At 33.6% G+C, this 57,671-nt stretch carries 50 protein-coding genes and 1 other RNA gene (2 of these 51 only partly in view); 30 read left to right on the plus strand and 21 right to left on the minus strand.

Features of this window, described 5'->3' with window-relative positions; all coding sequences use genetic code 11:
- On the minus strand, window positions 1-259 hold the 5' end (the start) of the coding sequence (locus K6T82_RS01315; RefSeq protein WP_223704218.1) for a RagB/SusD family nutrient uptake outer membrane protein. Its footprint begins 1,478 nt before the window's first position; only the first 259 of its 1,737 coding nucleotides appear in the window; its start codon is at window positions 257-259; the stop codon falls past the left edge of the window.
- Between the two features lie 32 nt (window positions 260-291).
- Window positions 292-3,570, minus strand: coding sequence for a SusC/RagA family TonB-linked outer membrane protein (locus K6T82_RS01320; RefSeq protein ID WP_223704219.1), 3,279 nt, complete (start codon window positions 3,568-3,570; stop codon window positions 292-294).
- A 246-nt stretch (window positions 3,571-3,816) separates the two neighbouring features.
- On the opposite strand from K6T82_RS01320, the gene K6T82_RS01325 reads away from it, so the two are divergent.
- The 7 genes from K6T82_RS01325 to K6T82_RS01355 all read left to right on the plus strand — a co-directional run bounded on the left by K6T82_RS01325 (window position 3,817) and on the right by K6T82_RS01355 (window position 16,156).
- Window positions 3,817-4,566 carry a DeoR/GlpR family DNA-binding transcription regulator gene (locus tag K6T82_RS01325; protein WP_223704220.1) on the plus strand — a complete coding sequence of 250 codons (750 nt, stop codon included), beginning with the start codon at window positions 3,817-3,819 and terminating at the stop codon, window positions 4,564-4,566.
- Window positions 4,567-4,844: 278 nt separating this feature from the next.
- Window positions 4,845-7,760: an FAD-binding and (Fe-S)-binding domain-containing protein gene (locus tag K6T82_RS01330; RefSeq protein WP_223704221.1), complete on the plus strand. Its 2,916-nt coding sequence runs from the start codon at window positions 4,845-4,847 to the stop codon at window positions 7,758-7,760.
- A gap of 58 nt (window positions 7,761-7,818) precedes the next feature.
- Complete coding sequence (locus K6T82_RS01335; protein ID WP_223704222.1) at window positions 7,819-8,646, plus strand: alpha/beta hydrolase; 828 nt, start codon at window positions 7,819-7,821, stop codon at window positions 8,644-8,646.
- 438 nt (window positions 8,647-9,084) lie between these two features.
- Window positions 9,085-10,920, plus strand: a complete 1,836-nt coding sequence (locus K6T82_RS01340) for an outer membrane protein assembly factor BamB family protein (RefSeq protein WP_223704223.1) — start codon at window positions 9,085-9,087, stop codon at window positions 10,918-10,920.
- Between the two features lie 196 nt (window positions 10,921-11,116).
- Window positions 11,117-12,598 (plus strand): glycoside hydrolase family 10-like protein, encoded by a 1,482-nt coding sequence (locus K6T82_RS01345; RefSeq protein ID WP_223704224.1) that lies wholly within the window; start codon window positions 11,117-11,119, stop codon window positions 12,596-12,598.
- A 49-nt stretch (window positions 12,599-12,647) separates the two neighbouring features.
- Window positions 12,648-13,952: a serine hydrolase domain-containing protein gene (locus K6T82_RS01350; RefSeq protein WP_223704225.1), complete on the plus strand. Its 1,305-nt coding sequence runs from the start codon at window positions 12,648-12,650 to the stop codon at window positions 13,950-13,952.
- Between the two features lie 341 nt (window positions 13,953-14,293).
- Entirely contained in the window at window positions 14,294-16,156 is a 1,863-nt protein-coding gene (locus K6T82_RS01355; RefSeq protein ID WP_223704226.1) for a TonB-dependent receptor plug domain-containing protein, read from the plus strand.
- A gap of 115 nt (window positions 16,157-16,271) precedes the next feature.
- Here the strand turns inward: K6T82_RS01355 and K6T82_RS01360 are convergent, their stop codons facing one another.
- Entirely contained in the window at window positions 16,272-17,030 is a 759-nt protein-coding gene (locus K6T82_RS01360; RefSeq protein ID WP_223704227.1) for an SDR family oxidoreductase, read from the minus strand.
- A 21-nt stretch (window positions 17,031-17,051) separates the two neighbouring features.
- A complete protein-coding gene (locus K6T82_RS01365; protein ID WP_223704228.1) occupies window positions 17,052-18,632 on the minus strand; it encodes an FAD-dependent oxidoreductase in 1,581 nt (526 codons plus the stop codon).
- Between the two features lie 212 nt (window positions 18,633-18,844).
- Between K6T82_RS01365 and K6T82_RS01370 the strand changes: the two genes are divergently transcribed.
- The 6 genes from K6T82_RS01370 to K6T82_RS01395 all read left to right on the plus strand — a co-directional run bounded on the left by K6T82_RS01370 (window position 18,845) and on the right by K6T82_RS01395 (window position 25,528).
- Window positions 18,845-19,186: a hypothetical protein gene (locus tag K6T82_RS01370; RefSeq protein WP_223704229.1), complete on the plus strand. Its 342-nt coding sequence runs from the start codon at window positions 18,845-18,847 to the stop codon at window positions 19,184-19,186.
- Window positions 19,187-19,314: 128 nt separating this feature from the next.
- The gene (locus tag K6T82_RS01375; protein WP_223704230.1) at window positions 19,315-19,539 is read left to right on the plus strand and encodes a DUF948 domain-containing protein; all 225 of its coding nucleotides are present in this window, start codon (window positions 19,315-19,317) and stop codon (window positions 19,537-19,539) included.
- Between the two features lie 285 nt (window positions 19,540-19,824).
- The gene (locus K6T82_RS01380; protein WP_223704231.1) at window positions 19,825-22,494 is read left to right on the plus strand and encodes a PAS domain-containing sensor histidine kinase; all 2,670 of its coding nucleotides are present in this window, start codon (window positions 19,825-19,827) and stop codon (window positions 22,492-22,494) included.
- A 1-nt stretch (window position 22,495) separates the two neighbouring features.
- Complete coding sequence (locus tag K6T82_RS01385) at window positions 22,496-22,969, plus strand: response regulator (protein WP_223704232.1); 474 nt, start codon at window positions 22,496-22,498, stop codon at window positions 22,967-22,969.
- A gap of 125 nt (window positions 22,970-23,094) precedes the next feature.
- Window positions 23,095-24,315 carry a DUF763 domain-containing protein gene (locus K6T82_RS01390; protein ID WP_223704233.1) on the plus strand — a complete coding sequence of 407 codons (1,221 nt, stop codon included), beginning with the start codon at window positions 23,095-23,097 and terminating at the stop codon, window positions 24,313-24,315.
- Window positions 24,316-24,343: 28 nt separating this feature from the next.
- On the plus strand, window positions 24,344-25,528 hold the full coding sequence (locus K6T82_RS01395) for an MFS transporter (protein WP_223704234.1): 1,185 nt from the start codon (window positions 24,344-24,346) through the stop codon (window positions 25,526-25,528).
- Window positions 25,529-25,565: 37 nt separating this feature from the next.
- Here K6T82_RS01395 and ssrA read toward each other — a convergent pair.
- Together ssrA and K6T82_RS01405 are read right to left on the minus strand one after the other, a co-directional pair.
- Window positions 25,566-25,963: a transfer-messenger RNA gene (gene ssrA / locus K6T82_RS01400) on the minus strand.
- A gap of 211 nt (window positions 25,964-26,174) precedes the next feature.
- Window positions 26,175-27,377, minus strand: a complete 1,203-nt coding sequence (locus K6T82_RS01405) for a serine hydrolase domain-containing protein (RefSeq protein WP_223704235.1) — start codon at window positions 27,375-27,377, stop codon at window positions 26,175-26,177.
- A gap of 240 nt (window positions 27,378-27,617) precedes the next feature.
- Between K6T82_RS01405 and K6T82_RS01410 the strand changes: the two genes are divergently transcribed.
- A complete protein-coding gene (locus K6T82_RS01410; protein ID WP_223704236.1) occupies window positions 27,618-28,820 on the plus strand; it encodes an NAD(P)-dependent oxidoreductase in 1,203 nt (400 codons plus the stop codon).
- 169 nt (window positions 28,821-28,989) lie between these two features.
- On the opposite strand, the gene fumC is transcribed toward K6T82_RS01410, so the two are convergent.
- Window positions 28,990-30,375 (minus strand): class II fumarate hydratase, encoded by a 1,386-nt coding sequence (fumC, locus tag K6T82_RS01415; RefSeq protein ID WP_223704237.1) that lies wholly within the window; start codon window positions 30,373-30,375, stop codon window positions 28,990-28,992.
- Window positions 30,376-30,429: 54 nt separating this feature from the next.
- On the opposite strand from fumC, the gene K6T82_RS01420 reads away from it, so the two are divergent.
- Both K6T82_RS01420 and K6T82_RS01425 read left to right on the plus strand, forming a co-directional pair.
- A complete protein-coding gene (locus K6T82_RS01420; protein WP_223704238.1) occupies window positions 30,430-30,576 on the plus strand; it encodes a hypothetical protein in 147 nt (48 codons plus the stop codon).
- Between the two features lie 145 nt (window positions 30,577-30,721).
- Window positions 30,722-30,895 (plus strand): hypothetical protein, encoded by a 174-nt coding sequence (locus K6T82_RS01425; RefSeq protein WP_223704239.1) that lies wholly within the window; start codon window positions 30,722-30,724, stop codon window positions 30,893-30,895.
- A gap of 206 nt (window positions 30,896-31,101) precedes the next feature.
- Here the strand turns inward: K6T82_RS01425 and K6T82_RS01430 are convergent, their stop codons facing one another.
- Both K6T82_RS01430 and arsC read right to left on the minus strand, forming a co-directional pair.
- Complete coding sequence (locus tag K6T82_RS01430) at window positions 31,102-33,588, minus strand: TonB-dependent receptor (protein ID WP_223704240.1); 2,487 nt, start codon at window positions 33,586-33,588, stop codon at window positions 31,102-31,104.
- 94 nt (window positions 33,589-33,682) lie between these two features.
- Complete coding sequence (gene arsC, locus K6T82_RS01435; RefSeq protein ID WP_223704241.1) at window positions 33,683-34,027, minus strand: arsenate reductase (glutaredoxin); 345 nt, start codon at window positions 34,025-34,027, stop codon at window positions 33,683-33,685.
- 117 nt (window positions 34,028-34,144) lie between these two features.
- Here arsC and K6T82_RS01440 point away from each other — a divergent pair, with 117 nt between their 5' ends.
- A complete protein-coding gene (locus tag K6T82_RS01440) occupies window positions 34,145-35,098 on the plus strand; it encodes a CPBP family intramembrane glutamic endopeptidase (protein ID WP_223704242.1) in 954 nt (317 codons plus the stop codon).
- Window positions 35,079-36,122, plus strand: coding sequence for an AMP-binding protein (locus K6T82_RS01445; protein WP_223704243.1), 1,044 nt, complete (start codon window positions 35,079-35,081; stop codon window positions 36,120-36,122). Before K6T82_RS01440 ends, K6T82_RS01445 begins: the two co-directional genes overlap by 20 nt.
- 167 nt (window positions 36,123-36,289) lie before the next feature.
- Here the strand turns inward: K6T82_RS01445 and K6T82_RS01450 are convergent, their stop codons facing one another.
- The 3 genes from K6T82_RS01450 to K6T82_RS01460 all read right to left on the minus strand — a co-directional run bounded on the left by K6T82_RS01450 (window position 36,290) and on the right by K6T82_RS01460 (window position 41,045).
- A complete protein-coding gene (locus tag K6T82_RS01450; protein ID WP_091491852.1) occupies window positions 36,290-37,504 on the minus strand; it encodes an RsmB/NOP family class I SAM-dependent RNA methyltransferase in 1,215 nt (404 codons plus the stop codon).
- Window positions 37,505-37,640: 136 nt separating this feature from the next.
- Window positions 37,641-39,620 (minus strand): KUP/HAK/KT family potassium transporter, encoded by a 1,980-nt coding sequence (locus K6T82_RS01455; RefSeq protein ID WP_223704244.1) that lies wholly within the window; start codon window positions 39,618-39,620, stop codon window positions 37,641-37,643.
- Window positions 39,621-39,749: 129 nt separating this feature from the next.
- On the minus strand, window positions 39,750-41,045 hold the full coding sequence (locus K6T82_RS01460; protein WP_223704245.1) for a hypothetical protein: 1,296 nt from the start codon (window positions 41,043-41,045) through the stop codon (window positions 39,750-39,752).
- A gap of 248 nt (window positions 41,046-41,293) precedes the next feature.
- Here K6T82_RS01460 and K6T82_RS01465 point away from each other — a divergent pair, with 248 nt between their 5' ends.
- Both K6T82_RS01465 and K6T82_RS01470 read left to right on the plus strand, forming a co-directional pair.
- Window positions 41,294-42,037 (plus strand): WD40/YVTN/BNR-like repeat-containing protein, encoded by a 744-nt coding sequence (locus tag K6T82_RS01465; RefSeq protein WP_223704246.1) that lies wholly within the window; start codon window positions 41,294-41,296, stop codon window positions 42,035-42,037.
- A 56-nt stretch (window positions 42,038-42,093) separates the two neighbouring features.
- Entirely contained in the window at window positions 42,094-42,312 is a 219-nt protein-coding gene (locus K6T82_RS01470) for a beta propeller repeat protein (protein ID WP_223704247.1), read from the plus strand.
- Window positions 42,313-42,384: 72 nt separating this feature from the next.
- On the opposite strand, the gene K6T82_RS01475 is transcribed toward K6T82_RS01470, so the two are convergent.
- The 4 genes from K6T82_RS01475 to K6T82_RS01490 form a co-directional block, all read right to left on the minus strand.
- Window positions 42,385-42,843: a sensor of ECF-type sigma factor gene (locus K6T82_RS01475; protein WP_223704248.1), complete on the minus strand. Its 459-nt coding sequence runs from the start codon at window positions 42,841-42,843 to the stop codon at window positions 42,385-42,387.
- 28 nt (window positions 42,844-42,871) lie between these two features.
- The gene (locus K6T82_RS01480) at window positions 42,872-43,291 is read right to left on the minus strand and encodes a hypothetical protein (RefSeq protein ID WP_223704249.1); all 420 of its coding nucleotides are present in this window, start codon (window positions 43,289-43,291) and stop codon (window positions 42,872-42,874) included.
- A gap of 33 nt (window positions 43,292-43,324) precedes the next feature.
- A complete protein-coding gene (locus K6T82_RS01485; RefSeq protein WP_223704250.1) occupies window positions 43,325-43,867 on the minus strand; it encodes an RNA polymerase sigma factor in 543 nt (180 codons plus the stop codon).
- Window positions 43,868-43,939: 72 nt separating this feature from the next.
- A complete protein-coding gene (locus K6T82_RS01490; protein ID WP_223704251.1) occupies window positions 43,940-45,145 on the minus strand; it encodes an SRPBCC family protein in 1,206 nt (401 codons plus the stop codon).
- 456 nt (window positions 45,146-45,601) lie between these two features.
- On the opposite strand from K6T82_RS01490, the gene K6T82_RS01500 reads away from it, so the two are divergent.
- The gene (locus K6T82_RS01500) at window positions 45,602-45,982 is read left to right on the plus strand and encodes a pyrophosphohydrolase domain-containing protein (RefSeq protein WP_223704252.1); all 381 of its coding nucleotides are present in this window, start codon (window positions 45,602-45,604) and stop codon (window positions 45,980-45,982) included.
- Window positions 45,983-46,161: 179 nt separating this feature from the next.
- Here the strand turns inward: K6T82_RS01500 and K6T82_RS01505 are convergent, their stop codons facing one another.
- Window positions 46,162-47,232 (minus strand): branched-chain amino acid aminotransferase, encoded by a 1,071-nt coding sequence (locus K6T82_RS01505; protein ID WP_223704253.1) that lies wholly within the window; start codon window positions 47,230-47,232, stop codon window positions 46,162-46,164.
- A 307-nt stretch (window positions 47,233-47,539) separates the two neighbouring features.
- Here K6T82_RS01505 and mnmC2 point away from each other — a divergent pair, with 307 nt between their 5' ends.
- Window positions 47,540-48,202, plus strand: coding sequence for a tRNA (5-methylaminomethyl-2-thiouridine)(34)-methyltransferase MnmC2 (gene mnmC2 / locus K6T82_RS01510; protein WP_223704254.1), 663 nt, complete (start codon window positions 47,540-47,542; stop codon window positions 48,200-48,202).
- A gap of 168 nt (window positions 48,203-48,370) precedes the next feature.
- Complete coding sequence (locus K6T82_RS01515; protein ID WP_184160761.1) at window positions 48,371-48,568, plus strand: hypothetical protein; 198 nt, start codon at window positions 48,371-48,373, stop codon at window positions 48,566-48,568.
- A gap of 29 nt (window positions 48,569-48,597) precedes the next feature.
- Here the strand turns inward: K6T82_RS01515 and K6T82_RS01520 are convergent, their stop codons facing one another.
- Window positions 48,598-49,542 carry a LysR substrate-binding domain-containing protein gene (locus K6T82_RS01520; RefSeq protein ID WP_223704255.1) on the minus strand — a complete coding sequence of 315 codons (945 nt, stop codon included), beginning with the start codon at window positions 49,540-49,542 and terminating at the stop codon, window positions 48,598-48,600.
- Window positions 49,543-49,648: 106 nt separating this feature from the next.
- Between K6T82_RS01520 and K6T82_RS01525 the strand changes: the two genes are divergently transcribed.
- From K6T82_RS01525 to can, 4 genes are all read left to right on the plus strand, one after another.
- On the plus strand, window positions 49,649-50,128 hold the full coding sequence (locus K6T82_RS01525) for a Dps family protein (RefSeq protein ID WP_111288607.1): 480 nt from the start codon (window positions 49,649-49,651) through the stop codon (window positions 50,126-50,128).
- A gap of 121 nt (window positions 50,129-50,249) precedes the next feature.
- Window positions 50,250-50,531 carry a hypothetical protein gene (locus K6T82_RS01530; RefSeq protein WP_223704256.1) on the plus strand — a complete coding sequence of 94 codons (282 nt, stop codon included), beginning with the start codon at window positions 50,250-50,252 and terminating at the stop codon, window positions 50,529-50,531.
- 84 nt (window positions 50,532-50,615) lie between these two features.
- Window positions 50,616-52,262, plus strand: a complete 1,647-nt coding sequence (locus K6T82_RS01535; protein WP_223704257.1) for a SulP family inorganic anion transporter — start codon at window positions 50,616-50,618, stop codon at window positions 52,260-52,262.
- 114 nt (window positions 52,263-52,376) lie between these two features.
- The gene (can, locus tag K6T82_RS01540) at window positions 52,377-53,012 is read left to right on the plus strand and encodes a carbonate dehydratase (protein WP_184160776.1); all 636 of its coding nucleotides are present in this window, start codon (window positions 52,377-52,379) and stop codon (window positions 53,010-53,012) included.
- Between the two features lie 41 nt (window positions 53,013-53,053).
- On the opposite strand, the gene K6T82_RS01545 is transcribed toward can, so the two are convergent.
- A complete protein-coding gene (locus tag K6T82_RS01545) occupies window positions 53,054-54,256 on the minus strand; it encodes an LETM1-related biofilm-associated protein (protein ID WP_223704258.1) in 1,203 nt (400 codons plus the stop codon).
- Between the two features lie 109 nt (window positions 54,257-54,365).
- On the minus strand, window positions 54,366-54,893 hold the full coding sequence (locus K6T82_RS01550; protein WP_223704259.1) for a superoxide dismutase family protein: 528 nt from the start codon (window positions 54,891-54,893) through the stop codon (window positions 54,366-54,368).
- 215 nt (window positions 54,894-55,108) lie between these two features.
- Between K6T82_RS01550 and K6T82_RS01555 the strand changes: the two genes are divergently transcribed.
- From K6T82_RS01555 to K6T82_RS01565, 3 genes are all read left to right on the plus strand, one after another.
- Window positions 55,109-55,546, plus strand: a complete 438-nt coding sequence (locus tag K6T82_RS01555; RefSeq protein ID WP_223704260.1) for an META domain-containing protein — start codon at window positions 55,109-55,111, stop codon at window positions 55,544-55,546.
- 33 nt (window positions 55,547-55,579) lie between these two features.
- On the plus strand, window positions 55,580-56,101 hold the full coding sequence (locus K6T82_RS01560; protein ID WP_223704261.1) for a DUF4251 domain-containing protein: 522 nt from the start codon (window positions 55,580-55,582) through the stop codon (window positions 56,099-56,101).
- 105 nt (window positions 56,102-56,206) lie between these two features.
- Window positions 56,207-56,692, plus strand: coding sequence for a hypothetical protein (locus tag K6T82_RS01565; RefSeq protein ID WP_223704262.1), 486 nt, complete (start codon window positions 56,207-56,209; stop codon window positions 56,690-56,692).
- Between the two features lie 53 nt (window positions 56,693-56,745).
- Here the strand turns inward: K6T82_RS01565 and K6T82_RS01570 are convergent, their stop codons facing one another.
- On the minus strand, window positions 56,746-57,671 hold the 3' portion of the coding sequence (locus K6T82_RS01570) for a glycoside hydrolase family 18 protein (protein WP_223704263.1). Its footprint extends 169 nt past the window's final position; 926 of the gene's 1,095 nt are visible here — the last part of the coding sequence; its start codon lies off the right edge, out of view; it ends in the stop codon at window positions 56,746-56,748.

Below are 57,671 nucleotides of genomic sequence, written 5' to 3' on the forward strand. Positions count from 1 at the left end.
TGTCATCCATTAATCCTGTAGATGTAGCATGAAAATAAAAGTCAGCTGTAGTACCAGCATTATTTCCGTACCCATTAAAGGTATTATAGTTTAACCAAGAATATGTTTTGACGTTATTTTCTGAAGTCCAGAAATTGTCATCTGTAAACACATCTTCTGGAGGTGTATCCAAAAAATCCGAGCAACTAACTGTTAAACTTGCAAAAGTAAGCAAGGCAACTGATAGCTTTATCCTAGAGTTTGTTATTAATTTTCTCATTTTGATTATTTTTTAATTTTTAAATACCTTATTTAGAATGCAATTTGAACACCAAATGACCATGTTTTAGAGTAAGGGAAAGTTCTTCCCCAAGCTGCTTCCGTTTCATTGATTTCAGGGTCTACTGGTAATTTACTACTTTTCCAAGTAGCTAAGTTTAATCCTGAAATGTACGGTCTAATTTTATCAATTCCTGCTTTTTGAGTAATACTTTTAGGAATAGTATATCCAATTGTTACCGATTTTAAACGTAAATAAGACATGTCTAATAAATAACGTGATTGCGCCACAAAGTTGTTTGATCCAGGTGCATAAGCTCCAAAAGCATTACCAGCATGTCCAGGGTATGGATTAGGGAAGTAAGCATCTGTATTTTCTGGTGTCCAATAATCGTTTTGGTTCACGTACATAGCATCTGTTCTGTTATAGAAAGGCAAGATCAAATCAGAAGTTGCCCAATATTGACGTTCGCCCACTCCTTGGAAGAAAGCATCAATATCAAATCCATACAAAGCACTTCCTAAACGAATTCCGTATTGGTAACGAGGAGTTGTATTACCAATAACTTTTAAATCTCCAGGTTTAAGAGCTGTTCCGTCTCCTCTTGAGATTACTCCGTCTCCGTCTAAGTCTTTATACATTACATCTCCAGCACCAAATTTAAAAGCACCAGTTCTAATGTTTTTATAATCAACACCATTTACGATTAATCCTGTAGCATCAATATTATCTGTAGTTTGAATTAATCGGTCAGTTTGCAATCCCCAGATTTCACCAATTTTTTGACCTGCATAAAAAGATCCCAAAAGTTTAGAAGAGTTGTTCCATTCTGTCACTTCTGTAGTATTGTCAGAAAGTGTTAAATCTGCATAAACATTAATGTCTTTACTGATTTGTTTATTAAAGTTAAGTGCTAACTCCCAACCTTTTGTTCTTAAATTTCCTGAGTTTGTATTGGCTGCAGTTTGACCAAAAGAACCTGGAAGCGTTTTACCTGGAGCTAACATTCCTTTAGTATCACGTTGGTAATAATCAAAAGTTATACCTAGCATACTAAATATTCTAATATCGATACCAATATCCTGAGTCGTTATTTTTTCCCAAGTTAAACTCGGATCAACATTTGTTGGCTGATTAACAGTAGGAGGTATAGTTGTACCACTACCTATCCAATAAGGGCTTGGGTTAGTAGTAACGTTAGTCATAACTCGTAAAAAGGCATTGTTAGCAATGTTTTGATTTCCAATTGAACCGACAGATCCACGGATTTTCAAATCATTTAACCAGCTTTTTGTTCCTTCCATGAAAGCTTCTTCAGAAATTCTATATCCAACAGAAGCCGAAGGGAAGAATCCCCATTGTTCATTACTAGGGAATTTTGACGAACCGTCATAACGTCCGTTTAGTTCTAACAAATATTTTCCTTTGTAATCATAATTCACACGTGCAAAGAATCCCGCAATTGCATATCTTGATAATCCTGGATTTAAAATATCATTAGCATTAAGAGGAGAAGTAAATTGATCTCCGATAGCCAAGTTAAACTCTGGTTTGTTTTTGTCTAAAAGTGTATTTCTACGAGCATAAGTTCTTTCTTGATCGAACCATTCTGTGTTTAAACCGCCTAATACCTTAAAGTTGTGGTTTTCAGCTAATGTTTTGCTATAGTTTGCATAGATGTTTGCAACATTTCTTGTGTAAGATGTTTTTGCTTGTGCCACAAAATCGTTTGCACTTTCCATCATCGTAGGTTTTCCTGCAACTAAGTCAGCAGCGCTTGTCCACCAGTCCCAAAGCGGTATTTGACCACCATTCATTTTTAGACTATTGAAATTATTATTGATACTATATTCTCCAATAATATTAAAGTCTTTTGTAATTTGAGCAGTAAGTTTTCCACTGATCCTCATATCGTTTGACTTGCTTTCGTTTTGACTTGCATTTGACATATATCCTGCCGCATGTCTAAATTGAGTGCCGTTGTAAGTACCATAAGGGAAATAAGAGCCCCAACGCATATAATATCCAAAATATCCGTTACCAGCAGTATCAAGACCACTATTATAGTAGTTGAATGGAGAGTCATATTCTTGGAAAGTTCCCAATACTTTGAAATCTCCTGTCAGCCAGCTTGCCAATTGTGTTGTAAAACCAAGATTAAGATTGAATCTTTTGTTGTTTTCCGTATTAATTTTCATAACACCTTCTTGGTTAGCAAGACCTAACGAAACAATGAATGAACTTTTATCGCCTAAAGAACCTTGAGCAGATAAATTGTGAAGTGTTTGTAACGAATTCTTTTTCAACATTTCATCATGCGGATTCCAAATTCTGTAGAAATATTCTTTTCCGCCAATAACGTCAAAATCTTCGCCTAAAATCATATTCTTATCGTTTGGATTTCTCGTTGCAGCATATTTTTCTTTCCAGTTAATGATACCAGGCAATAACGTTTTGTAGTTCATACCAAAAGATTCTGGATTTGCGTTACCAGCTCTGGCTTGTGCTTCGATCATTGCAGGAAGTTCTAAAGTAGGATCATTAAATTGAACCAAAGAAATTGGGTTGCTTATAGCGACATTATTACTATAAGCGAATCTTACTTTTCCTTTAGCATTTTTACCACTTTTAGTAGTAATTAAGATAACCCCAAATGCAGCACGTGCACCATAAATAGAAGCAGAAGCCGCGTCTTTAAGTACAGACATCGATTCTACATCTTCTGCATTTAGTAATGATAAATCACCAGGAACACCATCTACCAAAATAAGTGGCGATCCAGAAACTTCTCCATTTACAATAGTTCCAGCTCCACGAATATTAACTTTCGATCCTTTGCTTATATTACCAGAATTGTAGGTAATGTTAAGTCCAGGCGTTGTTCCTTGTAGACCTTTTGTAATATCTGTAATAGGAATGCTTCCTAAAGCTTTTTTAACATCAACTTTAGCAACCGCTCCCGTAAGATTTACTTTTTTCTGAGAAGAGAATCCCACAACAACTACTTCATCCAGTTTTGCAGTAGATGATGCAAGAGAAATAGTAAGTTTTTGTTGTCCTTCAATTTTCACTATCTGAGTTTCAGATCCCATGTAGCTAAAAACAAGAGAACGTCCCTGCGCTACATTAATGCTGAAATTTCCATCAAAATCAGTAGTTGTACCGTTTGTAGTTCCTTGAATCACGATGCTGACTCCTGGTAAGGGAAACCCGTCAGCTTGGTTTTTTACAGTTCCAGTAATTGTTTTTGTTTGCCCAAATGTTGCTTGAATGAACAAAACCAATAATGAAATAAGGAGTAATTTTTTCATAATAATCTGGTTTTTTTTATGGTTGTTGAGCAAATATATTTATTTATTGCATACAAATGCATTTTTATTGTTAATATTTTTTTAAAATCTTTCAAATAACGCAAAATAACGCATTTTTTAAAGATTATATTTTTGCTTTTTGTATTTTATAACTAAAACATGCAAACTATTGCAGTACTTATCGTGGTTTTTATATTTCAATAGAATTATTTGATATATTTGTCCTGAATTTTAACTTTTATAAAAATGCTAAAAGCCGAAAGACATCAATATATAATGACTAAGCTTGTTGAAGACCAAAAAGTTGTTACAACAGATTTAGCTTTGGCTCTTGATTTGTCAGAAGATACTATAAGAAGAGATTTGAACGAATTAGACAGTAAAAAGTTGTTAGAGAAAGTATACGGTGGAGCAGTTCAGGTCTCTGAAAAATCTGCCAATATATTTGATGTTTACATTTCGCAGGAGGAGCAAAAAAAGCAAATTGTTAGGAAAGCATTGTCTTTACTTCGTGACGATCAGGTTATTATAATGAGTGGAGGAAGTACCAACTTGGTTTTTGCAAAATTAATTCCAGCCGATTTAAAAGCTACTATATATACGTATAGTCTTCCAATTGCAATGCAGTTGTCACAGCATCCAAATATTGATTTGATCTTTATTGGTGGGAAAATGCAGAAAAACGCAATGGTAACTATTGGTATGGATGTAATTCAGGTTGTGTCTAAAATTAAGGCCGATATTTGTTTTATAGGAGCGAGTAGCATTAATATAAAACAAGGTTTGACTGAAATAGGTTATGAAATTTCAATTGTGAAAAAAGCAATGATAGAAGCTTCAGATAAAGTAGTTTCAATGTTTTCTTCTGATAAATTAGATACTAAAATGCCTCACGGTGTCTGTGAACTTACAAAGCTCAATACCATTGTGACTGACTTAGATCCAAATGATGCGCAATTGGAAGAATATAGAAAGTCAGGTGTATTTATCCTGTAGATTATTGTTTTAAAAAAGTAATTTTTGCATGTTTTTGCGTTTTTTAAAATTTATTTTGTTAAATAACGCAAAATAATGTATTGTTTTTCTTTTTTGTATATATATTTGTTAAAGCTAAGCCTTTGACAATATATGAATGTCGTTACTTCATCATTTTATGGTTTATTGGTAGGCTAATATTGATTTCAATACGATTTAGATACTGTTTAAGAATAGTCTGAATCTTGTTTAAATGGAATCAACTATTATAAAACAACCAAAGCAATACGACCAATAAAATGCCCGATTCTCAACAATTAAACGAACTGTCTGCTTCATTAAAAGGAGATCTTTTTTATGACGAACTTCATAAAAAAATATATTCGACAGATGCTTCTGCATATAGAATTACACCAGTTGCGGTGGCAATTCCGAAAACAGAAGATGATATCGTTAAAATTATTCATTTCGCTGCCCAGAATAAAATTTCAATAACACCAAGAACAGCTGGAACATCTTTAGCTGGACAAACAGTTGGTAGCGGAATAATTGTTGATGTTTCTAAACATTTTACCAAAATTGTTTCTTTTAATGCCGAAAAGAAAACGGTAACAGTTCAACCCGGAGTAATTCGCGATGAGCTGAATTTGTTTTTAAAACCACACGGATTGTTTTTTTCTCCAACAACATCAACTACTAATAGATGTATGATTGGCGGAATGGTAGGAAATAATTCTTCAGGAACAACCTCAATTCGCTACGGAGTTACGAGAGATAAAATTGTAGAAATAAAGGCTGTTTTAAGCGACGGAACTCTTGCGGTATTTAAAGATTTGACTTCTGAGGAGTTTATTGCGAAAACAAAAGGTTATTCTTTAGAAAGTCAAATTTATAAAACGATCTACGAAGAACTTTCGAACAAAGAAAATCAGGAAGAGATTTTAAGAGAATTTCCAAAACCAGAAATTCACAGAAGAAATACAGGTTACGCGATTGATGCTTTGCTGAAATCGGAACTTTTTTCGGGAACAGAAAATACAATTAATTTAGGGAAATTGCTTTGCGGAAGCGAAGGAACTTTAGCATTTACAACAGAAGTTACGTTAAAAGTGGATGATCTTCCGCCAACCAATAACATTATGGTTGTGGCCCATTTCCATACCATTCATGAAAGTTTGGAGGCAGTTGTGGTTGCAATGAAACATCATTTGTACACTTGCGAAATGATGGACGACACGATTCTGGATTGTACCAAAACCAATCGTGAACAAGCCAAAAACAGATTTTTTATTGTAGGCGAACCCAAAGCGGTTATTATGCTCGAAGTAGGTTCGCACATTAGTATGGAAGATGCCGAATTGCAAGCCGATGCTTTAATCAGAGATCTTCAATACAATGGTTTTGGTTATGCACTTCCAAAAATTTACGGAGCAGATATTGACAAAGTAAATGAAGTAAGAAAAGCTGGTCTAGGACTTTTAGGAAGTATTGTAGGAGACGATAAAGCAGCCGATTCTATTGAAGATACCGCAGTAGAATTAAGCGATCTTCCAAATTATATCGCCGAATTTGCGGCCATGATGGAAAGCCACGGACAAAGCGCAATTTATTACGCGCATGCCGGAGCGGGAGAGTTGCATTTGCGTCCTAAGATCAATTTAAAAACAAAAGAAGGTTTACATCAATTTAGAAATATATCTACCGAAGTTGCTCATTTAGTAAAGAAATACAGAGGTTCGCTAAGTGGTGAACATGGCGACGGAATTTTACGTGGAGAGTTTCTGCCGTTTATGATTGGTGATAAAAACTACGAACTCCTAAAACGAATCAAAAAAGCCTTTGATCCTGATACGATTTTGAATGTTGGGAAAATTGTAAATGCTTCTAAAATGGATGAAAATCTTCGTTTTGAAGCGGGTAGAGCAGAACCAGATATTAAAACGATTCAGGATTTCTCAGACAGTTTAGGAATTTTGCGTGCTGCCGAAAAATGCAACGGTTCGGGAGATTGCCGTAAGATGCCTTCGGCGGGTGGAACTTTGTGTCCGAGTTATCGCGCGACCAGAAATGAAAAAGATACAACGCGCGCACGTGCCAACGCTTTACGCGAATATCTGACGAATTCTGAAAAAGAAAATAAATTCGATCACGAAGAATTATATAAAGTTTTTGAATTGTGTGTGAGCTGTAAAGCCTGCGCAAGCGAATGTCCTAGTAATGTAGATGTTGCAACTTTAAAAGCGGAGTTTTTATACCAATATCAGAAAGCAAACGGTTTTTCTTTCCGAAATAAAGTTTTTGCTTTTAATTCTAAATTGAATGAATTAGGAAGTATTGCGCCATCCGTTACCAATTGGGCTTCGAATCTTTCTTTCGTTAAAAAAAGAATGGGAATTGCACCCGAAAGACAAGTGCCCTTATTGGCTCCAAAATCTTTTAGAAAATGGTATCAAACCAATAAAAAACTTCACGAAAATAATTCTTTTGAAAACGGAAGTGTTTATCTTTTTTGTGATGAGTTTACCAATTATTATGATGTTACAGTTGGAATTGATGCTTTTGAATTATTGACGAAATTAAGTTACAACGTAATTGTAATCGATCACGAAGAAAGCGGAAGGGCTTTTATTTCAAAAGGTTTCTTGGAAGAAGCGCAAGAAATTGCCAATAAAAACATCAATACATTTAAAAATATAGTTTCTGAAAACACGCCTTTAATCGGTCTTGAACCTTCGGCGATTTTGACTTTCAGAGACGAATATCTTCGATTGGCGGGAGACAAAGAAAGTGCCGAAAAAGTAGCAAAAAATACTTTTACAGTCGAAGAGTTTTTCAAAAGAGAAATTACAAATGGAAAAATTCATGCTGGACAATTTTCTGAAAAACAAAAAAGCATAAAGATTCATGAACATTGTCATCAAAAATCGTTGAGCAGTGTTGAAGCTTCTTTTGCCATGCTGAATGTTCCAAAAAATAATACTGTTACGATTTACAATTCGGGCTGCTGCGGAATGGCGGGTTCGTTTGGTTATGAAAAAGAACATTACGAAATCAGTATGCAAATGGGAGAAGATACTTTATTCCCTAAAATTAGAGCAACAGAACCAACAACAGAAATTGCCGCTGCAGGAACCAGTTGTCGCCATCAGATTTTTGACGGAACAAGTAGAAAAGCCATGCATCCTGTCAGTATTTTAAAGGATTGTTTGAAATAATTTTTTTGTACTTTACCTAAGCTTTTCAAAAATATTATTTTATAAAAAAACATCAATTATGAAAAAAACAATTTACACCTTTTTGTTCGCATTTCTAATTTTTACTGCTAGGGCGGCAAAGGTTGATACGCTACAAGTTTTTAGTGCTTCGATGCAGAAAAATATAAAAACATGTGTCGTGGTTCCAGATAATTATAAAAAAAGTAAAAAAGCATTTCCAGTGGTTTATTTACTTCATGGTTATAGCGGGAATTATGGTTCTTGGGTAAAAGATTTTAAAGAATTAGGAAGACAAGTAGATCAATACGGGATTATTATAGTTTGTGCAGATGGTAATTACGGGAGCTGGTATTTTGACAGTCCGATAGATCCTAGTTTTAAATATGAAACTTATGTAGTAAAAGAACTCGTCCCTTTTATAGACAAACAATACAAAACAATTGCAGATCGTAAAGCAAGGGTTATTTCTGGTTTAAGTATGGGCGGACATGGAGCTTTGTATTTATCTTTTAGACATCAAGATGTGTTTGGAGCTGCAGGAAGTATGAGCGGTGGAGTAGATTTTCGCCCATTTCCTGAAAATTGGGACATCAAAAAAAGATTGGGGCCAATTACCGAATATCCTGAAAACTGGGATAAAAATACGGTTACCAATATGTTGGATTTAGTAAAAGACAACAAATTGAAACTAATAATTGACTGCGGTGTTGATGATTTTTTCATGACTGTAAACAGAGAGCTTCATGCAAAAATGTTGGCACTAAAAATAAATCACGATTACATCGAACGCCCAGGAGAACATAATCTTAAATACTGGGAGAATTCTTTAAAATATCAACTTTTGTTTTTTCATGATTTCTTTAATGAAAGTTTAAAAACAAAGTAACAATAAAGTGTATTTCGGTTCTCACACATGATCGGAATACATAAATTTTGGTTGGTTATCCTAACAGGTTTTTTTTAAGCCTGTTAGGTTTTTTTCTCGACAGATTACAAGATTAAAAGATTTTTTTTGCCACAAATTTCACAAATTAAATCTGCTATATCTGCAAGAGAAAAACTTTGCGTCTTCGCGCCTTTGCGAGATTTAAAAAAAACATTGCGAACATTGCGTAAATCATTGCGCTCTTTGCGGTTAAATTTTAGCCACGAATTTCACAAATTGACGCGAATTAATTTGCTGAATATGCGAGATTAAAAAATAAAGAAAAAAGTCTGCGAGCATTGCGTAAATCATTGCACGCTTTACGATTAAGTAAACACAGTAAATTTCGAAATAGGAACTGTTTAAAATAAATTATTGCTAATAAACTAAAAAACAACCATGAAACATCTATTTTTCAGAATACTATTGCTTTTCGTAATAACAGCTGGATTTTCGCAGAATGCAGAAAAAAAAGGAATTATAAAATTTGTACAACTTACAGACTTGCACGTTTCTGTGGGAAATGACAATGATTTTTTATTGCAAAACATCGTAAAAGAAATCAACAATTCTGATAATGAATTTGTTGTTGTAACTGGAGATTTAACCAACCGAGGTGCCGATGATGAATTGAAAGAAGTTCATTCGATTCTTTCAAAATTAACAAAACCGTATTACGTTATTTCGGGTAATCACGAAACGAATTGGAGCGAAAGTGCAGGACTTACCTATAAAAAGATATTTGGAGAAGACCGTTTTGTGTTTTCAAAAGGAGATTATGTTTTTATTGGATATCCATGCGGACCATATATGAAAATGGGGGATGGTTTTGTAAAACACGAAGATGTATTATGGCTAGACAAAACTTTGAAAGACAGTCTAAAAGGAACGAATAAAAAAGTACTCAATTTTGCGCATTATCCAATGGACAATAGTGTAAGCAATTATAAAGAAGTGCTTTCTGTTTTGCAAAAATATCCAACTGTTGCTAGTTTTTGCGGCCACGGACATACTTTGAGAAAATATGATTTTTCGGGTTTAAGCGGTTTGATGGGAACTTCTATCACTTCGCTAGATGGTAAAACTCAAAGTTATAACGAATTAATTATCAGTAATGATAGTATCAGTATTTATCAAAAAGAAATAGCTAAACCAGGTGTTTTCAAATTTTCTGTTCCGACAAAACCTTGTAAAATTGAAATTCCGAAGGACGATTTTCCTGCAGTTACTCCTTTCCTGAAGGATGATGCCTCAATTTACAGTCTTCCTTCATTTGATAAAAAGAATTTTTATTTTGCCAATTCACTTGGAGAAGTACAATCCGTAAATTTAAAAGACAAAAAAATAAATTGGAAAACAAAAACCGGAAATGCCATTTATTTTTCGCCGATACTAGTAAAAAACAATCTAGTAATTGGAACCATAGAAGGAAAACTTTTAGGATTTGATTCGCAATCAGGAAAACAAAAATGGGATATTGCTGTTGGAGGCGTTTTAGTAGGTTCTCCAATTTTAGAAAGCAATAAGATTTATACAGCGAGTTCGACAGCGTTTGTTTGTGCAGATGCTGTGAGTGGTAAAATAATTTGGAAAAAAGAACTTCCACAATCGTATTCTCAAGGAACACCTTTGATTCAGGGAGATAAAATCATTTTTGGAGTTTGGGATACTTATATCTATTGTTTGAATAAAAACACTGGAGAATTAATTTGGAAATGGAACAATGGCAATGACAAACAAATCTTGTATTCGGCCGGAAATGTAAATATGGTTTCGACAAAAAGCCGACTTTATTTTGTTACACCACAACGTTTCTTGAGTATTTTGGATATCGAAACAGGAAAAACATTGCTAAGAACTTCGAAATGGAAAATTAGAGAATCGATGGGGAAAAGCCAGGACGGAAAATGGTTTTATGGCAAAACAATGGACGGATTGCTTTTAAGAGTACCACTTTCTGATGATCTTGAACTGACAGAAGAAAATGTAGAAAAACAAAGTAAAGTTCTGGATTTGAAATTAGGATACGAACACAATCCAGCAGGAATTTTAGAAAAAGACAATAAGATCTACATCGGAAGCAGAAAAGGTGAAGTTATAATTGTGGATGCAGAAAAATTTGAAATCATAAAGCAAATCACTTTAGGAAGCTCAAGTGTAAATGGTTTCACAATCGACAATCAAGGCAGAGTTTGGACTTCTCTTATTGAAGGCGGAATTTATTTGCTTAATTAATCTATTGAGTATTTTTTAGCGACAGATAAAAAGATTAAAATGATTTTTTTTGCCACAAATTTCACAAATTTTCACAAATTAAATCTGGAGAATCTGCCAAATCTGTGAGAGAAAAACAAACATAAATAAAAATATAAACCTTTGCGAACTTAGCGTAAAACTTTGCGCTCTTTGCGGTTAAACTACAAAAGTGCAGATGAAAAACGTAAAAATTATAATTCTAGTTTTGCTGATTCATATCAAAATTTTCAGTCAGCAATCTCCAAAAAGAGAAATGCGCGCCGCTTGGATTTCGACAGTCGAAAATATCGATTGGCCGTCTAAGCCAGGCTTGTCAGACAAAGAAATGAAAGCCGAAATGATTACCCTTTTGGATAATCTACGTTCGTATAATTTGAATACCGTAATTTTTCAAATTCGTCCAACTGCCGATGCTTTTTATAAATCGGCAAAAGAACCCGCTTCGCATTGGATAACGGGAACTCAAGGCGTTGCGCCAGGTTTTGATCCGTTGCAAATGATGATTGACGAAGCAGGAAAACGCGGAATGAACGTACACGTTTGGCTGAATCCGTATCGCGTGCAGAAAGATACGGTGAGAGATGTTCTTTCAAAAAATCACTTGTATTTTAAAAGACCAGACCTTTTTCTGACGTACGGAAAAACGAGATATTTTAATCCGGGATTGCAAGAAACCAGAGATTTTGTTGCTTCTGTAGTCGGCGAAATTGTTCGTAAATATGATGTTCAAGCAGTGCACATGGACGATTATTTTTATCCGTATAAAATTGCTGGACAAGAATTTCCAGATGAAAAAGCTTTCGCTAAAGAACCGCGCCAGTTTAAAGACAAAGACGATTGGAGAAGAGACAATGTCGATTTAATCATCAAACAAATCAGAGATACTATTATTGCCAACAAACCAGAAGTTGAATTCGGAATTTCGCCTTTTGGAGTTTGGAGAAATATTGCCAAAGATTCTCAAGGTTCTAAAACTGCTGCTGGAGCTACAAATTACGACGATTTGTATGCGAATATTTTAAAATGGCAGAAAGAAAACGGGATCGATTATGTAACACCACAAATTTATTGGCATATTGGTTTTGATAAAGCCAATTTTGAAGTTTTGGCAAAATGGTGGGCAGAACACAAATACGGAGCAAATGTTTATGTAGGACATGGCGAGTATAAGCTTTCAGCTACGGCAAAAGAACCAGAGTGGAGAAGTCCAGATCAGATTGTAAAGCAGATTGAAATGATTCGTAAACTGCCACAAATTGAAGGTTCGATGCATTTTACAGCTTCTAATTTTTTGAAGAAAGCCGATACATTAAGACAGCCTTTAACTCAAAAAGTATATAAATATATTGCTTTGACTCCAGAAGCAAACCGAATTACAAGATTAAAACCAGAAACGCCAACAAATGCAGTAATTGCTAAAAAAGGTAATAATGCAGTTTTGACCTGGAAAGCCGCATTTAACGACAAGAAATATGTGATTTACAGGTTTCCAAAAGGAAAAATAACCGATTTCTCAAATCCTGAAAACATTTATTATGTAACGACAGCTCTAAAACTAGAAGTTCCAAATGCCGATTTGAAAAACTACGTTTATGCGCTCACCGCTTTGAGTCAGACGCAGACTGAAAGCAGTCCGATAGAATTTTCAGTAAAATAAAAAACATATAATTAATTCAGTTCACGGCTTAAAATTAATCCATAGAAATATGAAAAATATATTGACTAAGATTGCAATTGTTTGCTTGATTTTTTTGGGAATGAATGGTTATTCTCAGGAAAAATCAAAGAAACCTTTTGATGTCAAACGAAATGAAGTTTATATCGATTCGATGATGACTAATGCGCTCAGTAAAGGATTTTTTCCAGGCGCACAAATTATGGTTGGTACTAAAGATGGTATTCTAATTTCTAAAAACTACGGTTTTCAAGATTACTATAAAAAACAGGCTGTAAAATCTGAAGACGTTTTTGATTTGGCTTCGATGTCAAAAGTTTTAGGGGCAACATTGGTAACCATGCGTTTAGTTGGAGATGGAAAGCTAAAATTGACAGATCAAGTAGGCGAAATTGTGCCGATGTACAAAAACACAGCGATTTCTGATTTAACGCTTTTTGAATTGCTAACACATACTTCTGGATTAACACCAAGTATTACTTTTTATCAGGCGCTGCTTTCTACACCAGATAATTCGCCTTTGTTGAACAAGGAAAAATCAGAGCAATATGTTGAGCCGTTTGATGTAATGTTTGTCAATAAAAACATTGTTTACGATTCAAAATATCTTGCTTTTGAACCAAAAGAAAATTGGGTTCAGATTTATAAAAACATGTGGCTGAACCCAGAATTTTATCCATCAGTTTATGATAGAATTGCGAAAGCAAATACAAATCCGAGAGGAAAATATTTGTACAGCGATTTAAATCTTCTTTTGGTAAAACAAATGATAGAAACCAAAACAGGAAAGAAACTTGATCAGTTTACCAATGAAATTTATACAGAATTAGGTATTTCAAGAATTGGCTATAATCCTTTAAAATGGACTTCTATTGACAATGTAATGCCGACAGAAGTCGATAATCTTTTTAGAAAAGATACTATAAAAGGTTATGTACATGATGAAGCGGCAGCGATTTTTGGAGGAGTTTCTGGAAATGCAGGTTTATTTGCCAATGCAGAATCAATTTCGGTTATCTGCAAAATGCTCATGAATAACGGAAATTTTAAAGGAAAACAAATTCTAAAAGCCAATGTTGTAAAAGAGTTTACAGATTCGCCTTTAGCTAAAGAAGGCATTTATCGCGGTTTAGGTTTTGATAAAAGAAAACCAGATGAGTTTTTCACCAAAGACGATTTCGGACACACTGGTTTTACAGGAACGTTTTTCTTCATGAACCCAAATACCAACCGATTTTTAATTATTCTAACCAATAGAGTAAATCCAACAAGAACTAACAGATTAATGTACAAAGATGACTTTAGTACGAAGATCTGGAAGCAGATTAATAAATAGTTTAGCCACAGATTAGAAAGATTAGGATGATTTTTTTTCACACAGATTCTGCAGATTTTAGCAGATTGATTTTGAAAATTTATCTGCGTCAATCAGCTTAAATCTATTTAAATCTGCGTGAAATAATAGCCACGAATTCACAAATTATTTCAGATAATTAGTGTAATTCTACGAATCATTTAAACACAGATTAAAAAAAATAATTCGTGAATTTGTGGCAGAAAAAAATAATTTCACGCAAAATACATTAAAAATTCATCCGGACTAGTTGTAATTATAAAACCGGTATATTTTGTTGGTACGGTAAGGTCTTACTTTTGCCAAAAAAATAGTAAACCAAAATGAAAAAAATCTATTTTGCTGTTTTTACAGTAATTTGTACCAATTTCTACGCACAGACCAAGAACGATTCCATCAACCAAATGGATGAAGTCATTATTAATGAAGGCCGTTTTAATACGCCAATTTCTAAACAAAACAGAAATGTTTATGTTATTTCTAGCGAAACCATAAAGAAACTTCCAGGAAGAACTTTGCAAGAAGTATTGCAATATGCCAACGGAGTAGATATCAGACAAAGAGGGCCTTTTGGAACTCAAGCCGACATTAGCGTTGATGGAGGAAGTTTTGAGCAGACTGTTGTTTTATTAAACGGAGCAAAAGTTATCGATTCGCAAACTGCCCATAATATGTTGAATTTGCCTCTTCCGGTTGAGGCAATCGAAAGAATTGAAGTAGTTCGTGGTCCGGCCGCAAGAATCTACGGAATCAATAGTTTAACAGGAGCCATTAATATCATTACCAAAAAGCCAACCGATTCTGGATTTTTAGTAAGCACCTATGCAGGTTCTAATTTCGAAAAAGATACTCAAGATACAGGTGATACTTTTTATGGAACGGGAGTTCAGGCAGGAGCTGTTTTAGGAAAAGAAAAACAACAACATTTAATCTTTGCTTCGCACGATAAAAGCAACGGTTACCGTTACAATACGGCATTCGAAAACAATAAAATTTTCTACCAAGGAAATGTGCAGATCAATGATAAAAACGAAATTTTAGGTTCTGCAGGTTACATCAAAAACGGATTTGGAGCAAATGGATTTTACGCTGCGCCAGGAGATAGAAATTCTACAGAAATTGTGCAAACAACTTTTGCCAATATTCAATCCAACCACCAAATTACGAAGAATTGGAAAATTATGCCAAGAGTTACTTATAGATACAATTATGACGATTACCGTTATTTAGGAAACTCTAATTTGGCAGTTGGAAGAAGTCAGCATTATACCAATTCTATTGCGGGAGAATTGAACTCTACAGTTAAATTATCTAAAGGAGAAATTGGTTTTGGAGCTGAATTTAGAAACGAAAATATTCACTCTTCAAACATTGGAGATCATGATCGCGATAACGTTGGTCTTTACGCCGAGTACAGAACAAGTTTTACAGAAAAATTGGATGTAAATATCGGAACTTATTTAAACTACAATTCAGATTATAAATGGCAGATTTATCCAGGAATCGATGCAAGTTATGCGCTTACAGATGCTTTTAAAATTATTGGAAATGTAGGAACAAGCCAAAGAATTCCGTCATTCACAGATTTGTATTTGAAACAAACAGGAAATGTCGGAAACCCAGATTTAGATTCAGAAAATGCTTTTCAGAGCGAAATCGGATTTAAATACATCAAAAAAGCGTTGAGCTTTAATGCGAATTACTTCTACAGAAAAATTGACAATTATATCGACTGGATGCGTAATCTGACCACTCAGCCTTGGCAGAGTCAAAATACTGGAGATTTAAACACAAACGGAATCAATTTGCGAGGAACTTACAGATTTGATTTCTCTAAAGATTCTAGATTGAACATTCTTTTAGGATACACGTATTTAGATTCTGAATTCAAAACCGCGCGTACAGAAACGTATTCGAAATATTCAATTTCTTCATTAAAACATCAGATCACTAATACGATAGATTATCAGTTTAAAGATTTTTCGATTTTATTCGCAACACGTTTTAACGAAAGAATTACAGGACCTTCTTATTGGGTAAATGATTTTAGAGTAAGTCAAAACATCAAAAAATTGACGATTTTCTTAGATGCTCAAAATATTTTCAATGCAACTTATTATGAAGTAGGAGCAGTGCCATTGCCTTCAAGATGGTTTACATTGGGAGTGAAATTGGTTACTTTTTAAAATTACTTTATTTAGGAAATTAGATTCATGTAAAATAGTATAAGATTTAATAAACATGCCCCAAATAGTATAACTTTTTGGGGCATGGTCATTTTTAGCGGTGATGATTTCTATTTTAAATAATCTGTAAATGCGGTCGAACCTGCATGCTGACAATATCGCAACGTTTAGGTTGTGCCAAACAAAATAAAACGCTCATGGCGATATCTTCGGCTTCAAGCATTTCCATTTTCTCGATTTTTTCTTTTTGTTCTTCTTTTGACGAAGGTCGGATGTCGCTCATTACAGCACCGGGTTCTACGTGAGAAACTTTAATTCCTAACGGATTAATTTCTTTTCGAAGTGCCGTGCTAAAGCCTCTAATTGCAGTTTTTGTAGCCACATAAATAACGCCCGTTTTTTCTTTTACTTCAGCGCTCATGGAGCCGATATTTACAATATGACCTGATTTTTTCTCTTTCATTCTGTTCACCGCTTCTTTCGCAAAAGCGATATAACCTAAAATATTGGTTTCCAAAATGTATTTCCAATCGTCATATTCGCCTTCAATAAGACCTCCGGCAGGCAAAGCAGCATTATTTATTAAAATATCAATTCCGCCCAGAACACTGTCAACTTGTTGCCAGATTCTTTGTACGTCTTCTTTTTTTGTAATGTCGGCTGTTGCACCAAAAATTTCTCCTTTAGTTGATTTTGTTTTAATATCATCCATGGCTTGGTAAAAATCGTGTTCATCTCTTCCAAAAATTAAAACACGACCTCCTAGAGAAACTAATACATCAGCAATCGCTTTTCCAATTCCCGTTGTTCCGCCAGTTATTACAATTCTTTTTTGATTGATATTTTCGGTCAAATAGTTTGATAAAATTTCCATGATTTCATTTTTTTGATTGAATTATTTGATGTCGAGTTTGGATAAATTGTCTTTTGCAGGACCGTTTGTAACCGTTCCGTCTGCTGCAAATCTGGAACCGTGACATGGACAGTCAAAAGATTTTTCGTCTGCATTCCATTGTACAATACAACCTAAATGAGGGCAGACAGCCGAAAATGCTTGCAATGAATTATCATAATCCCGATAAGCGGCTATTTTGCGTAATCCGAAAGAAAGAATTCCGCCTTCTCCAGGTTTCAAATCGGCGGTGTTGTTCAGGTCTGCTGCAGCAATCCAGTCCAGATATTGTGTTGCCATATTTCCAGCTTCTTTTACAAAATCACCAAGAGCTTTGAAAGTAATTCGAGACGGATTGTATAGATGTTCCCATTTGTTTTCGACTCCCTGAATCATATCGGTTATAATCATGGCACCAATTGTAGCATGTGTCATTCCATTTCCAGAATCACCAGTAATCACATAAATAGTCTCATCTCCAGGATTTCTTCCCATAAAACCTAAAGAATCAAAAGGTTCCATGACTTGTCCAGACCATTTATAGCTGATTTCATCCAATAACGGAAAATATTTTTTGGTCCAAGCTTCCAGTTTGTCGTAACGTGCAATTTCCGGAATTCCTTCTTCATCTGCCTGTCCTGTTTTGTGATCTTCTCCACCGGAAATCAGTAAGTCGTATTCATCATCAAAACTTTCAATACGAACATAATGATAAGGTTCTGCCACCCATTTCGATTCCATATCACCTGTATCCCACCAAAGTGCATAAGGCAGACTTCCTTTTGGGATTTTACCAGCAATAACATATGTTCTGTAGGCATGCTGTTTGGTGTGCATGGTCAGAACATCATTAATTGGAGTATTGGTGGCAACAACTATATGTTTGGCACAAAATTCAAAACCATTAACGGTTGCACCTTTGTCTGTTATATTTTCGGCATGAGCTTCTGTATAAATAGTTCCGCCAAGATCGACAATAGCTTGAGAAAGTGCTTTTAAATAATGTAAAATATGAAATTGCGCCTGATTTTTAAAAACCAAACATCTTTGGTCCTGCGCTTCGGCTAGTGAAGGTGTATGATTTAGCAACATCGTGTCTAATCCTGCATGTTGTGTTGCTTCAAATTCTTTGTCTAAATTTTGATCTTTATCACTTGGATGAAGAAATAAATAACCGTTTACTCTTTTAAAATTACAATCGATATGTAGCTCATTGACGATTTTTTCGATTTCATCAATAGCTGCACTATGACTTTCAGCGGCAAGTTTTGCGCTTTCTTTTCCAAAAGTATTTTCAAGATAATAATAACGATCGTCTAGAGCACAGGTCAAATGTGCTGTGGTTCTTCCGGTTTCGCCACTTCCAATAAAACCATCTTCAACCAAAACTACTTTTTTTCCAATTTTTAGCAATTTATAAGCTGTTGTAATTCCGGCGATTCCTCCTCCTATAATCAAAACGTCTGTTTTGATATCTTGAGTTGGTTTTTCAAAAGCTATAATATCTGTGGAATCAATCCAAAAGGAAACATTATCTCCCGAAGTGATGCTTCCGTCGTTTAAGTTATTGTTTGAATTTTCCATTTTTAATCTTTTAATGATTTGTAATGCATTCCTATCAAAGCTACAAACTATAATTCCGAAAGGCTTTACAGCATTAATTCCTAATTTTTATAGGATTGCCAGTATGATTTTATATAAGAAATACTCAAAATACTATAAGCTTAACTGTTTTATAAATAGTTACTTAGCTTTTATGAAAATCAAACATTTTGAAAATCAAAAAAATAATTATTATGAAAGCCATTATGCAAATTAAAATCATGATTCTGATTGCTCTCGCCGGATTAACATTTTCGTGTAAAAACAATCAAGATGGATACAGCGACAAAATAGATACTGTAATATCACCTCTTGACAGTGATAGTGCAAAGAACAATACTGACAGTATAAAAAGTGAAGAACATATCTCAACAAATATTGAAACCACTCAAAAAAATGGTTCTGAAAGTACCGCAGGAACAGGAAGCGGACCAGGAGAAAGTTCTCAAGACGGTGCTACTTATACGACATCAACTGGAGTTCAAAAAGATAGTTTAAGACCTATGACTAAAGATTCTAAGAAGAAGAAAAAGTAAAAGATTGTTACGATTTAGGCTAGTTTGATATCTATAACAGGAATTTAAAATTATGTAATAGGATGATCGGATGATGTTTTATTTTTATAAATAATTAATGAAATGAATATTAATTAAAAATAAAAATCATGAAAACGATATCAAAAATTAAGATTGCTTTCTTATTTCTTGTGGCGGGATTAGCATTTTCGTGCAAAAAAAATGAAAGTACACCAGTTGATTCTACATATGATTCTATTCAAAATACAATTGATACTGTCGGACCTGAAGTAGATACAATTATGGATGATACAACAGCTATAATAGCACCAGACACCACTATGGTTAAGAAGGATGCTATGGAGAAAAAATAATCTGCTGGTTAAAAAATCTGAAGAATAAAAAGCTAAATCTAAAAGGTTTAGCTTTTTTTGATTGTAGAAACAACAGAAAATTAAGAGATTCAATTAAAAAATGATACAAATAAGAGCGTTTTTAGCTATATTTGATTAGGCTATTTAACATTCTAATATTAAATATTTTCGACAGCATAAAAAATGTTTTCATTTTAGTTGAGTGTTTTTTTTCTCATTTATAAATAATTAATAATTAAAAGTTTAAAAAGTAAAAAAAGCTTTTTTATACATGTTAATGAACCAATGGAGTTAATAAATAATCTGCACCTTTTTCAGACCGTTTTTAATGCTGCGCCTAATGGTATTGCAGTTTTAAAACCATTATACAGCAATAAAAACAAAATAGAGGATTTTTCTATATTACTGCTGAATACGGCTATGCTGACTTGGCTCAAAGATTTAAACTATAAAAATAAAAAGTATAGCGAGGTTTTTCCTTGGATTAAAAAAGATATTCTGGAAAAGCTTATTGAAACTTCAGAAACAGGTTTGTCTGTTAATTATGAGCAGTGGCATGAAATGCAGGGAACTAAAAAATGGTTTTTGTTTACTGCCGTAAAACAAGACGATTTGTTAGTATTGACAACCGAAGATATAACTGAAAAAAAGCAGGCAGAAACAGCTTTAAATAATGCACTTGCCGTTACAGAACAACAAAAACGTCTTTACGATTCGATTATCAATACAACTCCAGATTTGGTATATGTATTTGATCGGGATTACATTTTTACTTATGCCAACAAAGCTTTGTTGACAATGTGGGGAAAATCGGCAGAAGATTCTATTGGCAAAGGACTCCGAGAAAATGGTTATGAGGAATGGCATGCCGAAATGCACGAAAGAGAAATTGATGAAGTTATTGCTACAAAAAAATCAATTCGAGGAACAGTTTCTTTTCCGCATGCAGAATTAGGACGCCGAATTTACGATTATATTTTTGCTCCTGTTTTTAATGAAAGAGGTGAAGTTGAGGCCATTGCAGGAACAACCAGAGATATTACGGAGATAAAATTAGCCGAAGAAAAACTGCAGGCAAACGAGAATCGTTTCCGTAAAATGATTCACCAGACACCAGCTCCAACTCTTGTTCTTAAAGGCGATGATTTGGTTATTGAGCATATTAATAAACATATGCTGCAAATGATCGGTCGTGGAGAAGAAATTGTCGGTATGCGATTGATCGATGTTTTACCTGAGCTCGAAGGACAGTATGTTTGGGAACAGGTTTTAAATGTTTACAATAAAGGAATTCCGTTTGATCAAAGTGAGGTTTTAGTTCCACACAACCGCACAGGTGAATTGAAAAACTATTATTATAATTTGGCTTATCGTCCGCTTATTGAAGATGGGCAGATAACCGGAATGATTCAGGTTGCGGTAGAAGTGACTCAGCAAGTTGTAGCACGACAAAAAATGGAAGAAAGCGAAAAGCGTTTCCGTGCTTTGGTCAATGCATCTTCTGATTTGGTCTATCGAATGGATGCCGACTGGATGGTCATGCACAGCCTAGAAGGAGACGGACTTTTAACCAATTCAGAAGAACCCCTTGTCAATTGGCTGGATAAATTTATTCATACCAGTGATCTGCAAAAAGCCGTTAATCTTATTTCGCAATCTATTATAGATAAGAGTATTTTTGAGATGGAACACAGGGTTATAAATCCAGATGGTTCTATTGGTTGGGTGTTTTCGAGAGTCGTTCCTATATTAGACGAAAATGATAAAATAATAGAATGGTTTGGTACAGCAAGCAATATTACTTCACAAAAAGAACTTCAAGAAGTAATTAAAGAAAGTGAAGAAAAATTTCGACAACTGGCAGATCTTGTTCCTCAAATTATTTGGACAGCAAAACCAGACGGATTTACAGATTATTACAACAGTCGCTGGTACGAATATACAGGACTGAGCGAAGATAAGTTTGGCGATTCGAGCTGGATGCCGGTTTTGCATCCAAATGATGTTTCTTTGGTTAAAGAATTTTGGTATTATAGTGTAGAAAACGGGAATGCTTATCAATTAGAATACCGTATCAAAAACATATATTCAAATGAATACAGATGGTTTTTAAGTAAAGCCGTTCCTATAAAAGACAAGACAGGAGCCATAACCAAATGGTTCGGAACCTGCACTGATATTCATGAACAGAAATCGATTACCGAAAAATTAGAAATTCTTGTAGCCGATCGTACCAAAGAATTGCAGCGATCTAATGATGATTTGCAGCAATTTGCCCATGTTGCCTCACACGATTTAAAAGAGCCTGTTAGAAAAATTAAAACATTTCTAAGTCGATTAGAAGATCATCTGGACGGAAAACTGGACGAGTCTTCGACAAGATATATAGAAAGAATTCATGTTGCAGCTGATCGTATGTTTAATATGATTGATGGAGTTTTGGCCTATTCTAAAATTAATGCCGATCTGCAGAAAACCACTTTGGTCGATTTAAATGAAATTATAAAAAATATCGAAAACGATCTGGAAATTGCATTGCAGAAATCAGACGGAAATATTCTGTATCAAAATCTCCCAAAATTGCAAGGAGCTTCAGTTTTGCTGTATCAATTATTTTATAATCTTATTAATAATTCCATTAAATTTGCTAAAGAAGGAACACCTCCGGTAATTACTATTTCGTCAGAAATAACAAATGGTTTAAATAAAGACTTTGCAGTGATTACTTTAGAAGATAACGGAATTGGTTTTGCATCTAATCAGACGAATCAAATTTTTGAGACCTTTACACGTTTAAATCCTAAAGATCGTTACGAAGGAACAGGTTTAGGGTTATCGCTTTGCAAGAAAATAGCAGAACGACACGGAGGAAGTATTACAGCTTCTGGTACTCCGGATCAGGGAGCAATATTTAAAATAAAATTGCCATTAGAACAAATTGAGAATGATATTTAATATGGAGAAAAAGATAATTTTACTGGCCGATGATGACATGGACGACACAGAGATGTTTTGTGAAGCCCTGGCAGATATAGATGAAAGTGTTATTTGTCACACTGCAGAAAATGGTAGTGAGGCTTTAAAAATTCTTGCAAGTCTCGATCAAAGCCCTGGAGTTATTTTTTTAGACTTAAATATGCCGATTATGAATGGTTGGGAGTGCCTAAAAGAATTAAAGTCAGACCAGCGTTATAAAGACATTCCCGTGATTATGATCTCAACTTCTTCCCATAGAAATGATATGGATACTGCCGCAAATCTTGGAGCTGTATGTTATTTTGTAAAACCTAACAATTTTAAGGATTTAAAGCACGTCCTAAAAATTATTACTTCAAATTTAAACGGAAACTTAAAAGAGGCAATCAAAGAAATACAAGCAGGAAATTTGCAACATGTCTTTGTTTGCGATGAAAATAATTTAAAATCATAGATAATTAAAAAGTTTCTTTTTCCGATTTTCAAATTCGTTACTTTTTAAGATTGTTAAAACCTTGTCGATTTATTAAGAAACTCACATTTGTATTTTGCTTATTTTTGCAAGTATAAATTTGACAAATGAAACGTTCAGGTACAGCAGATCTTCCCTTACATTACGGACATGTTCCGATGTGGCTTGCTGAACGAATGTCAAAACTGGGATTTGCAATTGTAGAAACGATTGCTTTAGAATTTTCAACTTCCGAAGTTATTAGTAAATTAAGTAATCCGTTTTGGTTTCAGAGTTTTGGAGCCGTTATGGGAATGGATTGGCATTCATCTGGAATTACAACTTCTGTACTTGGAGCGTTGAAAAGATCGGTTAATCCGCATTCAAAAGAATTGGGAATATACATTTGCGGAGGAAAAGGGAAACATTCGATGTTAACACCTCAAGAACTCTTTTTCGTTGGCGAAAAAACAGGTCTTGACGGAAATAATCTTGCCAATTGTAGCAGACTTACAGCCAAAGTTGATAATACCGCCATACAAGACGGATTTCAATTGTATCAGCATAATTTTATTGTAGACGATAAAGGGCAATGGGCTGTTATTCAGCAAGGAATGAATCCGAATTCGCAAACTGCTCGAAGATATCATTGGCATTCTCAGGATTTAAAATCTTTTATAAATGAACCTCATACATTTATTTATGGCGAAAATCAAGGCAATATTTTGAATCTTACTGCCGATGCTGCCACAAAATCAAGAGAAGGAATTTTAGAACTGGTCAAAGAATCTCCAACTAAAATTATAAAAGAAATGCAGCATCTTTCTATGCCGGCGCATCATGATGTTAGAATAGAAGATGTTAATATGAAAAGGTTAGGAGCCATGCTTTGGACAACTCATGATAATAAACCAGAAGATTTTGAAGAATTGTTGCTTCTAAAAGGAATGGGTCCAAGAGCTTTGCAATCGCTGGCTTTAGTTAGTGAAATTATCTACGGAACTCCAACCCGATTTGAAGATCCTGCTCGTTTCTCTTTTGCACATGGAGGAAAAGACGGACATCCGTTTCCTGTTCCTGTCAAAATTTATGATGAAACAATAGATACGTTGCAAAAAGCTATTAATCGTGCAAAAATTGGGAACAGCGATAAATTGAGTGCGATTCAGAAACTATCAGAAATTTCAAGAAAGGCAGAAGAAAGCTTTACACCAAATGATAATTTCGACGCTTTAGTTCAAAGAGAAAGAGACAATTCGCATTTATATGGCGGAAGAACTGTTTTTGGAGATGCAAAACCTAAAAAGAACAAACCTAATAATCCGAGCAATCAACTTGAATTGTTCTAAAAATTCAATTACTATTTAAAATCAGATAATGTCAGAAAAAGAAAAATCAATCTATACCTTACAATTCATTTTACTTTGTTTAAGTTCTTTGTTGTTTTCTTCCAGTTTTAATATGATGATACCAGAACTTCCAAATTATTTGAGCAGTCTTGGAGGTGCAGAATACAAAGGTTTAATTATTTCGTTATTTACTTTAACAGCGGCTATCTCGCGACCTTTTAGCGGAAAACTTACAGACAAATGGGGACGCGTTCCTGTTATGGCCATCGGATCTTCTGTTTGTGTCATTTGTGGTTTTCTGTATCCGATTTTAAGTTCTGTTTCTGGTTTTTTATTGCTTCGTTTGGTACACGGTTTTTCTACAGGATTTAAACCTACATCGACTTCTGCTTATGTAGCCGATATTATTCCGCAAAAAAGATGGGGAGAAGCTTTAGGAATGCACGGACTTTGTTTTGGTATCGGTGGAGCGCTCGGACCGGCTTTAGGAAGTATGATTGTTAATGCTTTCGGAATGAATGTGATGTTTTACAGCTCTTCTTTTCTTGCATTCTTGTCCATTATTATTGTATTTAATATGAAGGAAACGCTTGCTGCGAAAGAAAAACTAAACAAATCGATGTTTATTATTGGGAAAAAAGACATTGTTGATCGAAATGTGTTTCCTGCGGGAATTATCACTTTTCTTTCGTATACCGCTTTTGGAATTATTTTGACTTTAATTCCAGATTGGAGTCAACATTTGGGAGCAACCAATAAAGGGATATTTTTTACTGCCTTTACGGTGGCTTCGGTTGTAATTCGTTTTTTTGCCGGAAAAGTTTCAGACAGACATGGCCGACCAAAAGTCATTCTGGCAGGATTAATCATAACTTCTTCTGCACTTTTTGTAATAAGTGAAGGAAGAGATCTACAGATGTTATTGATTGGAGCAGGATTTTACGGAATTGGAACAGGAATTTTATCTCCGGCAATAAGCGCCTGGACAATTGATTTAAGTAATCCGGATCACAGAGGAAAAGCAGTTGCGACAATGTATATTTCAATGGAACTTGGAATAGGCTGCGGTGCTCTTTTTGGAGGAACGTATTATAATGATCAAATTATGCGAATCCCACAAATCATAAAGTTCGATATCCTTATTCTGACTTTAGGAATTGTATATCTTTTTTATTGGAGAAGAAACAAAAGAAAGAAAGTTAATTTGATTTAATAAAAAAAGCCTGTAAACAAAGAGTTTACAGGCTTTTTTGTGGAGTCGCCGAGAATCGAACTCGGGTCCAAACAAGCAACTAAAGAGCTTTCTACACGCTTATTTCCTGATTAGATTTTCGATGTTAAGCTAGGCCAGAAACAGCCACCGAACACTTATCTTCTTAATTTTCGAAACCTACCCGAAGCTCATAGATATCTAGGTTTATTTTTACGGTTCCCCTGAACGGAACGCCACAAACCAAGGCTTTCCAGGAGAATCCAGCTTCCCTACCTTGTAGAGACGTGGCGCAATCGTACTATGATTCGGATTATGCAGCTAAAGCGTAATTATTTTCGCCGTGTAAAAGTTTGAGATCTTATATTTACGAGCAAGGTCTCAATGCTCGACGTGCTTACTGTTCAATTCGACTTGCTGTCAAAACCAGTCGACCCCAAAAATGAGTCTGCAAATGTAGAATATTTGAAATTACTTTTTATTAAAATTTTCAGAAAAATTTCTAGTAGTCGAAAGTCGCAAGTCCAAAGTCTTAAAGTCCAATACTTTTGTGTTTTTACTATTTAGTTTAACCTAAAACCGCAAAGTAAATATCGGCAAAGTTTTAAAACTTTATGACTTTCAACTTTATGACTTTACGACTGTTGCCTTACTCTTCGTCTTTAAAATTAAAAGGGTAATCGCCAAATATTGGTGCCAATTTGCGGACTGCGTAAGTATTTCTTGTCATCTTGTTAGAAAGAGCAATAATCGTAACGCCTTCTTTCATCAAAGTAATATAAGATGAGGTATTTCCGTGCCACCATCCATTATGAAAATAGAAGTTTTGTCCCGTTTCCCAATTGATCATTCTGATTCCAAGACCGTAGTTTTTCGTTCCTTTTCTTTCATTACTGTAACCTGTGTAAACTTGTTTCAGTAATTCAGGTTTTAAGAAATCTGGTGATTGTCGTGCGCGATCAAATTTTAAAAGGTCTCGTGCTGTAGAAAAAACATTTTTGTCTCCGTAAACATTGTCTAGATAATCAAAGCCGATTTCTACACCATTTCCTTTATAAGATGGAACAATTTTTTTTCTGTCTTTATCATCATCAAATACATAAGTGTTTTTCATTCCCAAAGGTTTGAAAATCATTTCAGACATTGCTTCTTTATAGCTTAAGCCAGTGATTTTTTCTATAATAAGCGCCAACATCGCATAATTGGTATTGCAATAACTAAAACGTGTTCCGGTTTTAGATTCCAAACCAATATCTTTAGTTGCCAAAATATCTAGAATATCTTTATTGGTTAATTGATTATGCCTGTCCCAAATAGATTTGTCTCTATCAGTAAAATAAGCATAATTACGCATCCCTGTGCGATGAGTTAACAACATTCTAATCGTACAATCTTCGTAAGGAAAAGTCTTTAAAATGGTGTTTACCTTTTGGTCTAAATCAATTTTTCCTGCGTTGACCAATTTTAAAATTGCTGTCGCCGTTAAAACTTTACTCACAGAAGCGATTTGCACCGGAGTTTCAGCCGTTATTTTCGTGCCTTCGTTTTTATTCGCAAATCCGTTATATCTTTCAAAAAGAATCTGGCCGTTTTTTGCTACCAGAAAGCTTCCGTTCATGTTGTTATTTGGCCAGTTTTTGTTGTAAAAATGATTTATTCTGCCAACTACAGCATTTTTATAAGCCTGAGAAACTTGTTTTTCTGTTCCTAAAGGCTTCATTTTAGGTAGTGTATCTTCGACTGTCTGAGTAGTATCGGTATCTATTTTTTTGTTTTGACCACATGAGCTTAAAACTAATACTGAGAAAAGTATTTGTGGTATCTTTGTTTTTTTAAGGAAAATCATTTGCATCGTTCTTTAAAAACAAATATATCGAATTCAAAATTGTTGTTTTCTCAATTTTAAGGCTTGTAGATGGTGTTTTTAACATAATTTTAAGATAGGCTTAATATAGTTCTTTGTTTTTCAGCTTCTAACGGTTTTGAAACAATCTAAATAGAATTTTGGAAACAAAAATTTAACTATATTTGTTATATTTGAAACAAATACAATGTAAAAAGTTATATTATTGAATATTTAAAATCAGTTGAAATGAAATTTGGAATTATAAAAGAAAGGAAAAATCCACCAGATAGACGAGTTGTATTTTCTCCAGATGAATTAGCAAAATTAAAGCAGGTTTATCATGACGCTTCGGTTGAAGTGGAAAGTTCAGATATCAGAATTTTTACTGATGCAGAATATAAAAATATGGGAATTACTGTAACCGAAGATGTCTCAAATTGCGATGTTTTATTTGGTGTAAAGGAAGTTCCTGTTGAAAATTTGATTCCAAACAAAGCCTATTTTTTCTTTTCTCATACCATTAAAAAACAACCTCATAATAGAAAATTGCTTCAGGCGATTTTAGAAAAAAATATCGATTTGTACGATCATGAAACTATTGTTGATGAATTGGATCGCCGATTAATTGGTTTTGGAAAATATGCTGGAATGGTTGGTGTTTACAACGGGATTAGAGCTTTCGGAATAAAATTCGAGTTATTCAAACTACCAAAAGCAGAAACGCTTTCAGGAAAGGAAGATTTAATCAAACATTTAAAGCGTATTACAATGCCCGCTTTAAAATTTGTTGTAACAGGAACAGGAAAGGTGGGGAGCGGAGCCAAAGAAATTTTGGATGCTATTAAAATTAAAGAAATTACAATTGACAACTATCTAACTAAAAAGTATGCTCAGGCAGTCTATGTTCAGTTAGATGTTTTAGAATACAATAAAAGAAAAGACGGTCAGGTTTTAGATTTTAAAGATTTTATTCATCATCCAGAAGAATACGAGTCTGATTTTGAAAGATTCACGAAAGTGTCTGATATTTATTTTGCTGGACATTTTTATGCAAGTAATGCGCCAATGATTCTAACAAGAGAAATGTTAAATGCAAGTGACTGCCAACTTAAAGTTGTGGCAGATATTTCCTGCGACGTAAATGGACCAATTGCTTGTACAGTTCGTTCTTCGACAATTGCGGAACCTTTGTATGGTTATTTTCCTTTAGAAGATAGAGAAGTAGATTTCTTTCATCCAGCCGCAGTTGCGGTTATGGCAGTAGATAATTTGCCTTGCGAAATTCCAAAAGATGCCAGTGAAGGCTTCGGAGAACAATTTATGGAACACGTAATTCCAGCTTTCTTCAACGGAGATAAAGACGGAATCTTAAAACGCGCTAAAATCACAGAAAACGGAAAATTAACGGAGAGATTTAGTTATCTTCAGGACTATGTAGACGGGAAGTAAATTTTTGTTTCAGGTTTCAAGTTTCAGGTTTCAGGTTTCAGGTTTCAGGTTTTAAAAAAAGGAGAAAATTTTTAATTTTCTCCTTTTTTTATTTAAGTTTTTTGTTTTTATCCGTTCCGTGTTTCCAACATGAAACATGAAACTTGAAACTTGAAACAAAAAAACTAATTTACACCATATCCTCAGGTTTCACCCAAGCATCAAAATCTTCGGCTGTTACGTAACCTAAACGAACAGCTTCTTCTTTTAATGTAGTTCCGTTTTTGTGAGCGGTTTGAGCGATTTCTGCAGCTTTATAATATCCGATTTTTGTATTTAAAGCCGTTACTAGCATTAAGGAGTTGTCGACCAATTCTTTTATACGTTTGTAATTTGGTTCAATTCCTTGCGCGCAATGCTCATCAAATGAAACACAAGCGTCACCTAATAAATGAGCCGATTGTAAAAAGTTGGCTGCCATTACCGGTTTGAAAACATTCAACTCGTAATGTCCTTGCATGCCACCAACAGCGATTGCCATATCGTTTCCAATTACTTGCGCGCAAACCATTGTTAAAGCTTCACATTGTGTTGGATTCACTTTTCCTGGCATAATAGAAGATCCAGGTTCGTTTTCAGGAATATGAATTTCACCAATTCCAGAACGTGGTCCAGAAGCCAGCATTCTAACATCGTTTGCAATTTTGTTTAATGAAACGGCCAATTGTTTTAAAGCTCCGTGTGTTTCCACAATGGCATCGTGTGCAGCTAAAGCTTCAAATTTGTTTTCGGCAGTTATAAAGGGATGATTGGTGAATTTTGCGATATATTCAGCAACTTTTACGTCGTAGCCTTTCGGAGTGTTTAATCCTGTTCCAACTGCAGTTCCTCCTAAGGCAATTTCAGATAAATGCGCTAAAGTATTTTTTAAGGCTTTTAATCCGAATGCTAATTGAGAAGCGTAACCAGAGATTTCTTGTCCTAAAGTTAGGGGAGTGGCGTCCATTAAGTGCGTACGACCGATTTTAACTACGTCTTTAAATTCAGTTGCTTTTTTTACTAATGTTGCGTGTAGTTTTTCAACTCCAGGGATTGTGGTTTCTACAACCATTTTGTAAGCTGCGATATGCATTCCGGTTGGGAATGTGTCGTTTGAAGATTGTGATTTGTTTACATCATCGTTGGCTTTGATGAATTGTTCGCCTTCGCCGATTTCGAAACCTTTAAGAACTTGAGCGCGATTTGCAATTACTTCGTTAACGTTCATGTTACTTTGTGTTCCTGAACCTGTCTGCCAGATTACAAGAGGAAATTGATCGTCTAGTTTTCCTTCTAGAATTTCATCACAAACTGCTGCAATAGCATCTCTTTTTTCGATCGGTAAAACACCTAAGTCATAATTGGCATAAGCTGCGGCTTTTTTTAGATAAGCAAAACCTTCTACAATTTCTTTTGGCATAGAACCTGATGGTCCGATTTTAAAATTATTTCTGGAACGTTCTGTTTGTGCACCCCAATATTTATCGGCTGGGACTTGTACTTCTCCCATGGTGTCTTTTTCTATTCTGTATTTCATTATGTTGTATGTAAAATGTTATTCGTAAAATGTAATTAAGAACTTCTTTTGAAAATGAGTCTCTTAGCCCTGATGGGAGCGGCATCTCCCGATTTAGAAAAACAAGGCTTTTTAGCCGTAGTTTTTGTTTATCGGGAATACAGCGGACAGCAGGAAATAGCTCCTGAAAATTATTTCAATTTGTCTGAGCTCTTTATTTAAAAGGAATTCAAGTCCTAAAAAAGCTTATTTAAAATGAGTATAAATATACGTATAAATGTTATTTAACGAAAATTGATTTAGATTTTATTGCTGAAAAAAAATATATAGCCTACATTTGTCGTAACATTCAAAAATTCCGGAAAACATGTTTGAATTTTCACAGTACTTAGGCTTTTTACTTTTCTTAACCATTCTTACTATAGGATTTTGGTTAATGTTTTTCTTGGTTGGTTTCGTATCTTTTTGGGTTACAGGAGCAAGCTGGGAAATGTTCAAAGAAAAGAGAGCTAAAAGAAGACAAGAAGAACAATCTATTTAATTTTAGATTGATGTCATAAGAAAAGAACCCTTTGGGTTCTTTTTTTTTGTGCAAAAAAAAGAAATTTCAAATTCAAATTTCAAAATTTTAAAAGATTTAAACTTTTGACAAAGTTGTGTAATAAAGAATAGGCATAAAAAGAAAAATTCCAAATCCCAATTGTAAAGTTGGAATTTGGAATTTTTGATATTGGAATTTAAAAGATTTTATCCTGGGAAATCTCCACCTTCTCCACCACCTTCATTGTTTCGAGGGGCATTTTTATCTCTTTCACCTTTTGGTTTATTGAAACGATAAGTGAATGATAAGTTGAATTGACGCTTACGCCATTGAAATTCGCTATAAGAATTTACATTATCTAAATAAGTGTAAGATCTCATTATTCTAGAATTGAAAACGTCGCTAATGTTGAAAGCAATTGTTGCTTTGTCTTTCAATATATCTTTACTAAAAGCAGTATTCATTCCGAATTGACCTAAATTTTTACCTTGAGCCGTTTTTTGCTCGCCATTGTACACGGCTGTCAATTGCCAGTCAATTTTGTATGGTAAAGTCACTTTCGAGTTTATTCTTGCAAACCAAGAATTTGCCTGATTGTCTAAGTTTTGAACAATCTCATTTCCTTGTGTGTCTGTATAACTGTGTTCTCCAGTTGTTTTTACATTGTAAAAGTTGAAGTTACTGTTTACTTTCCACCATTTGAAAGGAGTGTAGTTGAATGTAAATTCGAAACCAAATTTTTGTTCTCTTCCTAAGTTAATAGGAGAACTTTTGATTACTGGCGTACCATCAACTACTTCACCTGGTGCTGGAGTAACTACTTCACCGTCTGGTGTTACTACGTCACCAGTAGGAGATCTTACAAAACTGAAAACGTCTTTTGTATTTTCAAAATAAGCAGAAGTGTTAAAAGTTACTTTGTCCCATCTTTTGATATATCCGATATCATATTTATCTGTTAAAGAAGGATCTAGGTCTGGATTTCCTTGAAAGATGTTAATGTTACTCGCGTAGTTTACAGCTGGGTTCATGAAACGACCTCTTGGTCGTGATAAACGTTTACTGTAGCTTGCAGAGAAATTACTTTGATCTGAGATTTCATAACTAACAAAAGCACTTGGAAACAAGTTGTTGTATTTTTTTGTGTTGAAATCGCTGTTGTCTAATAAGTTAACTTGAATGTTAGTATCTTCCCATCTTAAACCAAATAAATAAGAGAATTTGTTTGCCTTGAAACCATACTGCGTATAAAGTGCATTAATGTTCTCTTTGTATTCTAATGTGTTTGATAAATTTGGATTTGGAACTGTACCATTTGTAACATCGTAAACGTTATTCAAATCTCCAAAACTTCCTTTATAACCTGCTTCAAATTGGCTTCCTTTTCCTAAAGGCAATACATAATCTGCCTGAAATAAAACCTGTTTCTGAATTTGATCGTTTAAAGTTGTGTCAAAGTTTGGTGAATCTGTAATAGTGCTGTTACTGTCATCTGTATTTCTTGAAATAGAAAAATCTGCAGTAAGCTTATGCCCTTTGTCGTTGAAATTTTTGATTAAATTGGATGTAAATTCAACGTTTTCGGTACCAGTATTCGCATTGTTTAAACGGTAAGTTGTTCCTGTAAAATTACGGGCAGCATCATAATTATAGTAATTGATCAAATCTCGGTCGTCACCAGTATTTTTTTGGTAGTTAATGGCGTTTGTCCAGAATGTTGTTGGGGTAATTGTCCATTCAACTCCGGCTCTTCCATTAAATCCGTTTCTGATACGTTTGGTATCACGAGTTTCATCAAGGAAATTTTTCGTAGTTCCGTCTGCGTTTAAATACTCGGAATTGGTCTTACCAGCTCCCTCAGTTGTTCTGTAATTGTATCCGGCTGTTGTGAAGTAGTTTAGTTTTTCTGTTTTGTAATTCACATTGGCACTAAGACCATAAGTTTCTGGTAAACCTGTTGAAGCAATCAAAGTTCCGTTAAAGCCTTGATTTTTACCTTTTTTTAGAACAATATTAATAATTCCAGAACCTCCTTCAGCATCATAACGTGCAGATGGGTTTGTAATAACTTCTACTTTATCAATAGCATCAGCAGGTAGTTGTCTTAAAGCTTCGGCCATATTAATGGCTTGCGAAGGTCTTCCGTCAATCAAAATACGAATGTTGTCGCTACCTCTTAAACTTACATTTCCTTCTGTATCAACAGAAACTGAAGGAACATTATCTAGAACATCGCTTACACTTCCACCTTTTACGATCATGTCCTGACCAACGTTGTAAACCTTTTTGTCTAATTTTATTTCGACAGTCGATTTTTCAGCACGAACCACAACTTCATTCAGCTGAGCAGCATCTTCAGATAAATTTACAACACCTAAATTGGTATCGCCCTGAATACTTTTTTGTTTGATTTCAGTTGATTTAAAAGAGATAAATTCAACTTTTATATCATAAGTTCCTGGTGCAACAGCAACTTCAAATTCTCCTTTTGGATTTGTAATACCGCCTGCGATAACTTTAGTGTCATTTGGAGCGGTAATAGAAATAGTAGCATATTCCAAAGGTTGTTTGCTTACTTTTTCTAAAACTTTTCCGGTGACTTTTACCTTGTTACCGCCAGGTCCTTGTTGTGAGTAATTGTAAAAACTTGTAAACAAGAATACAAGCAGTACGGCAAATTTGATTTTTTTCATTTTCTGGTTTTTTCTTTAATCTCTTTAGACGGCAAATTTAGTTTTTGGTTTAAAGAGAGAAATCACAAAAAAATGTTAATGAGGTATTTTAGAATCAATCTAAAAAAGAAGCAACAAGATCTGGATCTCTTCCAATAATGGCTTTTCCGTCTTTTACAACGATTGGTCTCTCTATTAAAATTGGATTTTCGACCATTGCCTTGATGATTTGTTCATCACTTAAAGTTTTTCCTTTAAAGTTTTCAATCCAAATTTTTTCTTTGATTCTGATCAATTGAATTGGCTCAATGTTAAGTTGCTTCAATATTGTTTTTAATTCTTCGGCAGTCGGAGTTTCTGTTAAATACGGAATAATTTCAAATTCTTGATTCGTTTGTTCGATAAAAGCAAGACAATTTCTTGATTTTCCGCATCTCGGATTATGATAAATTTGTATCATTTTGTTATATTTAAGGGTTCAAATATTTGTAAGGTAAAAAAGAGGTAATTTTACAAAACCAAAAGTAAGATTTACTTATGGAATTCGAATTCTCATTTTAGTTTAAATTTTAAATTTATGTTTTTAGAACAAGGAATTAACCCTGAAAATAAATTTTGGAAATATCTCTTAGGCTCAGCCTTTATTATAGCAGCTTCTTTTGTTGGGCAAATTCCACTTACTGCGGCAGTATTTTATAAAACTTTTTTTGAAGGAAAGGCTTTGCCAACAACAGATAGTGATTTCATGAAAATGTTCGAGTCGAATGTGACACTTTTTTTGGTTATGACTTCGTTTATTTTTGCATTTGCTGGAATTTATTTTGTTGTAAAATATATTCACAATCAAACACTATTGTCCATTACCACATCAAGACCAAAAGTAGATTGGAAAAGAATTTGGTTTTCTTTCTTTTTGTGGACTTTTATTTCTTTGTTAAGTTTTTCAATTGTATATCTAAATGATCCTGAAAAGTTTGTTTTAAGCTTTAAATTAGTACCGTTTTTAATTTTGGTTGTTTTAGGGATCGTTTTAATTCCGATACAGACCAGCACTGAGGAATATGTTTTTAGAGGTTATTTAATGCAGGGATTTGCAAATTTGTCCAGAAACAGATGGTTTCCGCTTTTGATGACATCGCTTGTTTTTGGATCGATGCACTGGTTTAATCCTGAAGTGGTAAAAATGGGAAATATAGTGATGATTTATTATATAGGAACAGGTTTGTTCTTAGGGATTATCACTTTGATGGATGAAGGAATGGAGCTTGCACTTGGTTTTCACGCAGCAAATAATCTTGTAGGTGCACTTTTGGTTACATCAGATTGGACAGTTTTTCAGACGCATTCTATATTTAGAGATCTTTCAGAACCATCAGCAGGAATCGATGTGATTTTGCCGGTTGTAGTCATTTACCCGATTTTGCTTTTCGTTTTTAGTAAAAAATATGGTTGGACGAATTGGAAAGAAAAGTTAACAGGAAATATTAATATTGAAGAAATAAATCAAGATCATGCAAAACTTAACTCATAATAATGTACATAATTATTTTAGGCTAAATGGTTATCATTTGAATGCAAAAGATTTATGTCGTGCGTCCTATAGTTATGTGAAAGAGGGAGATGCTTACGAGCAAGCAATCGGAGAATTCTTTTTAGATTGGTTTGATAAAAAGGAGTATATCCAAATGACGACTTCGGGAACGACAGGTTTGCCAAAAGTGGTTCGATTAGAAAAAAAAGCGATGATTCAATCAGCTTTGGCAACGGGTGATTTTTTTGATTTAAAGCCAGGAGACAAAGCGTTGTTATGTCTTCCAACTCAATTTATTGCTGGAAAGATGATGCTGGTGCGTAGTTTAATTTTAGGACTAGAGTTGGACATAGTTCCTCCAAGCTTGCATCCGTTAGATTTAAATACAACTACATACGATTTTGTTGCAATGGTGCCACTTCAGGTTCAAAATTCAATTAACGGACTTTCAAAAGTTCGCAAATTGATTATTGGAGGTGCTAAAATGGATTCTTCTTTAGAGGAAAAACTTTTACCACTTAAAACTAAAATCTATGAAACGTACGGAATGACAGAAACCATAACACACGTTGCGGCGAAACGCTTGGGCGATTCTGTCTTTTCAATTCTGCCAAATGTCAAAATTTCGCAGGATGATCGTCAATGTTTGGTAATAAATGTTTCCACAATTTCTGATAAGCCTATTGTAACAAATGATTTGGTAGAATTGATAAACGAAGAGCAATTTATCTTTTTAGGAAGAATTGATAATGTGATCAATAGTGGAGGAGTGAAGTTAATTCCAGAACAAATTGAAGCGAAGTTAATAGGGAAGATAAACAATAGGTTTTTTGTAACCGGACTTCCTGATGCTACTTTAGGAGAGAAATTAGTGTTGGTTATTGAAGGAGAAAAACAAGAATTTCCCTCAGATTTCTTTGATGTGTTAGGAAAATATGAAAGACCAAAAGAGATAGTTTTTGTTTCTAAATTTAAAGAAAATGAAAACGGAAAGTTACTTCGTAAGCCAACCCTTCAGGAGTAAAATTCCAATACTGTATGTTTTGAACTTTGTCAAAGTTTAAAACTTTGACAAAGTTGGACTAAAAATAAAATCCCAAATTTCAATAACTAATTGAAATTTGGGATTTTGAATATTAAGTAATTCCAAGATTTGGAATTTGGAATTTCAGTATTGGAATTTTATTGAATTTATTTTTTTCTTTCCAAAAGCGCCATATAGAATCCGTCAAAACCAGATTCTGAAGCTAGCATTTTACGATCTTCAATAAAAGTAAACTGTTTTCCGATTTCTGTTTTTAAGAATTTCTCTACTTGCTCTTGGTTTTCTGATGGTAAAACCGAACAAGTTGCATAAACTAATTTACCGCCTGGTTTTACAATTTTAGAATAGCTTTCTAAAACCTCGCTCTGAACTTTACGAATATTATCAATAAATTCAGGCTGTAATTTCCATTTAGAATCAGGATTTCTTTTTAAAACTCCTAATCCACTACAAGGAGCGTCAATTAAAACACGATCTGCTTTTTCGTGCAATTTTTTGATCACTTTTGTACTGTCAATAATTCTGTACTCGATATTAAAAGCTCCGTTTCTTTTGGCTCTTAATTTTAGTTGTTTCAATTTGCTTTCGTACAAATCCATTGCAATCAATTGTCCTTTATTTTCCATTAAAGAAGCCATATGCAATGTTTTTCCGCCCGCTCCAGCGCAAGTATCTACGACACGCATTCCAGGTTTTACATCTAGAAATCCTGCAACTAATTGCGAGTTGGCATCTTGAACTTCAAATAAACCTTGTTTAAAAGCATCTGTTAAAAATACGTTAGCTCTTTCTTTTAAAACAAGAGCTTCTGGCTGGTCTTTTAAATATTCTGTTTCAATATTTAAATCCATTAAAGTATTTCTAAGACTTTCTTTGGTTCCTTTTAAAGTGTTTGTTCTAAGAATAACTTTAGCTGGCTGATTTTGAGCAGCAATTTCTTTTGCCCAAACTTTTTCACCCAATTCTTTTACCCCTAATTCGTCCATCCAATCTGGAATAGATTCTTTAAGTGCTCTATTTTTAGATAATTCGTCAAAACGACCTTTTATTTTTCTTTCTGGAGTTCCTTCCAATTGTCTCCAGTCAGGAATCGGATAACCACGTAAAACTGCCCAAACAGCAAACATTCTCCATAAGTTATCTCTATCGTACGGTTCTTTAACTTCTGCAATTTCAGCATATAATCGTTTCCAACGAACGATTTCGTATATCGTTTCAGCAACAAACTTCCTGTCAGAACTTCCCCAACGTTTGTCTTTTTTTAATGCTCTGGCTACCACTTTATCGGCATATTCTCCTTCATTGAAAATCGCATTCAAAGAGTCAATGGTAGTATAAACTAAATTTCTGTGTAATCTCATTTCTATTATTTGAGTTGCAAAGGTACTATTAATTGATTGAAAGTTAAATTTTTAATACTGAATCTTAATGAGACTCCTATTAAAAGAAAAAAACACTCTAATTCAGAGTGTTTTTGTTGGAAATATTTTTTAGCAATTATTCTTTAGAAACAATACGCGTTAATCCAATATTTTCTGGAGCATGAAGCACCATTGGGAATTTCTCAACTTTAACAGAGCTACTGTCTAGACCAAAAGCTCTTTCTTCAGACAAACTCAATTTTTTGATGAAGAAATAAGAATTCATGATAATATTTTCATGCCATCTTAAATCATTGTCATTAGATAAGAATTTCTCGGACAATACAAATTTGAAATCTCCAATAATATTGTTTTTGTTTAAAGATTCGTAACGGCTTGTAATATCTACTTCACCACGTTTTACCATGTCTTTGATAACTTCTCTAAACATCAAATTGATTTTGGTTGGCTCTCTAAAACCTAGATTGAAATCGATTCTATAAATATCATCTTTAGCAATTTCGGTTACTTTATATTGTGTTTTATAAGGTTCTGTCAAAATATTAACGTGAACAAACCAATAAATATCAGCTCTTTTTGGACGTTTTTGAAGAATAGAATAAATAATTTTTTCTTCCAGTTCATCAACACGGTTTGCATTAGTCATATAAACTAAATGCGTTGCATATTTCGGGATGGATAAATCCTGGCTCAACTCTACTAAAACTTGTTTGTAATCATCAATTTTAACCACTTTCGTGTAGTTTTTGTTGATTTTTTTAGCCAAATACCAAATAGTCATTACAGAAATAAGCAAGCTGGCAATGATTAAAGTTACATAACCACCTTCTGCAAATTTGGTAATATTAGCAAATAAGAAACTGAACTCAATTAAAAGATAAATCGTGATTAAAGGTACCATGAAGTACAACTTAACACGTTTCATAATTAAGTAGTAGTTTAATAAAATCGTCGTCATGATCATGCACAAAATAATGGCAAGACCATAAGCATGTTCCATATTTCCTGATTTTTCAAAGTGCAACACGATTCCAACACAACCAAAAAATAATAACCAGTTGATTGACGGAATATACAATTGACCTTTTACTTCTGTTGGATATTTAATTTTTACTTTAGGCCAGAAATTCAGACGCATTGCTTCATTTATTAAAGTAAACGAACCGGAAATAAGTGCCTGAGAAGCAATTACTGCTGCTAAAGTTGCTACAACAATTCCGAATGGTAAGAACCAATGCGGCATAATCAAATAGAAAGGATTTCCATTTTCTCCACCTAATTGCTGTAAAGTACTTCCTTCATGATGAATTAAATAAGCAGCTTGTCCAAAATAGTTTAATACTAAAGTAGTTTTTACAAACATCCAGCTAATTCTGATGTTTTTTCGGCCACAGTGTCCCATGTCTGAATATAAGGCTTCTGCTCCGGTTGTACATAAAAATACAAATCCAAGAACAAAGAAACCATCAGGATGTATAGATAATAAGTGGTAAGCGTAATACGGATTAATAGCTTTAATAACCTCTGGATAATTAAGGACTTGAATTGTACCTAATGTTCCCAGCATGGCAAACCAAATCAACATCATTGGTGCAAAGAACTTACCAACAAGTTTAGTTCCAAATTGTTGAATTGTAAATAGAATGAATAAGATGGTAATTACAATGTAAACAATAGTTTGTGTTTGCATTGTCGGATAGAATGCCCTAATTCCTTCTACTGCAGATGAAATAGAGATAGGAGGGGTTATAATTCCGTCAGCGAGCAAGGCGCTTCCTCCAATTATGGCGGGAACAATCAGCCATTGAATTTTTGTTTTCTTGACTAATGCATAAAGTGCGAAAATTCCTCCTTCACCATGGTTGTCTGCACTTAAAGTTATAAGTACATATTTAATCGTAGTTTGTAATGTCAAAGTCCAAAACACACAAGAAATACCCCCTAAAACAATATCGGCATTAATAGTGTGATCGCCCAAAATTGCTTTCATTACGTACAAAGGAGAGGTTCCAATATCTCCGTAAATAATCCCTAAAGTAATCAATAAACCCCCAATAGACAACTTACTATGTAAGTTTTTATGCGATGCGCTCATGTATATTTTTATAAAAGACGGTTGCAAATTTACTGTTTTAAAACAAATTAGCAGCTATTAAAACTAAAAAGATAAAAAAAAGCACAATCGTTAAATTGTGCTTCTTCTATTTGTAAATTTTTAATAAAATTATCCTCTTCTGCCGCCGCCTCCGCCGCCTCTTGAATTAGAACCGCTTTCTCGTTGAGATTGGCCACCACCTCTGGATTCTTGGCTCACTCTAGATGTTTCCTGGCTAGCTCTCGGTGCCTCTGAACGCTGTTGAGTTTGCTGTGGTCTTGCAGAATATTCTCTGCTAGAGTTTCCTGAAGATCTGTTCTCAGAATAACCTCTTGAGCTTTCAGTTCTTTGTGGTGCCATTTCACGATTGGTACTCGCTCTCGGGCTGCTTACAGTATTGTTGTTTCTAGATTCAAATCTCTGAGTGTTTTCAGTTCTCTGAGTGTTATTTGATCTTGTTGGATAATCTCTATTTGCAGTTTGCCTGCTAGAATTTGTATTTTCTGTTCTATTAGTCGAATAAGATCTGTTTGTGTTTGAATTACTTCTGTCAGTAGAAGTTCTGTAAGTGTTGGAATTTCTATTTTCCGCATAAGTTCTATTCGATGTTCTATTATCAGAAGAAACAGGTCTTGATGTACTAGTTCTATTAGTACTGTAATTCCTGTTAGATTCTCTACTTGCAACACGTCTTTGGTCCAATTCATATCTATTAGAAGTGTTAGCGTGTCTTTCTGCAAAACTATAATTAGGACGCATTCTTTCGTAACCGTAAGTACGTCTTGTTTCATAGATAGCAGGAGCTCTGTAACTTCTTCTTACATTCACGTAGTTGTAGCTATTATGAACATTAATACACACATTTACATTATTTCTGTATCTGTAAACAGGATATGGTGCCCATGCTGTGTAATAAGTTGGGTAATAACCCCAATACCAAGTTGAATAATATGGTCTGTAATTAGTAACCCAGAATGAAGAATAAATAACAGGAACCACACTATATACTGGCTCATAAATATAGTTTGAACCATATAAGTAGGTATTTCCAACAACCTGAACGCTTACTTTGTTGTAATTGTCTCTTTCAACGTCAATGGTAGCAATATCCTGATAAACATCACGGTCCAAAACGGCTTGGATAATTACAACGTGTGTTCTGTTTTCAACACTTTCGATAACACGAAGATAATCTACTTCATCGTCACCATTTAAGTCAAGATTTGATATTTGATATTTTGGATCATTCAGACGTCTTTCAAAATCCTGAAGATTGGCTGATTCTCCAAAAATAGAAGCAACAGCTCGTAAATCTAAGTTGTCACTTATATCTGAGTTTTTTGCATAAACAGTAGCTCCAGCTTGTGCTTGACAAGAGCTGATTGCTAATGCAAATAGGGCTAGTAAAAGTATTTTCGCTTTCATGATAAAATCATATTGAAGATTAATATTGTGTAATATCCAATTACTGTGCCATAAAAATTTTAGAGAATCTCCAATGTTATTAAAGGTCCGATTTTGCTGGATTAAATTGTTTTTACTGCTTAAAAGAAATGAATAATTTATTATAAGAATATAGGTTAAATTTTAGAATTAATTGTATTTTAGCAACGTCCCCAAATATTATCCATATGAAAAAAGTTATACTGTTTTTTTGCATATTTATCCTATTTATGTCTTTTAAGACCACGTCTTTTGTTACTAATGCAGAGTTTGCAGGTGGTTTTACATCTATGCAGATTGATACCTTGTTTAAAGATAGAATTAGTATAAGGGCAATTGTTATTGATAAAAACAAGGTTTGGTATGGAGCAGACAATTCTCGTTTTGGATATTACGATTTAGATAAAAATGAAAAATTTGAAGATCATATTTATAGAGATACTTTAAATTTAGAATTTAGAAGTATAGCTCAAACTTCTAAAGATGTTTTTCTTTTAAGTGTGGGAAATCCGGCGTTATTATATGCCGTTTCTAAAAAAACACAGAAAGTGAGATTGGTTTATAAAGAAATTAATCCAAAGGTTTTTTATGATAGTATGCAGTTTTGGAATGACAAAGAAGGAATTGCAATTGGTGATCCTACTGAAGATACATTTTCTATCATTGTAACTCGTGATGGTGGTGAAACCTGGACCAAACTGCTTTCAGATAAATTGCCTACCAACTCTCTTGGCGAAGCGGCTTTTGCAGCAAGTAATACCAATATAGTGATAAAAGGAAATGATACCTGGCTGGTTTCAGGAGGAAAGAAAGCTCGTGTTTTTTATTCTCCAGACAAAGCAAAAACATGGAAAGTGATAGAAACTCCAATTGTTCAAGGAAAACAAATGACCGGTATTTTTACAGCCGATTTCTATGATTCTAAACATGGTTTTATAGCGGGTGGCGATTATGATTATCCAGAAAAAAAGTAGATAACAAAGCTTTCACAGCAGATGGAGGCTTAACTTGGCAATTAATTGGTCAAAACATGGGATTTGGTTATGCTTCTTGCGTACAATATGTTCCGGGCGGAAATGGTAAAGAAATTATGTGCGTAGGATCTGAGGGAATTCAGTATTCTCAAAACGGCGGCGAAAACTGGATGCAGCTTTCTACAGACCCAAGACTTTTTACAATCCGTTTTTTAAATAGAAATACTGCGATTGCTGCAGGATATAATAAAGTGCTTCGACTTCATTTTAAATAAAATAGTAAAACCCCTAAATAATAAAGTAAGTATTATTATATAGGGGCTTTACCGCTGTTGTTTCGTTAAAGTTTAATCTTTGTTGGCTTTGTCGCGATATTGTTGCAATAACTTTCGATTAAAGTCGTCTTCGGATTTTTTAAGCAATAATATTTTCTTTGCAGAAAGTACTTTTTTTAAGTTATTCATGAATTTTTCACGAAGCTGATATATTTCTTTGTCTGTACTTTCGATTTGAGATAATAATGTTGCTGCTTCTTTGTCTGAAAGATTTTTAAGATTATCATCTTTTAATTTTTTTACATACGTTTTCATTTTTAAATACTTTAATTCGTATTGTTTGTCATCGTACGCATTATAAATTGGCCAAAATTTTTCAGCTTCAGTTGAAGTTAATTCTAATTCCGTCGTTAAAAATGAAACTTTAAAAGCTTTGATTTTTTCGCGCTTCTCATCAATTTTTCCATTTTGTGCAAAAATTGAAAAACTTGTCAGAAATAGCAGGAGTGGTAAAATGTTTCTTATTTTCATTGTTAAGTTAAGTTGAGTTAAGTTTGATTTAATTTTGTTCTGAAATTAAGTGTTCTATGTTTGAACTTGTAGCTAAAATATCTTCCAAAGTTTCGTCTTCTAAAGTAACATCGTTACCTAATTTTTCGATATCACTGTCGTCTAATTTTTGAATTAAATCGTATTGACTTATATTAGAATGATAAGAAAGGTATGTTTCTAAAGTAGCTTCGTCAAGATCGTTTGAATTAGCCCTATAATTATTTACAATCGGTATTAATAATGCAAAACCAATTATCGCGGCGGCCGCAAGCGAAATTGTTTTTTTACGTTTGTAAAAAGGAATTACTTTAACTTCTTTTTCGTTTATTTGCTGTAAAACCTTTTCGGAAAAATCATCAAAATAATTTTCCGGAGTCTTAAACCCGGATTTTATTTTTGGTTCGTTTTCTAATTTAAATGTTTTCATAATACTTATAAGATAGTTTTAGTTACAAAAGGTTTAATTGGATGTAACATATAATTCAATTTTTTTTACTGCATGATGATAAGACGCTTTCAATGCGCCAACAGAAGTTCCTAAAATTTCTGCTATTTCTTCATATTTCAATTCTTCAAAATATTTCATTTTAAAAACCAATTGTTGTTTTTCAGGTAATGTAACAATTGCTTTTTGAAGTTTGATCTGGATGTCGTCTCCGTCAAAATAAAGATCAGCTTTTAAGTTGTCAATTGTTTTATTCTGAAGGTCTTCAGATGAAATACCGCTTAATTTTGCTTTTTTTGATAAAAAAGTCAAAGCCTCATTTGTGGCAATGCGATACATCCACGAAAAAAGTTTGCTTTCGCCTTTAAAGTTTTTAAGATGCTGAAAGACTTTTACAAAAGTATTCTGCAAGACATCATCAGTATCATCATGATTCAAAACAATATTTCGAATATGAGAATACAAAGGTCGTTGATAATCAGACAGGAGTTTTTGAAACGCTACGTTTTGCGTTTCGGGGTTTAATAATTGTTTTATAAAATCTCTCTCGTCGATCAAACTTCTTGTGTTTTAAACCTTCTTTAAAAGTTAGACTAAATTTAAAACAAAAGGTTTAATCAATCTAAAAAATTAAAATTCAGACTCTTCTTCTTTTGCAGGAGCAGGAGTTGGCGCAACAGGAGCCGGTTTCTTTTTAACAGGTTCTTTTTTGGGCTCTGGACGAGGCTGCTCACTTGAAGTTTCATTTTGAACTTCTTCTTGAGTGCTATTTGTTGTTTGTGGTGTATAAGTAGGCTCAGTAGCAACAGGTACCACTTTTGGTTTTATCGGAAAGTAAATTTCTGTAACAAGTTTAGATGATCCTTTTACATCTAATTTACTTAAAGTCCAGATTTCAAGATGTGACCAGCTAAAATCTGGAATCATTTTCTGATTGTTGATGTAGGCCGTTGTTTTGGCAATGGCTTCATCTCTATGAGAATAATCTCCGTTAAGCGTAGTTTTAACTGCATCAAAGCCATTTAGTTTTCCAGACAAAATATCGCTTCCAGAACTAATAGAGATTTCTTTATTGATTGGTAAACAAATCGAAATCTTTGCTAAGCCTGTTTTGGTATCGTAAGTGTGATAGATGATAAATGGTTTTCCGTTTGCTGATAATCCATTGGTTTCGCTAAAGTGAATCAATTTTGGAATTACGATTCTAGCATTCTTGTTCACTTTTGCAATTTCACTGGTAAATGTCTGACGGATATATGGAGTTTCCTCTTTTTTAACTACACCGTCAACTTTAACTGCATAAGTTTTGGTTTCGTAATCTAAGTTTTTATCAATGTTGGCTAAGCTTTTTTCGTATATAGTTCCAATAACTTTGTCGGCTCCTCCGTGCAGGGAAGTGTAGATTTTAAACAAAAAGCTCATTGTTCCTTTTCCTTTCCAGGTAACTTTTGTTTTTCCGTTTAGTGTATCTTTTAAAACCCAGTTAACATCGGCTTCAGTACCATCATATTGCATTTTTTGGTCAATGCTTTCGCCATCTTTTGTTTTAAGTGTAACGGCATTTCCTTTTCCATCAGCTCCATCCCAATAAAAAGAAGCGCCATTTCCGCTTGTTTTATTGGCATACGTCATTTTTATAGTAGGATCTTCAACCGACCATGATTCAAAATCTTCATAATTTCTAAAGTCATTAAGATAGTTGTAAACTGTCGAACGAGGCGAATTGATTACTTTACTTCTTTCTACAGAAAAATTTCCTTTTTGAGTGGCAACAAACACAGTTAAAGCAACAAAGCTTAATAACGCAAAAAGAAATAAATACTTAAGAATTTTCATTGGTAGATTGTTTGGTTCGTAAAGTTATAAATTTTATCGTCAGTCTTACTAATAACCAATAATTATTAGGTTTTATTTTATAAGGATTGATTTTTTGTGTAAAAAAGGACTTTTAAAACGGCAAGAAAATTATCTTTTAAAGAATATCTTAATCAAAAACAAAATGGCAATAAAAAGTAGAAAAACAAGAAGCACTTTGTAATTTCCTTTATAAAAGATTTTATGAAGTGCTAAATCTTTTCGATAAGCGAAAATCATTATGATTACAAACGCAATAAAAAAACACACTCCAAATAGTATTTGTCCTTGACTAAACATAGTTTTTAAAATTATTTTTGACAAATTTAGAGAATTGTATACGATTTGTTGCTAGTTTGGCTTTTCATTTCATTCAATAAATTTTCGGAATTACCTTAAAGTGACTTATATTAGCAAAAAAAAAAGGAAATTATATATATGAAAAAACAACTCGACGCCGTAACAGAATTTCATACTGCTTTTAAAATTGGCCATAAATCAACTCCAGTTGCCGATGTAGGAGCAGAGAAAAAATTACTTCGTTATAATTTAATGAAAGAAGAAAACGAAGAATATTATGAAGCGGTTCAGAATAATGATTTAGTTGAAATTGCAGATGCTCTTGGTGATATGATGTATATTTTGTGCGGTACAATTATCGAACACGGACTTCAGGACAAGATTGAAGCAGTTTTTGATGAAATTCAACGCAGTAATATGAGTAAATTAGGAGAAGATGGACAACCAATTTACCGTGAAGATGGAAAAGTAATGAAAGGCCCTAATTACTTTAAGCCTGATTTTTCTAAATTATTCTAGAATAGATATTAAAAACACATAGAAACAAAGTTCTTAGGAATTCTAAAGAGGCGTTTCACTTGCATTAATGCACATAGCTATGTGTTTAAAAATTTTAAGATTATAATTTAAATTAAAAACAAAATAAAAAACCCGATAAAACTAAATTTATCGGGTTTCTCTTTTTATATGGTTTTGGATTATTGAACTTTAACTGTCCATCCGTAAGTGTCTTCAGAAAGTTTGTTTTGAAGACTTGTCAATTTTTCTTTTAAGAAAGAAGCATAAGAATTTTCGATTGGTGCCATTTCGTAGTATTCATCTTTATAAGAGAATCCTTTGATAACGCTGATAACCGCTGCAGTTCCTGCTCCGAAGATTTCTTTCAAAGATCCGTTTTTAGCTGCTTCAACCAATTCTGAAACAATTACTGGACGAACTTCTACATTTAATCCTTCTTTTTCAGCCATTGCGATTAAACTTTTTCTGGTAACACCATCTAAAATTCTTTCGCTTGTTGGAGCTGTCAATAATGTATCATTAATTCTGAAGAAAACGTTCATTGTTCCGGCTTCTTCTAATTTTGTATGTGTTGCATCATCAGTCCAGATAACTTGTTGGAAACCGTCTTTGTTTGCCAAGTTAGTTGGGTAAAATTGAGCAGCGTAGTTTCCAGCAGCTTTTGCGGCACCGATTCCACCATTTGCAGCTCTACTGAAATGTTCAGCAATGATAACTTTTACTTCGCCTCCATAATATGCTTTTGCAGGAGAAAGTAAAATCATAAATTTATATTCGTCAGATGGATTTGCGATAACTCCAGGACCTGTAGCAATCATAAAAGGACGAATGTACATACTTGCACCATTTCCTCTTTGAATCCATTCTTGATCAATTTTTAATAATTCATTTAAACCATCCATGAAAATGTCTTCTGGAACTTCTGGCATTGCCATACGAACAGCAGAATTGTTAAAACGTTTGTAGTTTTCATCAGGTCTAAACAACCAAACATCATTGTTCTCGTCTTTGTAAGCTTTCATTCCTTCAAAAATAGCTTGACCATAATGAAAGACTTTTGATGATGGATCCATTAAAATCGGAGCATAAGGCTTAATGACAGGATTTTGCCATTGTCCGTCTTTATAATCACATTCAAATAAATGGTCTGTAAATACAGCACCAAAACTTAAGTTTTCAAAGTCTACAGAGCTTATCTTAGACGAATCAGCTTTTCTGATTTCAATTTTGCTTGTTTGAGTTGTACTCATAGTTATGTAAGTTTTTTGTGAGATATCCTTCGTTTTAAGAATTTTAAAACGATGATATCGTGTAATATGGAATTTATTGAATGCAAAATTACGTAAAAATATGTAAAAAGCTTAGTGAAAATTCATTATTTACTGCTTTTGACTGAGATTTATTTATCCTATAATAAACTCAAATATTTAATTGATTTTTATAAAGAATTTATGAAAAAACTGTCGATTTTTAAGGCTTTACGCATTAGTTTTGATTAATTTTGGATATTAAAATGGCTTGAAAATCAATAAAAAGCCATTGTAAATTTCGGAAAAAGTGAAAAGAGAAATAATAAAAACGCTAGATGGCTCAACAACAATTCGTTTGCCAGAATGGGACGAATGTTACCATTCTAAACACGGAGCAATTCAGGAAGCAAAACATGTATTTATAAAAAATGGACTTTCCTTGTTTGAAAAACCAATCAGTATATTAGAGATCGGTTTTGGAACAGGGCTGAATGCTTTTATTACTTTTTTGGAAGCCATTCGGAAAAATCAGAAGATTGATTATGTTGGGGTAGAAGCATATCCAGTCGATGCGACAGAAATCTTAGAGATGAATTATGCAGAAGAATTGGAAGCATTGGAATTTCATAACATTTTTGAAAAAATGCATAAATCAGAATGGAACCAAAAAGGAGAAATTTGCGACCAGTTCTCGTTAACCAAAAGGAAACAATTTTTTGATGAAATCGACGATTTTGAAATTTTTGATTTGATTTACTTTGATGCCTTCGGATACAGGGTGCAACCGGAGCTTTGGAGTACGGAAATTTTTCAGAAAATGTACAATAGCTTAAAGCCTAATGGAGTCTTAGTAACTTATGCCGCACGTGGTGTTGTAAAAAGAAGCATGATTGCTGTAGGATTTACCGTCGAAAAATTAGCGGGGCCTCCTGGGAAACGAGAAATGTTCAGAGCCTTTAAAAACGTTTAAGAATGAGTTGTTTAGAATGATTCTATATTGATTTATGTGTTTTAAGAAAACGTATTCGTTGCTAAAGTTTTTAAAATAATAAGTTAAAAAAAGTATTTATGTTAGTTATTTGTTTAAATTTGGCTCGAGTTTAAAAAAATAGATCACCCCCGAAAATCTTATTTTATTATGTCAAAAATGATGTTTGATTACACGAAATCAATACTTGAAAGAGTAAGTTTCGATCCGATACTTTTCTGCAAAGAGTTAGAAAAAGCTATCAAAACACTGTTACCTTACGAAATGGAACAATTACAAGAGTGGTTATTAAGTTTTGTAATCGAAAAACCAGAATTGAAACAAAGTCTACTACTGATTAAAGTATAAAAAAAGGAGCCAAATTGGCTCCTTTTTTATTATGCTTTCTTTTGAAGCGGACTTATGATTTGAACATTCTGAAAAACAATTGCTCCTTTTACAACGCCAGCAATTGTAGATCTGATTGCGTCAATGATTTGCATTTTTAATTCGCTCTTTGGGTAAATCAAACTTACCTCGCGGGCAGGTTTTGGTTCCTTAAAGTTTCGAAGTTTCAGTTTATCGGATTCTTTTAAGTCTAAGGTGTGCAAGTACGGAAGTAATGTTGTACCCAAACCTTCGTCGGCTAATTTAATCAGGGTCTCAAAACTACCGCTTTGGATCTGGAAATTAGTTTGGTCGGCATCTGAAACACTTTTACATAGATTTAAAATCCCATCTCTAAAACAATGTCCGTCTTGTAAAAGTAAGATTTCATTCAAATTTAAATCGGCAACTTCTATTTCCTCTTTTCCAAAACTGGCATGATGTTCTGGAATGTAAGCCACAAACGGTTCAAAATACAAAACGATTTCTTTGATTTTTTCGTCTTCAAGTGGAGTTGCTGCAATTGCGGCATCCAAATGTCCGTTTTTTAATTTTAGAATAATTTCTTCGGTATTCAGCTCTTCAATTAAAAGCTTAACTTTTGGATATTTTTTGATGAAATTATTCAAAAACATTGGAAGTAGAGTTGGCATAATGGTTGGAATTATTCCCAAACGAAATTCTCCTCCAATAAAACCTTTTTGCTGTTCTACAATATCTCTAATACGATCGGCTTCGTTTACGATATTTTTTGCCTGATTTACTATTTTCTGACCAATATCAGTAAGCTGGATCGGTTTTTTACTTCTGTCGAAAATTAAAATGTTAAGTTCTTCTTCGATTTTTTGTATTTGCATGCTTAAAGTTGGCTGAGTTACAAAGCATTTTTCAGCTGCAAGAGTGAAATTTTTATGCTCAGCAACCGCTAACACATATTGTAATTGAGTTATAGTCATGTTGATAGTAATTTGTGATGCAAAAATAAGAAAATATAATTTTTATTTATGTTTATTTTATAAAAGTTACTTTAATTTTGTAGTAAATTAGTGTAAAAAATAGATTATGAAGACAAATATTTTAGGATTACCTGTAAAAGAATCAGAATTATTAGTAAAAGAATTAAATGTGCTTTTGTCAAACTTTCAAGTGTATTATCAAAATTTGAGAGGAATTCACTGGAACATTCGTGGAAAACGTTTTTTTGATTTACATGTGAAATTCGAAGAATTATATACAGATGCGCAACTAAAAATAGATATGATAGCCGAAAGGGTTTTGACGATCGGAGGAACTCCTTTACATACTTTTGAAGATTATATCAAAAACAATAAATTAACTGTCGGAAAGAATATTTCGAATGATGAAAAAGCGGTTCAGCTGATTGTTCATTCTTTGTCAGATTTATTAAAAATTGAAAGAGAAATATTAAACAAATCGGACGAAATTAACGATGAGGGTACAAATTCTATGATGAGCGATTTCATTTCAGAACAAGAAAAAACCATCTGGATGATGAATGCTTGGTTAGAAGAAACACTTTAAAGAATTGTTTTTTAAAGAATTATAAGCAGAATGGAATGAAAATTGCATTCTGCTTTTTTGTTTATGTTAAATTTCTATAAAATCTCTTTGTTTTTGTTTGTTTAACGCTATTTTTGTTTTAATGAAATTTGTAGCCCGCATATTATTATTTATATTCATTGCCTTCTTATCGACTCCAACAATTGTTCAGGCGTTAAAGAAAGGGAATGGCACGGCTGTATCTTTTAGCATCGCTGAAGAGGAAGTACATAAAGAACTTAAAAATGTAGTTCATCCAGCAATTCTCGAACATGAAGTTTTACTTCAGGTTTGTATCGAGAAGAAAACAATTATTTCTGAAAATATTGTCAAGTTAGATAATATTTCTCCAAGCATATTTGCTCCACCTCCCAATTTAGTATAATACTTCCGATTATTTTGATCTTTTAACCGCATTTCATTCTGAGATGTGGTAAATCTTTAATGAATAATTTTTTAGTATTATATTATGACAAAAAAAATCAATCTTTTTGCCAACCTTAAATCTGATTTTGCTTCAGGTTTAGTGGTCTTTTTGGTGGCTCTTCCGTTGTGTTTAGGTATTGCAATGGCTTCTGGGGCACCATTATTTTCCGGAATCATTGCAGGTGTTATTGGTGGTATCGTTGTAGGATATTTAAGCCAGTCGCACATTAGTGTATCAGGTCCGGCTGCTGGGTTAACGGCTATCGTTTTAACCGCAATTACTGATTTAGGAGCTTTCGATGTATTTTTAATGTCTGTTTTTATTGCTGGAGTAATTCAATTAGCATTAGGATTTTTAAAAGCCGGAAGTATATCAAACTATTTTCCAACCAACGTAATCGAGGGAATGCTAGCCGGTATCGGAATTATCATTATCTTAAAACAATTGCCTCATGCTTTTGGTTACGATGCCGATTATGAAGGTGATCAGGCCTTTATACAAAACGATGGAAGTAATTCTTTTTCTTATTTATTTGATGTTTTAAATCATATTCAATTAGGTGCTGTCGTAGTTACTGCGGTTTCATTGGTGATTTTGCTTTCGTGGGATAGAGTTTCGTTTCTAAAAAGATTAAAATTAGTTCCTGGCGCTTTAGTTGCCGTTATCATCGGAGTAGTTTTAAATGAGATATTCTTATCAACAGGAAGTTCATTAGCCATTGGAAAAGACCATTTGGTTTCTTTGCCTGTTCCAAAATCTTTTGATGATTTCAAATCTATTCTAATTACGCCAAACTTTGCTTCTGTTACAAATCCGCAGGTTTGGGTGGTGGGTCTTACAATCGCCATTGTTGCTTCTATAGAAACTTTATTGTGCATTGAAGCTTCGGATAGAATGGATGTGCAAAAACGTTACACCAATACAAATGTCGAGCTTAAAGCTCAAGGTGTTGGTAATATCGTGAGTTCTCTTTTAGGAGGTTTGCCAATGACATCTGTCGTAGTAAGGTCGTCTGCGAATAATAATGCAGGTGCTAAATCAAAACTTTCTACTATTATTCATGGAATACTTTTATTGATAAGCGTATTATCTATTCCGGTTATTTTGAACAAAATTCCATTAGCAACATTGGCAACGGTGTTGATTTTGGTAGGATATAAATTAGCTAAACCAGCAACCTTTATGCATTTCTGGAAAAAGGGAAAATACCAGTTTGTCCCTTTCATTGCAACTTTGGTCTTTGTTGTTGCGACAGATTTGCTAAAAGGTGTTGCGTTGGGTATTGTTATTAGTATTATTTTCGTTTTAAGAGGAAATTTAAAAAGAGCTTACAATTTCAAAAAAGAGGAATACGAGGATGGAGATATTATTCATATAGATTTAGCCCAGGAAGTTTCATTTTTAAATAAAGCGGCAATCAAACAAACGTTGAGCGAAATTCCGGAAAATTCTAAAGTGATCATCAATGCTCATGATACCGAATATATTTCGCATGATGTTCTGGATCTGATTCGTGAGTTTAAAGAAACCAGAGCTATTGATGAAAATATTAAAGTGAAACTTAAAGGCTTTAAAGAAGCGTATGAATTAGAAAATACGCCCGATAATCAGAACCATGTTACGATCGAGCATTATTATGATGTGGCAAAAAGAGAACTGGTTCAAAAAGAAGTTGTTAGAGGAGAATAATAAAAAATAGGTGTTTTTAAGACCGTGGAAATGTCAAAATTTAGGTAACTTTACATTTGAGTTCTTATTTGAAGCATTCTTAGAATTAGAAATTACCACACAAAAAATAAAAAAATGAGAAAATTTTATGAGCAGTTATTAGAAAACAATAAGAAGTGGGTTGAGACTTCATTAGCAAAAGATCCTAATTATTTTGCTGATTTGGCAAAAGGTCAACAACCGCCATTATTATGGATTGGATGTTCTGACAGCCGTGTTCCTGCAAACGAAATTGTTGGTGCAAAACCAGGTGAAGTTTTTGTACACAGAAACATTGCTAATATGGTGGTACATTCTGATATGAACATGCTAAGTGTACTGGATTATGCAGTAAATGTTTTGAAGATAAAACATATTATTGTTTGCGGACACTATGGATGCGGAGGTGTAAAAGCAGCAATGGGACATCAGTCTGTTGGAATTATCGATAACTGGTTGCGTCATATTAAAGATGAATATCGTTTACATGACAAATACTTAAATTCGATTGAGAACGAAGAAGAGCGTTTTAATGCTTTTGTTGAAATCAATACTAAAGAACAAGTTTACAACTTGGCAAAAACATCTATTGTGCAGAATGCTTGGAAAAATGGCCAAGATTTAATGCTTCATGGATGGGTTTACGGATTAAATTCAGGATTTGTAACTGATTTAGATGTAAACATTGCTTCGAATGATGAATTAGACGAAGTTTACCAATTAGATCTTTAATAGTAGAAATAGAAATCGCCCTCTAAAAAGGGCGATTTTTTTTATTCGTTTTCGTCTAAATTCTCATTAAATGCTGAAGGAAGCATTGTCGGAATAAACTTGATTAATATCGGGAGTAATAAACTTCCTCCTGGAAGTAAAAATATGGTCAGTGATGGAATGGTTTTGCAAATTTCCAAAAGCTGTTTTTTTACTTTTTTCTTTTCTTTTGCATCTAAGTCCCTTGTGGTAGAATAGGCTAATAAAACAACCAATTCTTTGCTCTGCATAATTTCTCTTACCAATCTGTTTTTGTTTCTAACAATCAGTTTTATAACGCTGTGCGTCATTTGATCGTAAAAATGCTTGACTGGATTAGAGTAGTTAAAGTATGGGATTTTCTTTTTGTGCGTTGTAATAAAAGCATTGGTTGTATTCATACTTTTTGTTACAAAGTCATCGGCAATTCCCATAGTTGAGCCTAATGCGTATAAGAAATAAGCTTCTTCGTTTTCTACAACGCCATCACTCCATAGTGCCATTCCAGCCATATCAATCAAATAATATTGTTCTAATTTGTTGCTGAAATAGTCTAATTGTAAATTTTCTAAAGTATCAACCGTAACTTTAGAAAATTTCGAGTATCGAATCGAGGCTTCAAAAAGTTTAATTAATAAATCATCGTGAACAGATTTTGAGGTTTTGGTCTTTAAGGCTAAACCAACAATTCCAAGAACTGTTTCTTCAATTCGTTTTAAGTATTTTTCAGGAATTTCTCCATGCTCTAAATATTGTCGAAATGCCAAAACATCAATAAATAAAAGGGCATTAGTTACCAAATGCGAAAAGTTTTTACTGATGATACTATCGTTTGTCTGAACTCTTTGATCGATTATATTTTCTAGAGATGTAGAAGGAGTGTCTTTGGGCAATAAAATTTTCAGCAAATTAAATCCTTCGGGATTCATTTGCTTGTAAAACTTTAAAACTTCTGAAATAAAATTTTTAGGTTCCGAATTTCTTTTCTCCAAACAAAAAACATGATAGAGAGTATTTAGAAGAGCTGCTTTTGAAATTTCGGTTTTAAACCAGCCTTTTATAGGAATTGGAATCTGCGAATCGATAGCAATAATATGACCATAAATAAATCCTGTTTCTCTTACTTTGTAGTAAAAAGAATCTACGGTTTCAAAAGGAATTGCTTCTGAAAACTTCTGTTCACTAAAAAACTTATCGATCCAGCCTGGTGCTGAGGGATTAATCATTGACTTAATTTTGCTGCTGCAAAGCTATGTCTTTTTCTTGTTTTAGAATTCATTTTAAATGAAATAACCGTTATATTTTGTGAAAATATAACGGTTATTGAAAATTTTCTTATTTAATGATTCCTGCGCAAGCTACTCTACCTCCAGCATTTCCAGTTGGTTGAGTGGTAAAATCATCTGTTCCTGAATGAACAATTAACCCTTTGCCAAGAACATCTTTATTGGTATCTACACATCCAACGCACCATTCGTCAGTAGTCAAAGTGATCGATCCGTTACCTTTTGCATCAGCGGTAAAGTTTCCGATATCACCTTTATGATATTCGGTAGATCCCCATTTTCCATGTTTTTTGAATGTTGGATTCCAGTGTCCTCCTGCAGAACTTCCGTCTGCGGCACTACAATCTGCTTTTTCGTGAATGTGAATCGCGTGAACTCCAGGTTCAAGACCAGTCATTTTTGCAGTAAAGGTTACTTTTCCATTTTTCTCAGTAAAAACAGCTGTTCCCGTAACATTACTATTGCTTTTTGGTTCTAATGCAACCGTTAGAGTTTTGGCATCATTTGATTTTGTATTGGTCTTACAACCAACAATTAAGGCTGTAAGTATAGCGAAAGAAACGATTATCTTTTTCATATATGAAGGCTTTTAAATTATATATTAAGTAAATTTAACATAAAATAATGGATTTGATTTAACGGTAAAAGTTAAAAAAAAGTCAAACTATTCTTTTTAAATTTAAACTTTACGAAGCATCAATTGGAAAATATTGCGTAAATTCGAAGATGTTTTTATTGTTTAAGATGTTGATAGCCAATTTTGTAAATGAATAAAATCTTAATTTTATCATTATGAAGAAAAATATTTCAATTTTAGTTTTAGTAGCAACATTGGCAATTTCCTGCAATGTTTTTAAATGTAAAAAAGAGAATGAGATTTCTAAATTGGATGGAAATTGGGAACTGAATTATATTACGGGACCTAGAATTACTTTTGATGGTTTGTATCCTCAAAAAAAGCCAACCATTACTTTTGATACAAAAGAAAATAGGGTTTCAGGAAATAACAGCTGTAATTCTTATACTGGTAAATTGGTTGTAAACGGAAATAAAATAGATTTTACGCAGCCAATGGCAGTGACTAAAATGATGTGTATAAACGGAAGTGACGGAGAACAGGTCTTTATGAGTACGCTTCAGAAAGTAACATCGTATGATATTACCGATGACGGAAAAACTTTAAATTTTATTTCGGGTGATATTGCGATGATGCGATTTACTAAAAAATAAAACGATAACTATAATACAATTAATTTATACTTTATGTCAACTAGATTATCCATTTTATTGTTAATGTGCTTTTTAAACTTCTCTGTTTTTGCCCAACAGAAAACAAAGAAAGAACTCAAGGCAGAACAAGCAGAAAAAAAGCAAAAAGAAATAGAAGATTTAATTGATTCTAAAACTTTTGTTTTTGAAGCACAAAAAGTTACGCCTCAGGGAGGAAGATTGATTATTTTGGATGATTATACTTATTTCTTAAAATTTAATGTCGATACGACTTCTTGTGATCTGCCTTTCTTTGGACGTGTTTACAATGTTGGATACAATGGCGATGGTGGAATTAAATTTGAGGGGAAACCTGAAAATATAAAAGTTGGAAAAAAGTCAAAGAATATCAATTTTCAGGCGACAGTAAGAGGTCAAAATGATACTTACGATTTAATGTTCAGAATTTTTTATAATGGATCTGCAACATTATCTATAAATAGCAATAATCGCGCTCCAATAAATTATGACGGAATAATAAGGGCTCCAAAGGAAAAAGAGATGGAAAATCAGTGAGTTTATTTGCCCCAGTATTCTAAAATTTAAATGTTTTAATGTGTTTATTCAGTATTGTTCAAAGTGAATATATTTTTAAAAACAACCCACAAAACAAATTAAATTATGAAAAAATTAGGTCTTATTCTTATCATGGCGATAGCGTCATTTTCATCTTATGCGCAATCTTCTTACAAGGAAGATTTAGAAGTAGTGCAAAGTGTTTATGGAAAATCTAAAAGTGAACTCGTAAAGCAGTATATGAATTTATCAGATGCGCAAGCTACGGCTTTTACCAAAGTTTACGATAATTATGAAACATCACGAAAAACATTAGGACAAACTAAGTTTCAGTTGATAAATGATTATGCCGCAAATTACGAAACATTAACCGATGCTAAAGCTGATGAATTGGCTAAAGCCACTTTGAAAAATCATATCGATTATGAGAAACTTTACTCTAAAACTTATAATCAGGCAAAAAAAGCAATTGGTGCTATAAATGCGGCTAAATTTATTCAGCTTGAGGTTTATTTGCAGACGATAATCCGAAGTGAAATTTTAGAAGCAATTCCGTTTATTGGAGAATTGGATAAGAATAAAGTCATGTAAATCATTAGTAACTATATAAAATAGAAAAGGGAATCAATTGATTCCCTTTTTTATTATTTAGCAGTTTTGACTTTGTAAATTTCATTTACCATTCCGTCTTGGAAACTATCTAGAGTCAATTCCCAGAACATGATTCCGCCTAACTTTTTCGCTTTAACATATTCTGCTTTTTCTTTAATAGATTTCAAATCATCAGAAGTTGCAAAAGTTTTAGTTGAGGCATTGTACCAGTATGGTGCTTTTGCTTTATCGTCCCAGAAATATTTCCAGCCGTTTGCTTCTGTGTATGTTTTAGCGTAATCCTTAAAATTTACACCTTCAACGTGTTTTCCGGCTTGGTATAAACCATTATTGATGTTTTCAACATTGATCCATTGTCTCGTATAAAAAGCACCTCCAATAACTAATTTTTCTGCAGGAACTCCTTGTTTTAATAAAAACTCAACAGCTCTATTGGTAGATTCTTCATTTGCGTTTGTACTGTATAATGGTGTGTGATGACCAGTAACTTGAGAATATCCGTTTACTAAATCATAACTCATAATGTTGATTCTGTTTACCAATGGTGTAACAGCTTTCCAGTCAATAGATTCGTCTAAATATTTTTGAAATCCTCCGGCAGCAAAGCTTAATTCGTATTTTTTACCTAATGTTGAACGTAGAATTTTTACTAATTCTGTAAAGTTTGGTTTGTCAACTGCTTGATACAAATGACCAGGAAGTCCTTCGATTGCCGGGTATTCCCAATCTAGATCTAAACCATCAACTTTATAAGAATCACTTAATTCTTTTACTGATTTTGCAAATTTGAGGCGTCCTTCAGGAGTAGAAAAAGCTTGAGAACAAGGTTCACAACCTCCCCAACCACCAAGTGAAACAATAATTTTAAGTTGTGGATTTTTAGCTTTAAGCGAAACTAAGTGCTTAATAGTATTAGAATCTTTATCAGAATCAACCGTTAATTTTCCATCTTGTAAAT

The sequence above is a fragment of the Flavobacterium potami genome (assembly GCF_020026915.1).
In the GTDB taxonomy this organism is placed as follows: Bacteria; Bacteroidota; Bacteroidia; order Flavobacteriales; family Flavobacteriaceae; genus Flavobacterium; species Flavobacterium potami.

Bases quoted from the DNA above. Each gene is read 5' to 3' on its own strand.
- K6T82_RS01320 (WP_223704219.1), bottom strand. From the start codon at position 3,570: ATGAAAAAATTACTCCTTATTTCATTATTGGTTTTGTTCATTCAAGCA.
- K6T82_RS01325 (WP_223704220.1), top strand. From the start codon at position 3,817: ATGCTAAAAGCCGAAAGACATCAATATATAATGACTAAGCTTGTTGAA.
- K6T82_RS01330 (WP_223704221.1), top strand. From the start codon at position 4,845: ATGCCCGATTCTCAACAATTAAACGAACTGTCTGCTTCATTAAAAGGA.
- K6T82_RS01335 (WP_223704222.1), top strand. From the start codon at position 7,819: ATGAAAAAAACAATTTACACCTTTTTGTTCGCATTTCTAATTTTTACT.
- K6T82_RS01340 (WP_223704223.1), top strand. From the start codon at position 9,085: ATGAAACATCTATTTTTCAGAATACTATTGCTTTTCGTAATAACAGCT.
- K6T82_RS01345 (WP_223704224.1), top strand. From the start codon at position 11,117: ATGAAAAACGTAAAAATTATAATTCTAGTTTTGCTGATTCATATCAAA.
- K6T82_RS01350 (WP_223704225.1), top strand. From the start codon at position 12,648: ATGAAAAATATATTGACTAAGATTGCAATTGTTTGCTTGATTTTTTTG.
- K6T82_RS01355 (WP_223704226.1), top strand. From the start codon at position 14,294: ATGAAAAAAATCTATTTTGCTGTTTTTACAGTAATTTGTACCAATTTC.
- K6T82_RS01360 (WP_223704227.1), bottom strand. From the start codon at position 17,030: ATGGAAATTTTATCAAACTATTTGACCGAAAATATCAATCAAAAAAGA.
- K6T82_RS01365 (WP_223704228.1), bottom strand. From the start codon at position 18,632: ATGGAAAATTCAAACAATAACTTAAACGACGGAAGCATCACTTCGGGA.
- K6T82_RS01370 (WP_223704229.1), top strand. From the start codon at position 18,845: ATGAAAGCCATTATGCAAATTAAAATCATGATTCTGATTGCTCTCGCC.
- K6T82_RS01375 (WP_223704230.1), top strand. From the start codon at position 19,315: ATGAAAACGATATCAAAAATTAAGATTGCTTTCTTATTTCTTGTGGCG.
- K6T82_RS01380 (WP_223704231.1), top strand. From the start codon at position 19,825: ATGGAGTTAATAAATAATCTGCACCTTTTTCAGACCGTTTTTAATGCT.
- K6T82_RS01385 (WP_223704232.1), top strand. From the start codon at position 22,496: ATGGAGAAAAAGATAATTTTACTGGCCGATGATGACATGGACGACACA.
- K6T82_RS01390 (WP_223704233.1), top strand. From the start codon at position 23,095: ATGAAACGTTCAGGTACAGCAGATCTTCCCTTACATTACGGACATGTT.
- K6T82_RS01395 (WP_223704234.1), top strand. From the start codon at position 24,344: ATGTCAGAAAAAGAAAAATCAATCTATACCTTACAATTCATTTTACTT.
- K6T82_RS01405 (WP_223704235.1), bottom strand. From the start codon at position 27,377: ATGCAAATGATTTTCCTTAAAAAAACAAAGATACCACAAATACTTTTC.
- K6T82_RS01410 (WP_223704236.1), top strand. From the start codon at position 27,618: ATGAAATTTGGAATTATAAAAGAAAGGAAAAATCCACCAGATAGACGA.
- fumC (WP_223704237.1), bottom strand. From the start codon at position 30,375: ATGAAATACAGAATAGAAAAAGACACCATGGGAGAAGTACAAGTCCCA.
- K6T82_RS01420 (WP_223704238.1), top strand. From the start codon at position 30,430: ATGAGTCTCTTAGCCCTGATGGGAGCGGCATCTCCCGATTTAGAAAAA.
- K6T82_RS01425 (WP_223704239.1), top strand. From the start codon at position 30,722: ATGTTTGAATTTTCACAGTACTTAGGCTTTTTACTTTTCTTAACCATT.
- K6T82_RS01430 (WP_223704240.1), bottom strand. From the start codon at position 33,588: ATGAAAAAAATCAAATTTGCCGTACTGCTTGTATTCTTGTTTACAAGT.
- arsC (WP_223704241.1), bottom strand. From the start codon at position 34,027: ATGATACAAATTTATCATAATCCGAGATGCGGAAAATCAAGAAATTGT.
- K6T82_RS01440 (WP_223704242.1), top strand. From the start codon at position 34,145: ATGTTTTTAGAACAAGGAATTAACCCTGAAAATAAATTTTGGAAATAT.
- K6T82_RS01445 (WP_223704243.1), top strand. From the start codon at position 35,079: ATGCAAAACTTAACTCATAATAATGTACATAATTATTTTAGGCTAAAT.
- K6T82_RS01450 (WP_091491852.1), bottom strand. From the start codon at position 37,504: ATGAGATTACACAGAAATTTAGTTTATACTACCATTGACTCTTTGAAT.
- K6T82_RS01455 (WP_223704244.1), bottom strand. From the start codon at position 39,620: ATGAGCGCATCGCATAAAAACTTACATAGTAAGTTGTCTATTGGGGGT.
- K6T82_RS01460 (WP_223704245.1), bottom strand. From the start codon at position 41,045: ATGAAAGCGAAAATACTTTTACTAGCCCTATTTGCATTAGCAATCAGC.
- K6T82_RS01465 (WP_223704246.1), top strand. From the start codon at position 41,294: ATGTCTTTTAAGACCACGTCTTTTGTTACTAATGCAGAGTTTGCAGGT.
- K6T82_RS01470 (WP_223704247.1), top strand. From the start codon at position 42,094: ATGGGATTTGGTTATGCTTCTTGCGTACAATATGTTCCGGGCGGAAAT.
- K6T82_RS01475 (WP_223704248.1), bottom strand. From the start codon at position 42,843: ATGAAAATAAGAAACATTTTACCACTCCTGCTATTTCTGACAAGTTTT.
- K6T82_RS01480 (WP_223704249.1), bottom strand. From the start codon at position 43,291: ATGAAAACATTTAAATTAGAAAACGAACCAAAAATAAAATCCGGGTTT.
- K6T82_RS01490 (WP_223704251.1), bottom strand. From the start codon at position 45,145: ATGAAAATTCTTAAGTATTTATTTCTTTTTGCGTTATTAAGCTTTGTT.
- K6T82_RS01500 (WP_223704252.1), top strand. From the start codon at position 45,602: ATGAAAAAACAACTCGACGCCGTAACAGAATTTCATACTGCTTTTAAA.
- K6T82_RS01505 (WP_223704253.1), bottom strand. From the start codon at position 47,232: ATGAGTACAACTCAAACAAGCAAAATTGAAATCAGAAAAGCTGATTCG.
- K6T82_RS01515 (WP_184160761.1), top strand. From the start codon at position 48,371: ATGTCAAAAATGATGTTTGATTACACGAAATCAATACTTGAAAGAGTA.
- K6T82_RS01520 (WP_223704255.1), bottom strand. From the start codon at position 49,542: ATGACTATAACTCAATTACAATATGTGTTAGCGGTTGCTGAGCATAAA.
- K6T82_RS01525 (WP_111288607.1), top strand. From the start codon at position 49,649: ATGAAGACAAATATTTTAGGATTACCTGTAAAAGAATCAGAATTATTA.
- K6T82_RS01530 (WP_223704256.1), top strand. From the start codon at position 50,250: ATGAAATTTGTAGCCCGCATATTATTATTTATATTCATTGCCTTCTTA.
- K6T82_RS01535 (WP_223704257.1), top strand. From the start codon at position 50,616: ATGACAAAAAAAATCAATCTTTTTGCCAACCTTAAATCTGATTTTGCT.
- can (WP_184160776.1), top strand. From the start codon at position 52,377: ATGAGAAAATTTTATGAGCAGTTATTAGAAAACAATAAGAAGTGGGTT.
- K6T82_RS01545 (WP_223704258.1), bottom strand. From the start codon at position 54,256: ATGATTAATCCCTCAGCACCAGGCTGGATCGATAAGTTTTTTAGTGAA.
- K6T82_RS01550 (WP_223704259.1), bottom strand. From the start codon at position 54,893: ATGAAAAAGATAATCGTTTCTTTCGCTATACTTACAGCCTTAATTGTT.
- K6T82_RS01555 (WP_223704260.1), top strand. From the start codon at position 55,109: ATGAAGAAAAATATTTCAATTTTAGTTTTAGTAGCAACATTGGCAATT.
- K6T82_RS01560 (WP_223704261.1), top strand. From the start codon at position 55,580: ATGTCAACTAGATTATCCATTTTATTGTTAATGTGCTTTTTAAACTTC.
- K6T82_RS01565 (WP_223704262.1), top strand. From the start codon at position 56,207: ATGAAAAAATTAGGTCTTATTCTTATCATGGCGATAGCGTCATTTTCA.